The 57,671-nt window shown below is 31.2% G+C and carries 57 protein-coding genes and 1 tRNA gene (2 of these 58 running past the window's edge); 39 read left to right on the top strand and 19 right to left on the bottom strand.

Features of this window, described 5'->3' with window-relative positions; all coding sequences use genetic code 11:
* Nucleotides 1–1,191 carry the 3' portion of a hypothetical protein gene (locus FHS04_RS06060; protein ID WP_106679175.1) on the top strand. 744 nt of this gene lie to the left of the window's left edge, so the window shows 1,191 of its 1,935 coding nt (coding positions 745–1,935); its start codon lies off the left edge, out of view; the stop codon is at nt 1,189–1,191.
* Here FHS04_RS06060 and FHS04_RS06055 read toward each other — a convergent pair.
* The 3 genes from FHS04_RS06055 to FHS04_RS06045 form a co-directional block, all read right to left on the bottom strand.
* A complete protein-coding gene (locus tag FHS04_RS06055; protein ID WP_106679177.1) occupies nt 1,181–2,503 on the bottom strand; it encodes a site-specific integrase in 1,323 nt (440 codons plus the stop codon). The genes FHS04_RS06060 and FHS04_RS06055 overlap by 11 nt on opposite strands.
* Nucleotides 2,485–2,558 (bottom strand) — tRNA-Arg (locus FHS04_RS06050). The genes FHS04_RS06055 and FHS04_RS06050 overlap by 19 nt, the downstream gene beginning before the upstream one ends.
* Before the next feature lie 64 nt (nt 2,559–2,622).
* Nucleotides 2,623–2,775, bottom strand: coding sequence for a hypothetical protein (locus FHS04_RS06045; protein WP_027880722.1), 153 nt, complete (start codon nt 2,773–2,775; stop codon nt 2,623–2,625).
* A gap of 553 nt (nt 2,776–3,328) precedes the next feature.
* Between FHS04_RS06045 and FHS04_RS06040 the strand changes: the two genes are divergently transcribed.
* On the top strand, nt 3,329–5,278 hold the full coding sequence (locus tag FHS04_RS06040; protein WP_106679180.1) for an endonuclease: 1,950 nt from the start codon (nt 3,329–3,331) through the stop codon (nt 5,276–5,278).
* A gap of 150 nt (nt 5,279–5,428) precedes the next feature.
* Complete coding sequence (locus tag FHS04_RS06035) at nt 5,429–6,370, top strand: calcium/sodium antiporter (protein ID WP_106679182.1); 942 nt, start codon at nt 5,429–5,431, stop codon at nt 6,368–6,370.
* A 69-nt stretch (nt 6,371–6,439) separates the two neighbouring features.
* Here FHS04_RS06035 and FHS04_RS06030 read toward each other — a convergent pair whose 3' ends face one another.
* Nucleotides 6,440–7,459, bottom strand: coding sequence for a glutamine synthetase beta-grasp domain-containing protein (locus FHS04_RS06030; RefSeq protein ID WP_027880727.1), 1,020 nt, complete (start codon nt 7,457–7,459; stop codon nt 6,440–6,442).
* A 182-nt stretch (nt 7,460–7,641) separates the two neighbouring features.
* Between FHS04_RS06030 and FHS04_RS06025 the strand changes: the two genes are divergently transcribed.
* The 14 genes from FHS04_RS06025 (at nt 7,642) to FHS04_RS05960 (ending at nt 23,478) form a co-directional block, all read left to right on the top strand.
* On the top strand, nt 7,642–9,828 hold the full coding sequence (locus FHS04_RS06025) for a glutamine synthetase III family protein (protein ID WP_106679184.1): 2,187 nt from the start codon (nt 7,642–7,644) through the stop codon (nt 9,826–9,828).
* Nucleotides 9,829–10,098: 270 nt separating this feature from the next.
* Entirely contained in the window at nt 10,099–11,214 is a 1,116-nt protein-coding gene (locus tag FHS04_RS06020; protein WP_106679187.1) for a hypothetical protein, read from the top strand.
* 89 nt (nt 11,215–11,303) lie between these two features.
* On the top strand, nt 11,304–11,831 hold the full coding sequence (locus tag FHS04_RS06015) for a hypothetical protein (protein WP_106679189.1): 528 nt from the start codon (nt 11,304–11,306) through the stop codon (nt 11,829–11,831).
* Nucleotides 11,832–11,844: 13 nt separating this feature from the next.
* Nucleotides 11,845–12,618, top strand: coding sequence for a CsgE family curli-type amyloid fiber assembly protein (locus tag FHS04_RS06010; protein WP_106679191.1), 774 nt, complete (start codon nt 11,845–11,847; stop codon nt 12,616–12,618).
* 1 nt (nt 12,619) lies between these two features.
* Nucleotides 12,620–13,021: a curli production assembly/transport component CsgF gene (locus FHS04_RS06005; RefSeq protein WP_027880732.1), complete on the top strand. Its 402-nt coding sequence runs from the start codon at nt 12,620–12,622 to the stop codon at nt 13,019–13,021.
* 13 nt (nt 13,022–13,034) lie between these two features.
* Complete coding sequence (locus tag FHS04_RS06000) at nt 13,035–14,510, top strand: CsgG/HfaB family protein (RefSeq protein WP_106679192.1); 1,476 nt, start codon at nt 13,035–13,037, stop codon at nt 14,508–14,510.
* A 37-nt stretch (nt 14,511–14,547) separates the two neighbouring features.
* Entirely contained in the window at nt 14,548–16,041 is a 1,494-nt protein-coding gene (locus FHS04_RS05995) for a carboxypeptidase regulatory-like domain-containing protein (RefSeq protein ID WP_106679194.1), read from the top strand.
* Between the two features lie 97 nt (nt 16,042–16,138).
* The gene (locus tag FHS04_RS05990) at nt 16,139–17,317 is read left to right on the top strand and encodes an AIR synthase related protein (RefSeq protein ID WP_106679196.1); all 1,179 of its coding nucleotides are present in this window, start codon (nt 16,139–16,141) and stop codon (nt 17,315–17,317) included.
* Nucleotides 17,318–17,332: 15 nt separating this feature from the next.
* Entirely contained in the window at nt 17,333–18,283 is a 951-nt protein-coding gene (locus tag FHS04_RS05985) for a DUF3078 domain-containing protein (protein WP_106679198.1), read from the top strand.
* A gap of 113 nt (nt 18,284–18,396) precedes the next feature.
* Entirely contained in the window at nt 18,397–19,095 is a 699-nt protein-coding gene (locus FHS04_RS05980) for a hypothetical protein (RefSeq protein WP_106679201.1), read from the top strand.
* A 250-nt stretch (nt 19,096–19,345) separates the two neighbouring features.
* On the top strand, nt 19,346–20,422 hold the full coding sequence (gene prfA, locus FHS04_RS05975) for a peptide chain release factor 1 (RefSeq protein WP_027880737.1): 1,077 nt from the start codon (nt 19,346–19,348) through the stop codon (nt 20,420–20,422).
* A gap of 20 nt (nt 20,423–20,442) precedes the next feature.
* The gene (locus tag FHS04_RS05970; protein WP_106679204.1) at nt 20,443–21,804 is read left to right on the top strand and encodes a DUF5723 family protein; all 1,362 of its coding nucleotides are present in this window, start codon (nt 20,443–20,445) and stop codon (nt 21,802–21,804) included.
* A 58-nt stretch (nt 21,805–21,862) separates the two neighbouring features.
* Complete coding sequence (pyrF, locus tag FHS04_RS05965; RefSeq protein WP_106679206.1) at nt 21,863–22,678, top strand: orotidine-5'-phosphate decarboxylase; 816 nt, start codon at nt 21,863–21,865, stop codon at nt 22,676–22,678.
* A complete protein-coding gene (locus FHS04_RS05960; RefSeq protein ID WP_106679208.1) occupies nt 22,678–23,478 on the top strand; it encodes a helical backbone metal receptor in 801 nt (266 codons plus the stop codon). Before pyrF ends, FHS04_RS05960 begins: the two co-directional genes overlap by 1 nt.
* Here the strand turns inward: FHS04_RS05960 and FHS04_RS05955 are convergent.
* From FHS04_RS05955 to purU, 3 genes are all read right to left on the bottom strand, one after another.
* Nucleotides 23,446–23,643: a Lacal_2735 family protein gene (locus FHS04_RS05955; protein WP_027880741.1), complete on the bottom strand. Its 198-nt coding sequence runs from the start codon at nt 23,641–23,643 to the stop codon at nt 23,446–23,448. The two genes, FHS04_RS05960 and FHS04_RS05955, sit on opposite strands and share 33 nt — an antisense overlap.
* 248 nt (nt 23,644–23,891) lie before the next feature.
* Nucleotides 23,892–24,593, bottom strand: a complete 702-nt coding sequence (locus tag FHS04_RS05950) for a DUF4197 domain-containing protein (protein WP_106679211.1) — start codon at nt 24,591–24,593, stop codon at nt 23,892–23,894.
* Between the two features lie 183 nt (nt 24,594–24,776).
* Nucleotides 24,777–25,625 (bottom strand): formyltetrahydrofolate deformylase, encoded by an 849-nt coding sequence (gene purU / locus FHS04_RS05945; protein ID WP_106679213.1) that lies wholly within the window; start codon nt 25,623–25,625, stop codon nt 24,777–24,779.
* A gap of 146 nt (nt 25,626–25,771) precedes the next feature.
* Between purU and FHS04_RS05940 the strand changes: the two genes are divergently transcribed.
* Nucleotides 25,772–29,194 carry a methylmalonyl-CoA mutase family protein gene (locus FHS04_RS05940; protein ID WP_106679216.1) on the top strand — a complete coding sequence of 1,141 codons (3,423 nt, stop codon included), beginning with the start codon at nt 25,772–25,774 and terminating at the stop codon, nt 29,192–29,194.
* 115 nt (nt 29,195–29,309) lie between these two features.
* The gene (locus FHS04_RS05935) at nt 29,310–29,924 is read left to right on the top strand and encodes a DEAD/DEAH box helicase (protein ID WP_106679218.1); all 615 of its coding nucleotides are present in this window, start codon (nt 29,310–29,312) and stop codon (nt 29,922–29,924) included.
* A 10-nt stretch (nt 29,925–29,934) separates the two neighbouring features.
* Here FHS04_RS05935 and FHS04_RS05930 read toward each other — a convergent pair whose 3' ends face one another.
* Nucleotides 29,935–30,330: a hypothetical protein gene (locus tag FHS04_RS05930; RefSeq protein WP_106679666.1), complete on the bottom strand. Its 396-nt coding sequence runs from the start codon at nt 30,328–30,330 to the stop codon at nt 29,935–29,937.
* Nucleotides 30,331–30,446: 116 nt separating this feature from the next.
* Here FHS04_RS05930 and FHS04_RS05925 point away from each other — a divergent pair, with 116 nt between their 5' ends.
* Nucleotides 30,447–30,887, top strand: a complete 441-nt coding sequence (locus FHS04_RS05925) for an Lrp/AsnC family transcriptional regulator (protein WP_027880750.1) — start codon at nt 30,447–30,449, stop codon at nt 30,885–30,887.
* Here FHS04_RS05925 and FHS04_RS05920 read toward each other — a convergent pair.
* Both FHS04_RS05920 and FHS04_RS05915 read right to left on the bottom strand, forming a co-directional pair.
* The gene (locus FHS04_RS05920) at nt 30,884–31,855 is read right to left on the bottom strand and encodes a YpdA family putative bacillithiol disulfide reductase (protein WP_106679221.1); all 972 of its coding nucleotides are present in this window, start codon (nt 31,853–31,855) and stop codon (nt 30,884–30,886) included. The genes FHS04_RS05925 and FHS04_RS05920 overlap by 4 nt on opposite strands.
* A 73-nt stretch (nt 31,856–31,928) precedes the next feature.
* Complete coding sequence (locus FHS04_RS05915; protein WP_106679223.1) at nt 31,929–33,140, bottom strand: MFS transporter; 1,212 nt, start codon at nt 33,138–33,140, stop codon at nt 31,929–31,931.
* A 274-nt stretch (nt 33,141–33,414) separates the two neighbouring features.
* Here FHS04_RS05915 and FHS04_RS05910 point away from each other — a divergent pair, with 274 nt between their 5' ends.
* Entirely contained in the window at nt 33,415–34,017 is a 603-nt protein-coding gene (locus tag FHS04_RS05910) for a DUF1684 domain-containing protein (protein WP_106679225.1), read from the top strand.
* A 1-nt stretch (nt 34,018) separates the two neighbouring features.
* On the opposite strand, the gene crcB is transcribed toward FHS04_RS05910, so the two are convergent.
* Both crcB and FHS04_RS05900 read right to left on the bottom strand, forming a co-directional pair.
* Nucleotides 34,019–34,384, bottom strand: coding sequence for a fluoride efflux transporter CrcB (gene crcB, locus FHS04_RS05905; protein ID WP_106679228.1), 366 nt, complete (start codon nt 34,382–34,384; stop codon nt 34,019–34,021).
* Nucleotide 34,385: 1 nt separating this feature from the next.
* Nucleotides 34,386–35,405: an SRPBCC family protein gene (locus FHS04_RS05900; RefSeq protein WP_106679230.1), complete on the bottom strand. Its 1,020-nt coding sequence runs from the start codon at nt 35,403–35,405 to the stop codon at nt 34,386–34,388.
* Between the two features lie 92 nt (nt 35,406–35,497).
* Here FHS04_RS05900 and FHS04_RS05895 point away from each other — a divergent pair, with 92 nt between their 5' ends.
* Entirely contained in the window at nt 35,498–37,537 is a 2,040-nt protein-coding gene (locus FHS04_RS05895; RefSeq protein WP_106679232.1) for a dipeptidyl-peptidase 3 family protein, read from the top strand.
* Nucleotides 37,538–37,620: 83 nt separating this feature from the next.
* Here FHS04_RS05895 and FHS04_RS05890 read toward each other — a convergent pair whose 3' ends face one another.
* Nucleotides 37,621–37,806 (bottom strand): hypothetical protein, encoded by a 186-nt coding sequence (locus FHS04_RS05890; RefSeq protein WP_027880757.1) that lies wholly within the window; start codon nt 37,804–37,806, stop codon nt 37,621–37,623.
* 62 nt (nt 37,807–37,868) lie between these two features.
* On the opposite strand from FHS04_RS05890, the gene FHS04_RS05885 reads away from it, so the two are divergent.
* The gene (locus tag FHS04_RS05885) at nt 37,869–38,258 is read left to right on the top strand and encodes a pyrophosphohydrolase domain-containing protein (RefSeq protein ID WP_027880758.1); all 390 of its coding nucleotides are present in this window, start codon (nt 37,869–37,871) and stop codon (nt 38,256–38,258) included.
* A gap of 113 nt (nt 38,259–38,371) precedes the next feature.
* Here FHS04_RS05885 and FHS04_RS05880 read toward each other — a convergent pair whose 3' ends face one another.
* Nucleotides 38,372–39,439 carry a branched-chain amino acid aminotransferase gene (locus tag FHS04_RS05880; protein WP_106679234.1) on the bottom strand — a complete coding sequence of 356 codons (1,068 nt, stop codon included), beginning with the start codon at nt 39,437–39,439 and terminating at the stop codon, nt 38,372–38,374.
* 105 nt (nt 39,440–39,544) lie between these two features.
* Between FHS04_RS05880 and FHS04_RS05875 the strand changes: the two genes are divergently transcribed.
* From FHS04_RS05875 to FHS04_RS05860, 4 genes are all read left to right on the top strand, one after another.
* A complete protein-coding gene (locus tag FHS04_RS05875; RefSeq protein WP_106679236.1) occupies nt 39,545–40,060 on the top strand; it encodes a DUF4920 domain-containing protein in 516 nt (171 codons plus the stop codon).
* A gap of 2 nt (nt 40,061–40,062) precedes the next feature.
* On the top strand, nt 40,063–40,500 hold the full coding sequence (locus tag FHS04_RS05870; protein WP_106679238.1) for a hypothetical protein: 438 nt from the start codon (nt 40,063–40,065) through the stop codon (nt 40,498–40,500).
* Between the two features lie 5 nt (nt 40,501–40,505).
* Nucleotides 40,506–41,183, top strand: coding sequence for a tRNA (5-methylaminomethyl-2-thiouridine)(34)-methyltransferase MnmD (mnmD, locus tag FHS04_RS05865; protein ID WP_221184959.1), 678 nt, complete (start codon nt 40,506–40,508; stop codon nt 41,181–41,183).
* A gap of 83 nt (nt 41,184–41,266) precedes the next feature.
* Complete coding sequence (locus FHS04_RS05860) at nt 41,267–42,172, top strand: TIGR01777 family oxidoreductase (RefSeq protein WP_106679240.1); 906 nt, start codon at nt 41,267–41,269, stop codon at nt 42,170–42,172.
* A 57-nt stretch (nt 42,173–42,229) separates the two neighbouring features.
* On the opposite strand, the gene FHS04_RS05855 is transcribed toward FHS04_RS05860, so the two are convergent.
* Nucleotides 42,230–42,874, bottom strand: coding sequence for a YceI family protein (locus FHS04_RS05855; protein ID WP_106679242.1), 645 nt, complete (start codon nt 42,872–42,874; stop codon nt 42,230–42,232).
* A gap of 161 nt (nt 42,875–43,035) precedes the next feature.
* Here FHS04_RS05855 and FHS04_RS05850 point away from each other — a divergent pair, with 161 nt between their 5' ends.
* The 7 genes from FHS04_RS05850 (at nt 43,036) to FHS04_RS05820 (ending at nt 50,253) form a co-directional block, all read left to right on the top strand.
* Entirely contained in the window at nt 43,036–43,593 is a 558-nt protein-coding gene (locus tag FHS04_RS05850) for a nucleotide exchange factor GrpE (protein ID WP_106679245.1), read from the top strand.
* A 43-nt stretch (nt 43,594–43,636) separates the two neighbouring features.
* On the top strand, nt 43,637–44,761 hold the full coding sequence (dnaJ, locus tag FHS04_RS05845; protein ID WP_106679247.1) for a molecular chaperone DnaJ: 1,125 nt from the start codon (nt 43,637–43,639) through the stop codon (nt 44,759–44,761).
* Between the two features lie 319 nt (nt 44,762–45,080).
* Nucleotides 45,081–46,004, top strand: a complete 924-nt coding sequence (locus tag FHS04_RS05840; RefSeq protein ID WP_106679249.1) for an ABC transporter ATP-binding protein — start codon at nt 45,081–45,083, stop codon at nt 46,002–46,004.
* A gap of 2 nt (nt 46,005–46,006) precedes the next feature.
* Nucleotides 46,007–47,320 (top strand): ABC transporter permease, encoded by a 1,314-nt coding sequence (locus FHS04_RS05835; protein WP_106679251.1) that lies wholly within the window; start codon nt 46,007–46,009, stop codon nt 47,318–47,320.
* Nucleotides 47,320–48,228 (top strand): mechanosensitive ion channel family protein, encoded by a 909-nt coding sequence (locus tag FHS04_RS05830; RefSeq protein WP_106679253.1) that lies wholly within the window; start codon nt 47,320–47,322, stop codon nt 48,226–48,228. Before FHS04_RS05835 ends, FHS04_RS05830 begins: the two co-directional genes overlap by 1 nt.
* Entirely contained in the window at nt 48,209–49,090 is an 882-nt protein-coding gene (locus FHS04_RS05825) for a DUF6268 family outer membrane beta-barrel protein (protein WP_219885254.1), read from the top strand. The genes FHS04_RS05830 and FHS04_RS05825 overlap by 20 nt, the downstream gene beginning before the upstream one ends.
* Nucleotides 49,090–50,253, top strand: a complete 1,164-nt coding sequence (locus tag FHS04_RS05820; RefSeq protein ID WP_106679256.1) for a sigma-54-dependent transcriptional regulator — start codon at nt 49,090–49,092, stop codon at nt 50,251–50,253. Before FHS04_RS05825 ends, FHS04_RS05820 begins: the two co-directional genes overlap by 1 nt.
* 34 nt (nt 50,254–50,287) lie before the next feature.
* On the opposite strand, the gene FHS04_RS05815 is transcribed toward FHS04_RS05820, so the two are convergent.
* Nucleotides 50,288–51,499 (bottom strand): hypothetical protein, encoded by a 1,212-nt coding sequence (locus FHS04_RS05815; protein WP_106679258.1) that lies wholly within the window; start codon nt 51,497–51,499, stop codon nt 50,288–50,290.
* 64 nt (nt 51,500–51,563) lie between these two features.
* On the opposite strand from FHS04_RS05815, the gene FHS04_RS05810 reads away from it, so the two are divergent.
* From FHS04_RS05810 to FHS04_RS05795, 4 genes are all read left to right on the top strand, one after another.
* Nucleotides 51,564–52,442, top strand: a complete 879-nt coding sequence (locus FHS04_RS05810; RefSeq protein WP_106679261.1) for a PPK2 family polyphosphate kinase — start codon at nt 51,564–51,566, stop codon at nt 52,440–52,442.
* A 92-nt stretch (nt 52,443–52,534) separates the two neighbouring features.
* Nucleotides 52,535–53,935 carry a M20/M25/M40 family metallo-hydrolase gene (locus FHS04_RS05805; protein ID WP_106679263.1) on the top strand — a complete coding sequence of 467 codons (1,401 nt, stop codon included), beginning with the start codon at nt 52,535–52,537 and terminating at the stop codon, nt 53,933–53,935.
* Nucleotides 53,936–53,946: 11 nt separating this feature from the next.
* On the top strand, nt 53,947–54,156 hold the full coding sequence (locus FHS04_RS05800) for a PLD nuclease N-terminal domain-containing protein (RefSeq protein ID WP_106679266.1): 210 nt from the start codon (nt 53,947–53,949) through the stop codon (nt 54,154–54,156).
* Nucleotides 54,157–54,160: 4 nt separating this feature from the next.
* Nucleotides 54,161–54,538 (top strand): VOC family protein, encoded by a 378-nt coding sequence (locus tag FHS04_RS05795; RefSeq protein ID WP_106679269.1) that lies wholly within the window; start codon nt 54,161–54,163, stop codon nt 54,536–54,538.
* On the opposite strand, the gene FHS04_RS05790 is transcribed toward FHS04_RS05795, so the two are convergent.
* From FHS04_RS05790 to lysA, 3 genes are all read right to left on the bottom strand, one after another.
* A complete protein-coding gene (locus FHS04_RS05790) occupies nt 54,539–54,937 on the bottom strand; it encodes a response regulator (RefSeq protein ID WP_106679271.1) in 399 nt (132 codons plus the stop codon). It abuts the gene before it with no gap.
* A complete protein-coding gene (locus tag FHS04_RS05785; protein ID WP_106679274.1) occupies nt 54,934–56,043 on the bottom strand; it encodes a sensor histidine kinase in 1,110 nt (369 codons plus the stop codon). The genes FHS04_RS05790 and FHS04_RS05785 overlap by 4 nt, the downstream gene beginning before the upstream one ends.
* A gap of 80 nt (nt 56,044–56,123) precedes the next feature.
* Entirely contained in the window at nt 56,124–57,332 is a 1,209-nt protein-coding gene (gene lysA / locus FHS04_RS05780; RefSeq protein ID WP_106679276.1) for a diaminopimelate decarboxylase, read from the bottom strand.
* A gap of 204 nt (nt 57,333–57,536) precedes the next feature.
* Between lysA and sucC the strand changes: the two genes are divergently transcribed.
* A protein-coding gene (gene sucC, locus FHS04_RS05775; protein ID WP_106679278.1) for an ADP-forming succinate--CoA ligase subunit beta crosses the window boundary here: on the top strand, nt 57,537–57,671 show its beginning. It continues 1,059 nt past the right edge of the window; 135 of the gene's 1,194 nt are visible here — the first part of the coding sequence; the start codon lies at nt 57,537–57,539; the stop codon falls past the right edge of the window.

The following is a 57,671-nucleotide window of genomic DNA, read 5'->3' as shown; positions in this document are numbered from 1 at the left end:
CAAAATACTTTTATTAGAAAATTATTATTATTCTCTAAAGAAAATAACTTGTGTGATATTTTTAGTGTTAGTGGCGTTGAAAATGTCATTTTTGATAATGAAAACTGGCAGTATGGTTATAATCAAACTTTTGTAACAGATACAATTACTTTAGCTTCTGCAGGTTTGTATAAGGTTAAATTTCAGTTAGAAATGAACACTACAGATTTTCAATGGTCACAAGTATTGAATAATCATATAACTAATGGAGGTTTGATGATTAATTATAATAATACTTACCCTACAGTTATATCAATGACTTCTTTGTATTTCTTATTGTTTGATTATAATGACACAGGTATTTTAGAAGGTGAATTTGAATTTTATCTAGATCCTGCACATGTAAATCAACCTATTACTTTTTATTACGTGCATTCAGAACAACAAATGCCAATAAGTCAATCTGTGAAAGTTTATAGAGCTGATCAAGAGAAGAAATATTTTCAAATGCATCCAACAATAGATTCTGGTAGATACATTCCAGATTGGACAGTTGCAAAGTACATCAATGAGTTAAAGAAAACCTTTAATTTAAAAGTCACACCAAACGATTTTAAAAAGGAGCTTGTGTTAGATTTTAATGAGAATATCAATGTAAATGTAGCGCCAACCATCTTAAATAAATCTTTTAAAGTAAGTAGTTTTAATTCGGTTGCAAATACATCGTTTACATTAAGTTTTGCAAACAATATTGATAATGCGTTGTTTATCACAAAATCTACTGAAGAAATTTTTTCAACACAGCAAGATGCATTTAACAAGACTATAAAAAACGAATTTAAACTTATAGATCATAATGGTGTAACTGCCGAACTTAATGAAGCGGTTATTGATAAAGATGGTGTAGGTTTAATGATTTATGATCCTGCTAACAAACCAAACATTTCAGAAAACTATTTAAACCAGACCTTACAATTTGATGGTCCAACAGGTTTGTATGCTAAATTCTGGAAAAAATGGTTAAGATTTAGGTTAAGCGCAAGTAGTTTAGAGATTGAAGGACCATTAACAGAAATTGAAATTTCTAAGTTTAGCAAAACTGAAGAAATTTATATTGACAACCAACATTACAGAATTGTAAGTTATCAATTTACAGAAGTTGCACCAGGGAAAAATAAGGTTAAGTTTCAACTAGAATCTGTTACCCTATAATATTATCCATGTTTTTAATTTCATTATTAATATTAGCTTCAACTTCATGCACGTAAATCATTGTCGTTTCAATTTTACTATGTGCTAGTAGGTGTTTAAGGTGTTGGATCTGTCCGCCATTAATTAAGTATTGAGTGGCAAAAGTATGTCTAGACGTATGGAAAGTAAGTTTTTTATTTATACTTAATGTAGAAGCTATTTCTTTTAACCTACGGTTAGCATACTCGTTTGTAAAATCACTTTTAAAAAAGACAGGATCATCAAGTAAAGCTTTAGCGGTTTCATTAAGTTTTATCTTTTGTAGCTTATCAGTTTTTAAAGCGGTAAACGCTAAAAAATCTCCAATTACATTTTCTGGTTGTAGTTTTATAACATCGCTATATCGTAAACCAGTAAAGCAGCAGAACAAATATTTAAGTAAAATAGGTTTGAAATATTCCGGAACAAACTCACTTTGATAGTAGCTATGCATTTTTTTAAGTTCTGCAGCTTCTAAAAACACCATTTCGCCTTTCATAGAAGTTACTTTAATTTCATCAAAACTAATTTTAGTTTTAATGCCTTTTTTATTGGCTTCGTGCAATACTTTTTTAAACGTTTTAAAAAATCCGTTTACAGATGCTTTTTTGTATTTACGTGTTTTAATAAGATACACTCTAATCTTATCAATTAATTCATGAGTAATATCTGAAAACAATACTTCACTTTTAAATTGTTTAAGCACGCTAACTTGACCTAACTGTGCATTGTAAGTTGTTTGCCTTAACACTTTATCTTCTAGTTGTTTTTTTAATAAAGCTTCAGCAAAAGCAATAAAACTAACACGAAGACTTGGTTGGGTAAGATCTTTTAAAAACTTTTCTAATGTTAATTCTTCATTGTTAAGTCTGTAATTAATTTCAATAGTATTGATGTCTGCTAAAACTTTCTCAATAATAAGATTGTAGTCGTTAGCAAAATTGCAAGAAGATTTTACACGCTGTCTTTTTTTGTCAAAGTCTTTAGATTTAACAGCTATATCCAATGGAAGCTGTTTTTTTTTCTTTTTATACAGTATTTGTATGTAAATAAGACTTGTGCCATCAGTTCTAACATATCGATCATTGATCTTGATTTTGTAAGTTAGCTTCGCGTTCATTTTGTGTGCGTAGTTTATTGCGTAGTTATTATTTAGCACATGCACTTGGTTTAAAACTAGATTCATAATAGCGTAATTGTAAGGTTTATAAATGATTAAAGGCGATGCATTTACAATTTTTACATTGTAATTTACATCGCCTTTATTGGTTATTGTGACCTCGACAGGATTCAAACCTGTAACCTTCTGAGCCGTAATCAGATGCGCTATTCAGTTGCGCCACGAGGCCTTTTTTTTGTGGGTGCAAATATATTCCTTTTTTATATAAACATCAAAATTTATGTTATAAAAATTTAATCTAAAGCATTTTTAGTTACATAAAGTTTCCATCCAAAAATGGCTAATTGTAATTTACTAGCTTTACTAAGGTCTAAACCTTGTTTTGTATAACTGGGTAAGATTAACTTGTTTAGTTTGGCTAAAAGTTTAAAAAAAATCTTTTTCATGGTAAACCTTTTTACAAAACTACTGGTTTAATTAATGCTTGCCAAATAGCGAATTTTAAAAAAAAATGTAAAACTTATTCTAGACTAAGTTTTACTTTTTTGGTTTTTAGTAAATAATTGATGTAATAATATCAATTATTAATTTGGCAATTGTTAGCATAGTTTTTAAGGTTTAAGGGTTAATAAAAACAACCATTTAAATGATTGTTTTTTTAATATATATTTTTTCAATATTAACCTACAAGCAAAAGCAATAAAATCTATGAATTTGACTATTAAATATGAAGTAAAAAAATCAAAAAAGTTTCAACTTTTAAAAATATGCCTTATGCAAAGTTTTTAATTGAAATAATAAAATATATTTATTGTTTAAAAATGTAATAATTGTAGGGCTTTTTTTAGGGTGAAAATTTTTTACAAGGCAATTTTTATTTAAAAAACACCGATTTTAGAGATTTTCATTATTTTTCTACTCATAAAAAGGTTAATTAACGTTCATATAAAATTGTAACTCGTTTATAGTGGTATATTTGTAAAAATAATTCTCCCAAAAATGAAAAAGATAATTACTATTTTATCACTGTTTATTGTGTCTATTAGTTACAGTCAAGCAGTGGTTATAAACGAATTAGATTGCGACACACCAGGAATTGATTATGGTGAGTTTGTAGAGCTAAAGTCTGCAACACCAAATTTTGCTTTAGATGGATATGTTTTGGTGTTTTTTAATGGCTCGACTTCTGGCGGAGATAGTAGTTATTTTGCATTAGACTTAGATGGAGCTGTTACAGATGTTAATGGATTACTTTTAATAGGAAGCGATACTGTAACGCCTTATCCACAAGTTTTTATTGGTGAAAATTTGATTCAGAATGGAGCCGATGCTATAGCAATTTATCAAGGTAATGATTATGATTTTCCTGAAGGGACTTTAGCAACAACAACCAATCTAGTAGATGCTTTAGTTTATGATACTAGTGACGCTGATGATACTGCTTTAATGGATTTGCTTGGTGTTACAGAACAAATTAATGAAGGACCAGGAAATAATACTAACTCAATACAACGAAATAACGATGGGTCTTACACGTCTACAACACCAACACCAAGACAATTAAATGATGGTTCTGGAGTAATTTTAAATGCTTTAGAAATTGCTGTAAGTCAAACACAAGTTGATGAAGGTGCATCTTTCGATATTACTTTTACAGCGCAAAGCAATGTAGATTCTGATTACTCGTTTAGTTTTATAATGAATAATCAAGGTTTTGATACTTCAGATTATACAGGAAATATATCTTTAACCATATTAAGTGGGCAAAATCAAGTTAGCACAACAATTACCTTAATTGATGATGCTCTAAATGAAGGAGATGAAGAGCCTTTAATTAGGTTTGATAACTTACCAACACCATTAATACCTTTTAACAATAATATTAAGATAAGAATTGTAGATAACGATTTTGTTATCGCTCCGTTTGGTACGCCAGTAAACCCAACTTTCGGAATAGTTTCAAGCACTCAGCCTACTGGTTATTATGATAGTTTAGATGGCTTATCTGGAGCTGCTTTAGAGCAAGCTTTACAAGATATTATTGCGGATCCTACCGTTGTAAGAGCGCAAACTTATACAGATGTTATTGATATTTTAAAAGAAGCTGATCAAAACCCAGAAAATTCAAATCAAATTTGGATGGTTTATACAGAGCAAGGTCGTGCAAAATTAGATTTCCAAACCAATGCAAGTAATATTGGTAAGTGGAACAGAGAGCATACGTTTCCTAGATCTTTAGCGGGTTATAACAGTATTGAAGCTGATGATACAGGTGACGGAATTGATATTTATTGGACTACAGAAGCAGATTCATTACGTCATGGTAATAGTGATGCGCATGCATTAAGAGCAGTAGATGGGCAAGAAAATAGCTCAAGAGGAAATCAGCATTACGGACAATATACAGGACCAAGCGGCAATTTAGGAAGTTTTAAAGGCGATGTTGCTCGTAGTGTTTTATATATGCAAATAAGATATAATGGACTAAGTGTAGTTAATGGTTATCCTTCAACTACTGGACAAATGGGAGATTTAGCAACTATTTTAGATTGGCATAGAAATGATCCACCAGACGATTTTGAAATGAATCGAAATAATGTAGTCTATAATTGGCAATTTAACCGTAACCCATTTATAGATCAACCAGATTTAGTAGAATATATTTGGGGAACAAATGTTGGTGATACGTGGAATCAAAACTTAAGTACAGATACTTTTGAAACTTCTTCTATTAAGTTATTTCCAAATCCAATAACAGACAAGCTTTATGTTTCAGGAAAAGAACAAAATTACAATATCTCTGTGTTTTCTTCAGAAGGACGATTAGTGCTAAAGCAACAAGTCGCTAATAACAATTACCTAGATTTAAAAGTTGCTAGTGGCTTATATTTAGTTAAAATTGAAACTGAAAACAATAAAAGTTTAGTAAAAAAGATATTAGTTAATTAATAGTTGATTATTAAAACCAAAAAGCCCAAAATTTCACACTTGAAATTTTGGGCTTTTTGGTTAAATTTTAAAATTAATTGTGTTTAAAAAGAAAACTTACGACTATAAATTTTTAAAATTCAAAATGTATCTTCGCATAAAATATAATTTATGAGTATTGTTTTTTTAATCTTAGGATTTGTGCTTTTGGTTGTAGGAGGCGAGTATTTAGTAAGGTCTTCGGTAGCATTATCCTTTAAACTTAATATTTCAAAAATAGTAATTGGTATGACGGTTGTATCTTTTGCAACGTCTGCACCAGAATTGTTGGTAAGTTTACAAGCTGCCTTAAAAGGTTCGCCAGCAATTGCAATTAATAATGTAGTAGGATCAAATATAGCTAATATTGGATTAGTTTTAGGTGTTACAGCAATTGTAGGAGCTATTGCAATAGATAAATCATTTTACAGGCTAACTTGGCCTGTCATGATGGTGTTTTCTTTCGCATTGTACTATTTTTTATGGAATGACAGTCAATTAACTCCAATAGAAGGCGCAGTATTGTTTGTAGGTTTACTGTTGTTTATTGTTTACTTAATTAAAGGTCAAAAATCTACTGAAGAAGTTGAAGAAGTAGATGATGCATTATCTGTAGTTTCTAATGTTAAAATCATTATATGGTTGCTTATTGGTGCTTTAGCGCTTTATTTTGGAAGTGAATGGCTAGTAAAAGGAGCAACAGAAATAGCTCAAAAATTAGGTGTAAGTGAAGCTGTTATAGGAGTAACTATGATTGCAATTGGTACAAGTGTGCCAGAATTAGCTGCTTCTGTTATTGCTGCAGCTAAACAAGAAAAAGCGATTTCTTTAGGTAATTTAATAGGTTCAAATATTTTTAATATAGGTTCTGTATTGGGTTTAACATCAATAATAAAAACTATTCCTATAGAAGAGCCTTTAATTTTGAGTCGAGATATTTTTTGGATGCTTTTGTTTGCAGCGGTTATACTTCCGTTAGGGTTAATTCCTAAAAAGAATACTATAGATAAATTTAAAGGGTTTGCTTTAGTAGTAGTTTACGCCACATTTATCTTTTTAGTTTTTAAAGGTTAAAACAGAAATAAAAAAAACGCTTTCAAATTGTTGAAAGCGTTTTTTAATGGATTTTAACAAAAAATGTTATTAACTAATATTAGCAGATTTTACTGTTTTTACAATTCTTCCTGCAATTTTGTAAGGATCACCGTTAGATGCTGGACGACGGTCTTCTAGCCAACCTTTCCAACCTTTTTCTACAGTGATAATAGGTATTCTTATAGATGCGCCTCTGTCAGATATACCATAACTAAAATCGTCTATACTAGCTGTTTCGTGTTCTCCTGTTAAACGTTGGTCGTTAAACTCACCATAAACAGCAATATGTTCTTTTACTACAGGTCTAAATGCTTCACAAATTTTTTCATAAATTTCTTTACTACCACAAGTTCTTAATACCGTGTTAGAGAAGTTGGCGTGCATACCAGAACCATTCCAATCCATATCCTTTCCTAATGGTTTTGGATGGTATTCAATATAGTAACCATATTTTTCTGTTAATCTATCTAATAGGTATCTAGCAACCCAAATTTCATCACCAGCTTTTTTAGCGCCTTTAGCAAATAATTGAAATTCCCATTGTCCAGCAGCAACCTCTTGATTGATACCTTCAAAGTTTAATCCAGCTTCAATACATAAATCTGCATGTTCTTCTACTAAAGCTCTACCATGAGTGTTTCTTCCTCCAACAGAACAGTAATATAATCCTTGAGGAGCAGGATAACCACCAACAGGGAAACCTAAAGGTAGTTGTGTCTTTTTATCCATGATAAAGTATTCTTGCTCAAATCCAAACCAGAAGTCGTTGTCATCATCATCAATTGTAGCTCTTCCATTAGAAACGTGTGGTGTACCATCTGGATTTAAAACTTCAGTCATTACTAAATAGCCATCTTTTCTTGCAGGGTCAGGATAAATAGCAACTGGTTTAAGTAAGCAGTCAGAAGAATCTCCTGTGGCTTGCTTTGTAGAGCTACCATCAAAAGACCAAATAGGGCAGTCTTCTAATTTACCGCTAAAGTTGTCTTCAACCTTAGTTTTGCTCCTCATGTTTTGTGTTGGATAGTAACCATCCAACCAGATGTACTCTAATTTAGATTTACTCATGGTATAAAAATTTTTATTAGTTATGTTGATGCAAATATATATAAATTATGATTTTACCTATAAAAAAATAAGGGTGATAATTTTAAATTTATTAAAAGAGTGTCGATAACCCTATTTTTTTTAGGGTATAATAAATTTATGATGCAAAAAATTGTAATTTCGCAAAAAACAATTACAATTTTATGTCTACATTAAGATTTCATGCAGTTAAACAGTCGCTACAACATAAGCCTGTATTTATAGAAGAAAAACAACGACGTTCAGAATTATTTGCTTCTCATGTTTTTAATGAAGCAACAATGCGTCAATATTTAACAAAAGATGCTTTTAATAGTGTTATAGATGCTATTCAATTAGGAAAAAAAATAGATAGAGTAGTTGCAGATCATATCTCAACAGGAATGAAAGAATGGGCAATCTCAAAAGGTGCTACACATTATACGCATTGGTTTCAACCTTTAACAGGAGCAACAGCAGAAAAACACGATGCTTTTTTTGAAACTGTTGGTGGTGGCATGTCAATAGAAAAATTTGAAGGTAGTCAATTAGTGCAACAAGAACCAGATGCCTCTAGTTTTCCTAATGGAGGTATTAGAAACACCTTTGAAGCAAGAGGTTATACCGCTTGGGATCCTACATCTCCAGCTTTTATTTATGGTACAACTTTATGTATTCCTACTGTATTTGTATCATATACAGGTGAAGCTTTAGATTATAAAACACCATTATTAAGAGCGTTGCAAGCTGTAGATAGTGCGGCTGTAGCAGTTTGTAAGTATTTTGATAAAAATGTAAAAAAGGTAAATGCGTCTTTAGGTTGGGAGCAAGAATACTTTTTAATTGATAGAAGTCTAGCCATGTCTAGACCAGATATTGTTTTAACAGGTAGAACATTGTTAGGTCATGCAGCCGCAAAAGGTCAGCAGTTAGATGATCATTATTTTGGAACAATTCCTAATCGAGCTATGTCTTTTATGAGAGATTTAGAAACCGAATGTATGTTACTAGGTATTCCTGTAAAAACAAGACATAATGAAGTTGCTCCAAATCAATTTGAATTAGCGCCAATTTTTGAAGAAGCTAATCTTGCGGTAGATCATAATTCATTATTAATGGATGTGATGGAAAAAATAGCAGGAAGACATAACTTTAAGGTGTTATTTCATGAAAAACCTTTTGCAGGTGTAAACGGATCTGGAAAGCATAATAATTGGAGTTTAAGTACAGATACAGGAGTTAATCTTTTAAGTCCAGGTAAAACACCAATGAGTAACCTTCAGTTTTTAACCTTTTTTATAAATACAATTAAAGCGGTTGGTGATAATGAAGAGTTGCTTCGTGCTTCAATCGCTTCTGCAAGTAATGATCATAGGTTAGGAGCAAATGAAGCGCCACCAGCAATAATTTCGGTGTTTATAGGAGAGCAACTTACAAAAACTTTAAAAGAGCTTGAAAATGTTACCGATGGAAAACTTTCACCTGAAGAAAAAACAGATCTAAAATTAAATGTAGTTGGTAAAATTCCTGATGTACTTTTAGATAATACAGATAGAAATAGAACATCTCCATTTGCTTTTACAGGAAATAAATTTGAGTTTAGAGCAGTAGGATCTACAGCAAACTGTGCTAATCCAATGACGGTCTTAAATACTATCGTCGCAAAGCAGTTAATAGATTTTAAAGTTGAGGTTGATAAATTAATCGACAATAAGAAAATGAAAAAAGACGATGCTATCTTTAATGTGTTAAGAGAGTATATTAAAAAGTCTAAAAATATCCTTTTTGAAGGAAATGGTTACGGAGAAGCTTGGGAAAAAGAAGCAAAAAAACGAGGTTTAAGTAATAATAAGACAACACCTGAAGCTTTAAAAGCAAAAGTATCTAAAAAAGCGTTGACACTTTTTGAAGAATTAGGAGTAATGAATAAAGTAGAATCGGAAGCGCGTTATGAAATAGAAATGGAAGAATATGCTATGCGCATTCAAATAGAAGGAAGAGTCTTAGGTGACATAGCAAGAAACCATGTAGTGCCAACAGCAGTAAAGTATCAAAACACACTAATAAAAAACGTACAAGGCTTAAAAGCTATTTATGATAAGGATTTTAAAAAACTAGCAAAAGAGCAATTAATGTTAATAGAATCAATATCAAATCATATTGAAGCGATAAACTCTGGAGTAACAAAAATGATTACTGCTAGAAAAACATCAAACAATATAGAAGATGTTTATAAAAAAGCTATAGCCTATTGCAATGATGTAAAACCTCTTTTTAATGAAATTAGATACCATTGTGATAAGTTAGAATTATTAGTTGATGACAAGATTTGGCCACTCACAAAATACCGCGAATTGCTATTTACTAAATAAAGAGTTTTACTTAAAAGTTATCAAATTGTCAATTTTATATAAAAATTTTTAAATTATATCTACGTAGGTCTACGTAGATATGATTTTTCTTCAATTTTTAAAGTTTTTATTTGTAGGAATTATCTGAAGTGTTTTTTGCATTTCAGCGATAAATTTATTTGTGATAACGAATAATTGGTTAAAAACAATAATTAATTATGGTTATTCAAAAATAGCATCTCAATATTTCTATATATTTGTATCAGCTATTAATCAATAAATTTATTCACAATGAAAAAATTAATTTTCAGTGCAGCAGCACTAATGTGTGCGTCTATGATGTTCGCACAAGACAACGACAGTAAAGTGTATCAAAATGGTACAATGAACGACTCTGACGTATTCCAAAAGGGTATGAGCAACGAATCTACAGTTGATCAAAAAGGTTCAGTAAACGCATTAAGTGGTTACATGAATGATGCCGATGTAGAACAAAGAGGTAACGACAACTGGTCTAAAGTTAAACAAGATGGTGATGAAAACATCGCTGATGTAAGACAAGTTGGTAACGATAACACTGCAGAAATAGATACAGGTGTTGGTTATGCTCAAGAAAATACTGCAATGACTGAGCAATTAGGTAACAACAACGATTCTTACCAAAAACAACGTTACGATTTTAATGAAGCTTATGTTTACCAATCAGGTAATAACAACAGCGCAAGTCAAGATCAAAACAGTAACCCAAACCAAACTACACCTGGTAACTTTGCAGACGCATATCAAGTAGGAAATGGTAACGATTCTGATCAAAAACAAGTTGGTCATAATGGTGGTGGTTTCAACGCTGTTGGTGCATTAGCAGGAGCTTATGTAATTCAAGTAGGTAACTTAAACGTTGCAGATCAAGATCAAAACGGTAACTACAATAGTGCAGAAATTTTTCAAGGAGACTCTAGAAACAAAGCTTTTCAAACTCAAATAGGTGATGATAACTATGCATTATCATTCCAAAATGATTTAGGTTCTGGTGGAAGAAACTTCTCTGATCAAATGCAAGATGGTGATAGAAACGTTGCTGTTGTAGACCAAGGTATTAACTATGATGAGAAAAATAAAGCTTGGCAAACACAAATGGGAGATGATAACAATGCTTATGCTTACCAAGATGGTTTAATGAACAAGTCTCGTCAAGAACAAGATGGAGATCGTAATGGTTCTGATGTTTACCAAGACGGTACTAGCAACTTTGCAAGATCAGTACAAAATGGTGATGATAACTACTCTGATATTATTCAAGTTGGAAATGATAACGAAGGTAGAGTTTTCCAAACAGGAAGCTTCCATACTTCTTTAGTTGACCAAATTGGTTTGAATAATTCAAGTATTACTGTACAAAAAGACTAATTAAATTTAAATAAATTTAATTACAAATTATTAAGATAAAGTGAGGCAGGAGGTAACAATCCTGCCTTATTTTTTAAATTTAAATAATTATGAAAAAGCAACTAATATTAATATTATTTTCATTGTTTAGCGTTTTTTCTTTTTCTCAAAATGCTATTTTGTCATCAACAGAAACTGATGAAGATGGTAATGTTATAGATCAAAATCAAGAATTAGCTATAGTTAGTAATGCTGTAAATAATAGTCAACCAAACACATCGCAATTACAATTAAATAGTAAGAGTGTTTATGTTACACAAATAGGAGATTATAATACAGTAGAAGCAGTAGTCTCTGCACCAAAATATAATGTAGACTTAAATCAGGTAGGAGATGATAATTTAATAGATGTAAAATTAAAAGCAACTAAGATTATAGATTATCAGGTGCTACAAGTAGGAGATAATAATACGGTAATAGATTATAATTTTGGTAATCAAAAAGTTATAAATTCATCTTTTAATCAAATAGGTGATAATTTAAAAATAGAAAATTATGGTTCAAACTCTATTTCAGAAAAATTACAAATCAATATGACTGGACAAAGCAGAACAATAACCATAAATAATTATAAATAAACTTAAAAACTAGATGGTTTCTATTTATAAATACAAACTACTAATTATTGTTTTGTTGTTTTCAATATCAAATTTGGTTGCGCAAAGAATAACTAATAGAGATATAGAAGCAAAAATAGATACGTCTAGCTTAAACGGTATATATCAAATCAAAAGTATAGCCTTTAATAAAACAGAGGTTTACAAAACACTTAAATATGATTTTAGTGTTATAAAAAAAAATAAAAAGACTAATAACTCCTCAAAAAATAAACAAGAAGGATTATTTGCTTTAGAGCCTAACCAGACAATGGAGCTGTCTCAAACATCAATTAATTTGTCAGAAAATGACGAAGTTGTTATTTTTTTACTAATTTACGAAGAAGAAAATCTGGTTGGTAAAAAAATAGTTAACCTATCAACTTCTAATAATTTAAAAAAAACAGTTAAACCTAAAGAAGAAAGTTTAACTATAGATGTTGATGATACAAGTGAAGATGGAGTAGAAATTAGAGGATTAGTAACAGATGAAACACGAACCAAATTTGGAAGAGAGTTTTATGAAGCTTTTGCAAATAGATATAGAGAAGATGGTGTTAATGCTGCAAAAGTTATTGTAGTAGAAGAAAAATTTAGTCTAGGAAGAAGAACAATAATAGAAGTAAAGATTGATGATAATTTAGTTTATCAATTTTTGATTAAACCAGATCCAGAATCAATAAGAAAGCATTCGGAGTCTTGTTTAAGATACGTAAAAAGGTATCTTATAAGAGAAAAAGAAAATGCTAAACGAATAAAAGAGTATTAACATGAAAAGTTTAATAACACTTGTAGGTTTACTAATTAGTATGACTAGTTTTAGTCAGGATTTGGTTTACAAACCAAAAAATCCTGCTTTTGGAGGAGATACATTTAATTATAATTGGTTATTAAGTTCTGCAGAGTCACAAAACTTGTTAGAGGATCCTGATGCACAAGATGATAATGATGGCTCAGAATTAGAAAACTTTTCAGAAAACTTAAACAGTCAAATTTTAAATCAACTTTCTAGATCATTATTTGCAGATCAAATAGGTGCAGATGGATTGTCTGAAGGTACATATACCTTCGGTACGTTATCTGTAGAAGTATATCCTTCTGGTAATGGTTTAGTGGTAGATATATTAGATACAGGAACAGGAGAACAAACACAGCTTATTATCCCCAATTAATCAATAATTTTAAATGACTAAAATCAATAATTTAAACATTGTTGTTCTAATTATTTGTGCTATTATATTAACGTCTTGTGGAACTTATTTTAACCAACCATATCAACAAGAACGAGCAAAATTAGGAGAACAAACTAAGGCTAATAAAAACTTAATAAACCTACCGCCACCAAAAGAACCAATAGTTGTTGGTGTTTACAATTTTAGAGACCAAACAGGTCAATATAAACCAACAGAAAACGGTAGTTCTTTTAGTACAGCTGTAACACAAGGCGCTACAACAATTTTAACAAAAGCGTTAGAAGATTCTAAATGGTTTACTGTAATAGAAAGAGAAAACTTTACAAATCTTTCTACAGAGAGGAATATAATTAGATCAACAAGAAAGCAATATAGGCAAACTACCAATCCAAACGAACCTCAATTACCACCATTATTATATGCAGGTGTGTTGTTAGAAGGAGGTATAATTTCTTATGACTCTAATATTATAACTGGTGGTTTTGGAGCAAGATATTTTGGTTTAGGAGGATCAACACAATATCGACAAGATAGAATAACAGTATATCTTAGAGCAGTTTCTACATCTAACGGAGAAGTGTTAAAAACCGTTTATGTTTCAAAAACTATATTGTCTCAAGCTATAGATGCAAGTTTATTTAGATATGTAAAATTTAAAAGATTATTAGAGGCAGAAACTGGAATTACAAAAAATGAACCAGGACAAATGGCAGTTACAGAAGCAATTGAAAAAGCGGTAGAGGCTTTAATTATTGAAGGAATTAAAGATCAATTATGGGCTCCTCAAGCAACACAAGAGGCTTCTAAGAAGTTAGTTGATGATTATCTCTTAGAAAAATCTGATGCTATGTCTACAGAGATTTACGATAGGTTATTAATAAAAAGAAGAGGTAAGACAGCAGTTACAGGTGCTTTAGGTTTATCTAGGATTAGTGGTGATTTACCAAATCCAGAATTTGAGTTTAATAGTAAGATTGGGTTTAAATACTTTTTAAATCCTGCTATAAATGTAAATTTTACCTACAACAAATTTAATTTAAAAAATAAACAGCTGCTTAATGAAGGTTACATGTCTTTTGATTTGAATGCAGAATATGTCATGTTACCATACGATAAGTTTACACCTTATGTTTTCGCAGGAGTAGGATCTAATGCTTCAAATTATTTTGATACTATAGATTTAAAAATGCAATTTGGAGCAGGTTTAGAATATATGGTGAATAATAATATAGGTGTATTTGGCTATGCAGAGCACAATACTGCATTTACAGATCAATTAGACTTTGTAGAGGCAGGTAAAAGAGATGATATGTATTACAGGTTTGGGATTGGTGTTAATTATTATTTCTCAGCTCCAAAGAGTAATAAAGATCTGAAAAAACAACAGAGAAGAGAATTAAAACAAGAAAAGCGTAGGATTAGAAAAGAAAATCTTAAACAAAAAAAGGATTCAACAAAAGAAGAATAAACTTGTTTAAATCGATTAGCTATTAATTAAATTAACCATGAAAAATCACATATTCAAAATATTTTTTACAATAAGCGCTTTAGTTCTTTTTTGTGCTTGTAGTGAAGAAACTATCACAATAACAGGACAAGGTACTTTAACAGGTAAAGTAGTAGAAAAAAGTACGAACATACCATTAGAAAATGTAAAAATCTCTACTAATCCAAATACTAGTACAATTTTTTCTGATTCGGAAGGGAATTTTCAAATTTCTAATATAGATGTAGGAGATTATTCAGTCAAAGCAGAAAAAGAAGGGTATATTGTAAAGTTTGAAGGTGCAACAATTCAAGAGTCCGTTTCTGCTAATGTTATTTTTGAACTTGAAATTGAAACAGCAAATAATGATGCGCCAAACGCACCTATATTGCTAGAGCCTTTAAATGATAGTGTAGAAGTTGGTCTAAGCATAGATTTAGTTTGGTCTGGATCAGATCCAGAAGAGGATGAGTTAACTTACTCTGTAGAAATTTTAAATGATCAAAATGCAGATGTAATAAGTTTTACAGAAATTACGGATACTACATTAACAGTTTCTGGTTTAATGTATAACACAAAATATTTTTGGCAAGTAACCGCTAATGATGGTATTAATAATTCTGTATCTAGCAATGTTTTCAACTTTAGAACTATTGAGTTTCCAGAAAATAGAATTTTCTTTACTCGAAAAATAAACGGAAATAATGTTATCTTTTCTACAGATGATGACGGTAATGAGATTCAGTTAACCTCTCAAAATAACAATTCATGGAGACCTCGTAAAGCACAATCTTTAAATAAAATTGCTTTTTTAAGAAGTAATGGAGGACAAACACATGTTTTTACAATGAATTTAGATGGTTCAGATGTTCAGCAAATAACATCTGCTGTACCAGTAAATGGATTTAATTTTGAAGAAATAGACTTTGAGTGGACAAATAATGATTCTCAAATTTTATATCCAAGTTTTGATAAATTGTATGTAATAGATTCAGACGGATCTGGATTAAATCAAATATATCAAACATCTAATGGTAATTTTATAACCGAAGTAGATTGGAATCAAAACACAGCCACAATAGCCTTAAAAACAAACAATAGTAATGGTTATGAGGTAGAGATTTTTACAATAAATACATCTGGAGTAGTTCAGGATATAATTTTACAAGGTATAACAGGAGCTGCAGGAGGAATTGATTTATCCTTTGACGGTACAAAACTATTATATACAAGAGACGTTACCGGCAACGAAAATCAAGAGTATAGACAATTAAACTCTCAAGTATTTATTTATGATTTAACAACGATGACAACAAATAGTACTGTGTCTTTTGAAAAACCACCAGGGACTAATGATTTAGATGCTAAATTTTCTCCTACAGAAGCAGAAATTATAATAGAAAACACACCAAATGATGGATTGTCGCAAAGTAATATTTATAAACTAACATTAGGTCAGGTTAACGGAAGAGAGTTGATAGAAGAAGATGCAAAAATGCCTGATTGGAAATAAAAAAGTTTACCAACCACATCAAAATAACCCTTAAAAGCACACATAAATATTTGTGTGCTTTTTTTTTATAAATATCTTTGTAGCTTAACACAACACAATGAGTTCCGAAATTTCTAAACGCTACAGTCAAAGAGGTGTTTCTGCATCAAAAGAAGATGTGCACAACGCCATAAAAAACATAGATAAAGGATTATTCCCAAAAGCCTTTTGTAAAATTGTGCCAGATTACCTAACTAATAATTCTGACTATTGTTTAATCATGCATGCAGATGGTGCAGGAACAAAGTCGTCTTTAGCATACATGTACTGGAAAGAAACTGGAGATTTATCAGTTTGGAAAGGTATAGCGCAAGATGCTTTAATAATGAATATTGACGATCTACTTTGTGTAGGAGCAACAGATAATATTATGTTATCTTCAACCATAGGAAGAAATAAAAACTTAATTCCAGGTGAAGTTATTTCGGCAATAATTAATGGTACAGAAGAGTTAATTGAAGAACTTAAAAACTTTGGAGTAACGATACATTCAACTGGTGGTGAAACAGCAGATGTTGGTGATTTGGTAAGAACAATCATTGTAGATTCTACAGTAACAGCAAGAATGAATAGAGCAGATGTTATTGATAATGCAAATATCAAAGCAGGAGATGTTATTGTTGGATTAGAAAGTTTTGGTCAAGCTACTTATGAAAAAGAGTATAATGGCGGAATGGGAAGTAACGGTTTGACTTCTGCAAGGCACGATGTTTTTAATAAATATTTAGCTAAGAAATATCCAGAAAGTTTTGATGCTTCAGTGCCAGAAGATTTAGTGTATTCTGGTCAAATTAAATTAACAGATAAGGTAGAAAATTCGCCAATAGATGCTGGTAAATTAGTGTTGTCTCCAACGCGTACTTATGCACCAATTATAAAGCAAATTCTTTCAAAATATACAAGCGAAGATATCCATGGGATGATTCATTGTAGTGGCGGAGCGCAAACAAAAATTCTTCACTTTATAGATAATTTACATGTGATAAAGGATAACATGTTTTCAATTCCACCATTATTCAAACTCATACAAGAGCAGTCAAAAACAGATTGGAAAGAAATGTATCAAGTATTTAATTGTGGTCACAGAATGGAATTGTATGTTAATCCTGAAGTAGCCGAAGAGATTATAAAAATTTCAAAATCATTTAATGTTGATGCTCAAATCGTTGGACGTGTAGAAGCTTCTTCAACAAAAAAACTTACAATAGAAAGCGAATACGGAACGTTTACCTACTAACAATAAACTATAATTATGAGATTTTTTCTTTTAATCTTAACTGTTTGTGTATCCCAAATAACACAAGCGCAAGAAACAGATTCGATTGTAAAAACCTTAGACACTTTAACTTGGAAACAAGTTAATCGTGTAGGTTTAGATATAAACGAGGTTACGTTTGTAAACTGGAGTGCTGGTGGTGCTAATTCAATTTCGGCACTTTTAGCTTTAAATTCAAGCTTACGTTACAAGAAGAATAATTTAATATGGTTTAATGCTATAAGAACACGTTATGGTATTAACAAGCAAGAAGATCAATTACTAAGAAAAACTGAAGACGAACTTGAGTTAATCTCTACAATTGGTTACAGAAAAGACACTATCTCTAATTGGTATTTTTCAGGTAGATTTAACTTTAAAACACAATACTCTAATGGGTATAACTATCCTAATAGAGATAATCCTATTTCTCGTTTTATGGCACCAGGATACGTGTTTGTAGGTGGTGGAGCAGAGTATGGAAAAAATATAGAAAAGCTTTCATTTTATTTATCGCCTCTAACCTTTAAAGGTACATTTGTATTAGACCAAAAATTAGCAGACAATGGTGCGTTTGGTGTAGCACCAGCAGTTTATGATATAGACGGAAATAAAATACAAGATGGAGAAATGATGCGGACCGAAATGGGAATTTTAATAACCAATGCCTACGAAGCTCAAGTTATGGAGAATATTTACCTACGTAACCAGTTAAGCTTGTATACAGATTATTTAAACAGTTTTGGTAATATTGATGTAGATTGGGAAGTAGTGTTTGACTTTAAAGTAAATAATTTTGTAAAAGCTACGTTAGGCTCTCATATCAAATATGATAATGATATTAAAATTATAGAAGAAGCCGAGACCGAAGAAGCAGAAGCTATAGAACGTGGTGCATCTATACAATGGAAACAACTTTTAGGTATAGGAGTTGTTGTGGATTTTTAGTATATTTAATGGTTGCTTCTTTTAATAGGTTTTTTTGTTTATAAATCTGCTACAGTCTATTAAAAAGATGTTTCAGTTTATAAAGCACCTTTTCCAATTAAGTAGGATTTTTAATGAATTCTAAACAAGCCATAAAAGTTGTTATCACATTACTCTTAATAGTCAACTTATTATCAGTATATTTTTTTGATGTGCTAACTTTTAGAACTGTTAGAGCTATATCTGTATTATTTATTCTAATATATTTTTTACTTTTCACTATTAAAGACTATCTAATACTTTCTTTTGTGTGTCTGCTTTTATTTGCAGATATTTTAGATCTTTACTTTGATAGTCCTCTTATCCCAGAGTACTATTTTGTTGTAAAAATATCTGCCTACCTGCTTTTATTGCAAAGAGTTTTAAAAAAGACAAATTTTTTAAACGTAAAAATAAGAGATGTATTAATAGTTTCAGCAATAGCAATACTAAATATACTTATAGGTATTAGGTCGTTATATCAAGTTTCTCTAAAAATAGCATCTAATTTAGAGTTGACCTTACTTTTTATATATGGATTTGTTTTGGTATTAGTAGGTACTTTTGTAGCTAATTATTACTTCAGATACGCTTCCAAAAGAGCATTCTATTTTACTACTTTTGTTTACTTAATCATGTTTGCAGATGTTTCAGGCTATGTCGCTAATTACTTTGATATTTATTTCTTTAATTATTTAGAGAGGTTTTACTACTTTTTAGGATTTTTTTATATGGCATTTTACCTCATTTATACTAATGAGCTAGACGATCAAGAAAATAAACTTTTCGAATAATTATTGTTTTCGAATAATTATTGATGTGATTTTTGTTTAGCAAAACAAAAAGTAAATTTATAAGTCACGACCAGATATAAAACGATTTATACAAATAGAAAATACTTTTTAATTGTTTGGTCATGTGTGCTATAAAAATAGTTTTTGTTTGTAATAAAGATATGTATTAATTATTTAGTGTTTGATCAGTATAATTAAATATTGCAAATTCATAAATTATCGTATTTTTGTTTTTCAACAAAAAAGATAGATGTTAGAGAAGTTACAAATTGTAAAACAACGTTTTGATGAGGTTAGCGATTTAATAATCCAACCAGATATTATATCAGATCAAAAGCGTTATGTAGAGTTAAATAAAGAATATAAAGACCTTCGTGTATTAATGGATAAGCGCGAAGAGTATATAGAACTTACCAATAACTTAAAAGAAGCAGAAGAAATTATTTCTGATGGAAGCGATGCCGAAATGGTCGAAATGGCTAAAATGCAATACGACGATGCTAAAACAGGTATCCCTAAATTAGAAGAAGAAATACGTATGCTTCTAATACCAAAAGACCCACAAGATTCTAAAAATGCGGTAGTCGAATTACGTGCAGGAACTGGTGGAGACGAAGCTAGTATCTTTGCTGGTGACTTATTTAGAATGTACACTAAGTATTGCGAAGGTAAAGGTTGGAAAGTAGACGTTGTAGATTATAGCGAAGGTACAAATGGTGGTTTTAAAGAAATTCAATTTGAAGTATCTGGAGAAGACGTTTACGGCACATTAAAATTTGAAGCAGGTGTACATCGTGTACAACGTGTACCACAAACCGAAACTCAAGGACGTGTGCATACCAGTGCTGCAACTTGTATGGTGTTTCCAGAAGCAGAAGAGTTTGATGTAGAAATAGACCCTAAAGATGTACGTATAGACTATTTCTGTTCTTCAGGACCAGGAGGACAGTCTGTAAACACAACCTATTCTGCAGTACGTTTAACACATACACCAACAGGTTTAGTAGCACAATGTCAAGACCAAAAGTCGCAACATAAAAACAAAGAAAAAGCCTTTAAAGTATTACGTTCTAGATTATACGATTTAGAGTTAGCAAAAAAGATGGAAGAAGAAGCTGCTTTAAGAGGAACAATGGTGACAAGTGGTGACAGAAGTGCAAAAATTAGAACATATAACTATCCTCAAGGACGTGTTACAGACCATCGTATTGGCTTAACTTTATACGATTTATCAAACATTGTTAATGGAGATATCCAAAAAATTATAGACGAGTTACAACTAGCAGAAAACACTGAAAAGTTAAAAGCTAGTGACGAGACTATTTAACCTTAACTAAACCAATTAAAATGAAACTCTTAAAAATCGCTATTATACTATTGGTTTGTAATATAGCCAATGCACAATCATTTATAGGTTATACTTCAGATAACTATTCCGGTTTATATGGTGTTGCGTTAAACCCAGCAAATATTGTAAACTCAAAATTTAGGACAGAAATTAACCTAGCTTCTGCATCTTCAACATTTAATAATGATTATTTTGTTGCAGATCTTAACGAGTTGTTTTCTGGTGAAGACTTTGACGATTCAAGAACAGAACCTAAAGACAATAACAACTTCACTATAAGTGCAGATGTAATGGGACCGTCTTTTATGCTTAACCTTTCACCTAAATCAAGTATTGGTATCATTACAAGAGGTAGAGTTTTTTCTAACGTTAATGAGCTAAGTGGTGTTTTATTTGAAAATGTAGAAGACAACTTTGATGATAACTCAGACTTCACAATAGAAGAAGATAATTTTACAATAACTACACACGGTTGGGCAGAGTTTGGTGTTGCTTACGGACATGTATTGTTAGATAATAATCAACACTATTTAAAAGGAGGCGCAACGATAAAGTATTTAAGAGGTTTTGGTAATGCGTATACTATAGGGTCTAACTTACTTGTAGATTATAATGCTAATACTTTTATAAATGGAGATGGTCAAATAACATCAACAGGAACCATACAATACGGAAGCTCTAATGCATTTAGTGCAGATGGAGATGGCGATTTTAAACTAGAAGATAACGCACAAGGTTTAGGTGCAGATTTAGGTTTTATTTACGAGTGGAGAAAAGATCCTTTAGATATAGATAATATGTCTAACGCAGCATATAAACTAAAATTAGGAATAAGTATAACAGATATAGGAAGCATTAATTACAAAGATGCAGATGTAAAAGTTTATGATGTTACTAACTCTATTAATGAAGCACAGTTTAATTCTGAAGAAGATTTTGAAGATAAACTAGATGCATTCTACACCTTAGTAGAAGAAAAAGATGCAACAAAAGTTTTGCTTCCTACTGCATTGCATGTAACAGCAGATTATAATTTAGACTCTCAATTTTTCTTAAACTTTAGAAGTGATTTATCATTAAGAAAAAAAGGAGAAGTCAACACAAACTCTATAGACAATACATTTACACTTACGCCAAGATTTGAGCGTAAATGGGTTAGTGTTTATTTACCTTTAGGAGTATCAGAATATAGTGGATTTCAAGCAGGTTTTGGTTTTAGAGCAGGACCATTATTTATTGGATCTCAAACAATTTTAACTAATCTGTTATCAGATTCAAGTCAAGCAGCAAATATATACGCTGGTTTAAAAATACCAATCTATAAAAAAGGTAAATCATATTCTAAAGCAAGTAATAATTAAAAATATAAGCCTCTTTTTGAGGCTTTTTTTATAAAATCTTTTCGGATTATAAATAAACATGACAACACAACAACTAATAGACCAAATCAAAAAAAAGAAATCCTTCCTTTGTGTGGGATTAGATGTAGATTTAAATAAAATACCACAGCATCTTTTACAAACCGAAGATCCTATTTTCGAGTTTAATAAAGCTATAATAGATGCAACACATCATCTTTGTGTGGCATACAAACCAAATATTGCATTTTTTGAAGCGTATGGTTTAAAAGGTTGGCAAGCTTTAGAAAAAACGATTAATTATTTAAACAAAAATCATCCAGAAATTTTTACAATAGCAGACGCAAAACGTGGTGATATTGGTAATACTAGCACTATGTACGCTAAAGCCTTTTTTGAAGATTTAGCGTTTGATAGTGTAACCATAGCACCATATATGGGTAAAGATTCAGTCGAGCCTTTTTTAGCATTTAAAGAGAAACATACCATACTTTTAGCGTTAACCTCTAATCTAGGCGCGTTTGATTTTCAAACTAAACTTGTTGATGGTAAAGAGCTTTACAAGCAAGTGTTAGAAACCTCTAAAACTTACGCTAATTCAGAAAACTTAATGTACGTAGTTGGTGCTACAAAAGCAGAGTATTTATCTGAAATTAGACAAATAATACCAAATAGTTTTTTATTAGTTCCTGGTGTTGGTGCGCAAGGCGGAAATCTTCAAGATGTATGTAAATATGGTATGACCAAAGATGTAGGTTTGTTAATTAACTCGTCTAGAGGTATTATCTATGCTTCAAACCAAGAAGACTTTGCGCAAGCAGCAGCACAAAAAGCAGAAGTATTACAAAAAGAAATGCAAGCCATTTTAGAATCATAATGACAGACCATTTAGGTAATCATATTGATATAAGTGTTACGCCAAAACGTATTATTAGTTTGGTACCTTCTCAAACCGAACTACTTTATGATTTAGGTTTAGAAGAAAGCATTGTAGGTATTACAAAATTTTGTGTACATCCATTTCATTTTAAAAGTACAAAACAAGTTGTTGGTGGTACAAAAAACATTAAAATAGAAAAGATAAAGCAGCTTAATCCTGATATTATTTTATGTAATAAGGAAGAAAATACACCAGAAATTGTAGCAGCTTGTCAAGAGATTTGTCAAGTTCATGTGTCAGATATTGTAACTATACAAGACTGTTTGGATTTGATAAACGATTATGGTGTAATTTTTAAAAAAAGCACTAACGCACAACGTATTTCAGATAAAATACGATTTCATTTAAATAATTTTGAAACATTTATTAAAGCCGAAAAAGTTTTAAAAGTCGCCTATTTTATTTGGAGAGAACCATGGATGGTAGCAGCAAACAATACGTTTATTAATCATTTATTAGAGCTAAATAAATATCAAAATATTTACGCAAATTTAGAGCGTTATCCAGAGATAGAACTAAAAAAAATAAGATTACAAGGCGATCCAGAAATTGTCTTTTTGTCTAGCGAACCTTACCCATTTAAAGATGAACATGCTTTTGAAATTGGACGTAAAACACACCATGCAAAAACTGTTTTTGTAGACGGAGAGTATTTTTCGTGGTATGGCTCTAGACTTATAAAAGCGTTTGATTATTTTATAGAGTTAAGAAAGCGATTGAGGACTATCTCTAACTAAAAACTTAAGTTTATTAAGTTTATCTAAAAGCTTTAAAGCTCTATATTCAGATAAGTCGCTTTCTTCGTGGTTAGTTTGACGCAAATTATAAGCTTCTTCAACAAGTTGTTTGTAACGTTTGTTAAGTTTTAGCTGCTGTTGTTTTAATTTATCTCTACGACTCATAACTTTTAGAGGTTGATTTTCAGTTATTTAAATTAGTTTATTTATTTGAAGAAAAAAAATAAATCTCTAATTTTTTGATAAAAAAAAAGAGTCTATTCGCTTTTTCTTCAAAACAGACTCTTTTAATAACTAACTAAACTAACTCAAGTAAAAGAAAAATGAGATAACTCCTTCACTTTTGCAGTGCAAAGATGTGACAAATTGCTAGTTTAAATGTTACCTTAACATTATGCAATTATTATATAAAGTTAGTCTTGTAGTGCAAAAACCTTTTTTAATAATTCTGTACCTCTAGAGCTAACCTTGTTTCTTATTTCTCCTTCTTCTACAGCAATCATAGTGTAAACACCTTTTAATGCTTCGTTAGTAACATAATCTGTTAAGTCTGGATTTACATTGTTAGTAAAAGGTATAGCATTATATTTTGTAATTAAATTAGCCCAAATTTGATCAGCGCCAACCTTATCAAAACTATTTTTAATCACTGGATTAAATTTGTTGTAAAGCTCAGTTTTAGTTCTGCTTTCTAAATAATCTGTTGCAGCGGTATCATTACCTAACAAAATGTTTTTAGCATCATTAAAAGTAATCCCTTTAACAGCATTAACAAAGATAGGTGTAGCTTCGCTAACAGCATCTTCAGCAGCTCTGTTAAGTGCTTTAATACCTTCGTCTGCAAGGTTGTCTAAACCAATGTCTCTTAAAGCTTTGTCTACTTTCTGTAACTCTTCAGGTAGTAAAATTTTAACCAATTCGTTTTTATAAAACCCATCTTTTTGTGTTAATTTAGAGACTTGTTTGTCTATCCCTAAATCTAAAGCTTGGCGTAAACCATTAGCAATATCTAATTCAGATACTGTTCCTCCTTGTGGTAATTGGTTAACAACTTGTTGTAGTTCTGCACAAGAGGTAACAGAAATTAATAATAGTAGAGCAAAAATTCGTTTCATAGTAAAATATTTAGTCGGTAAAGGTACTAATTATTAGGGCAAATATTTTGTTAAACTTACGTTGTCTGCAACGTAAATTCAACAAAATACCACGCTTTCGGCAGTCGCTTTTTTGTGTTGCATAGGTGCAACAACACAAAAAGAGCTTCAACAAAGCCTCAATCGTTTTTGCAAAGCCAAGGATTAAGAAAAAATAACAGTCTTATTGTTAAAGACCATAACTTTTCTTTTTAAATGAAGTTTAATAGCGTTAGCTAAAACTATTTTTTCAAGATCTCTTCCTTTGGCAATTAAATCTTCAATAGAATGTGTGTGAGACACTCGTTCTACATCTTGTTCAATAATTGGACCAGCATCTAAATCTTCAGTCACATAATGGCTTGTCGCACCAATAATTTTAACACCACGTTTATAAGCACTGTGATAAGGTTTTGCGCCGACAAAAGCAGGTAAAAAAGAGTGATGTATATTTATAATTTTATTAGGATACACATCAATTAATCTATTAGAAACAATTTGCATATAACGCGCTAAAACAATAAAGTTTACGTTGTGTTTTTTTAACAATTCTAATTGCTTTGTTTCAGCTTCTTCTTTGGTGTCTTTAGCTACCGGAATATGATAAAACGGTATATTAAAGCTGTCTGCAATTGGTTTTAATGTGTTATGATTGCTAATTATAAACGGGATATTTACATTTAACTCACCACTATTATAGCGACCTAAAATATCGTATAAGCAATGATCATATTTAGAAACAAAAATGGCCATATTAGGTAAATCCTCGGTATCGTAAATGCGCCATTTCATTTTAAATTTATCGGCTAAAATAGATTTAAAATCAGCTTTAAATGCCATCATGTTAAATTGTTCAAACTCACTTTCTAGACGCATAAAAAATATATCTTGCTCTCTATCTACATGTTGATCTATATAAACAATGTTTCCGTTATTATTAGCTATAAAATTGGTGACAGCTGCAATAATACCAGATTGGTCATTGCAATTAATTAAAAGCGTTATTTTAGTCATTGATAACTCGTATAGTTGGTTAACTAAATTACTATAAATGAGGCTAAAAAAAATCTTTATTTATTCTTTTAGAATATTTTAATTTTAATCGCAATTTTTTTGAATTATCCGTAAATTGCAGCTCATAAAAAGATAGATTTTTACGAATGGAACAAATCGCACCATACAAACCAAAACATAAAGTACGTATCGTAACCGCAGCATCACTTTTTGATGGACACGATGCATCTATAAATATCATGCGCCGTATTATTCAATCTACCGGCGTAGAAGTCATTCACTTAGGTCATGACCGTAGTGTAGAAGAAGTTGTAAACACAGCTATTCAAGAAGATGTAAATGCTATTGCATTAACATCTTATCAAGGTGGTCATAACGAGTATTTTAAATACATGTACGACCTTTTAAATGAAAAAGGCGCTGGACACATCAAAATATTTGGTGGTGGAGGCGGAGTAATTCTTCCTTCTGAAATTAAAGAATTGATGGATTACGGGATTACACGTATCTACTCGCCAGACGATGGTCGTGAGCTTGGATTACAAGGTATGATTAACGATCTTGTGCAACAATCGGACTTTGCAATAGGTGATAAGCTGGATGTAAAAGTTGAAGATTTAGCAAAGAAAAACCCAAAAGATTTAGCGCGAGTAATTTCTTCTGCCGAGAATTTCCCAGAAGTAGCTAAAGACACTTTAGATCAAATTCATAATAAAAATAAAACATCTAAAACACCAGTTTTAGGAATTACTGGTACTGGTGGCGCAGGAAAATCGAGTTTGGTAGACGAGCTTGTTAGACGTTTTTTAATCGATTTTCCAGAGAAAACCATTGGTTTAATTTCAGTAGATCCATCAAAACGTAAAACAGGTGGCGCATTGTTAGGTGATCGTATTCGTATGAATGCCATCAACTCACCACGTGTGTATATGCGTAGTTTGGCAACGCGTCAATCTAACTTAGCTTTATCAAAATATGTTAATGAAGCGGTTGAGGTTTTAAAAGCTGCCGAATACGATTTAATTATTTTAGAAACGTCTGGTATCGGACAATCTGATACCGAAATTATAGAGCATTCTAATGTTTCGCTTTACGTGATGACGCCAGAATTTGGTGCTGCAACACAGCTAGAAAAGATTGATATGCTTGACTTTGCAGACTTAGTAGCTATCAATAAGTTTGATAAAAGAGGCGCGTTAGATGCTTTAAGAGATGTGCGTAAACAATACATGCGTAACAATAACCTTTGGGACATTCCACAAGATAAATTACCTGTTTTCGGGACTATCGCATCGCAGTTTAATGACCCGGGAATGAATACGTTGTACAAAACGGTAATGGATAAGTTAGTTGAAAATACTGAAGCCGATTTAAATTCGACATTTGAAATTACAGATCAAATGAGTGAGAAGGTTTTTGTTATTCCACCAAACCGTACGCGTTATTTATCAGAAATAGCAGAAAGTAATCGTGCTTATGATAATACTGCAGAAGTTCAAGTTGAAGTTGCTCAAAAATTATATGGAATTTATAAGACTTTAGAGTCTGTTTTAGATAAAACACCAGAATTGGATAAATCTGGAATTTCTTCAGAATCAATATCTGTAGATTCTTCAGAAAATAAGGATTTCATTAAAATGCTTATTGCAGAATTTGACCGTGTCAAACTAAACTTAGATCCATACAATTGGGAAGTCATCACAGGTTGGGAAGACAAAGTAAACAAATACAAAGCGCCAATTTATAGCTTTAAAGTTCGTGATAAAGAAATAAAGATTGAAACGCATACCGAGTCGCTTTCGCATTTACAAATTCCAAAAGTAGCGTTACCAAAGTATCAAGCTTGGGGCGATATTTTAAAATGGACGTTGCAAGAAAATGTACCAGGAGAATTCCCATATACATCAGGATTATATCCGTTTAAACGTAAAGGCGAAGATCCAGCACGTATGTTTGCTGGCGAAGGTGGACCAGAACGTACCAACAAGCGTTTTCATTATGTAAGTCAAGGTATGCCAGCAAAGCGTTTATCTACAGCTTTTGATAGTGTAACACTTTATGGTAACGATCCAGATTTACGTCCAGATATTTACGGTAAAATTGGAAATGCTGGTGTAAGTATTTGTTGCTTAGACGATGCTAAAAAGTTATATTCAGGATTTAATTTAGCAGATGTAAAAACATCGGTAAGTATGACTATTAATGGTCCTGCACCAATGTTGTTAGGTTTTTTTATGAATGCTGCAATAGACCAACAATGTGAGATTTACATTAAAGAAAATGGTCTTGAAAAAGACGTTGAAGCTAAAATAGAAAAGATCTATAAAGACAAAGGTGTAGAGCGACCAAAATATCATGGCGAATTACCAAAAGGAAATGACGGTTTAGGGTTATTGTTATTAGGTGTTACTGGTGATCAAGTATTACCAGAAGCGGTTTATAACGATATTAAAATCAAAACCATTGCTCAAGTAAGAGGAACCGTACAAGCCGATATTTTAAAAGAAGATCAAGCTCAAAATACGTGTATATTCTCAACTGAGTTTGCATTACGTTTAATGGGTGATGTGCAAGAGTATTTTATAGACAATAATGTACGTAACTTCTATTCGGTATCTATTTCTGGTTACCATATTGCGGAAGCTGGTGCAAATCCAATTACGCAGTTAGCACTAACTTTATCTAATGGTTTCACTTACGTGGAATATTATTTAAGTCGTGGTATGGATATTAATAAGTTTGGACCAAACTTATCCTTCTTTTTCTCAAACGGAATTGATCCAGAATACGCCGTAATTGGTCGTGTAGCAAGACGTATTTGGGCAAAAGCTTTAAAAAATAAATACGGCGCTAATGCTAGAGCACAGATGTTAAAATATCACATCCAAACATCTGGTCGTAGTTTACACGCGCAAGAGATTGATTTTAATGATATACGTACAACGTTGCAAGCACTTTACGCGATTTACGATAACTGTAACTCGTTACATACTAATGCCTATGACGAAGCGATTACAACACCAACAGAAGAATCTGTACGTCGTGCTATGGCAATTCAGTTAATTATCAACAAAGAATTAGGATTAGCGAAGAATGAAAATCCGTTACAAGGCTCTTTCATTATTGAAGAGTTAACCGATTTAGTTGAAGAAGCTGTGTTAGCAGAATTTGATCGTATTACAGAACGTGGCGGCGTTTTAGGCGCTATGGAAACGATGTACCAACGTAGTAAAATTCAAGAAGAAAGTCTGTACTATGAAACGTTGAAGCATAACGGAGATTTCCCAATAATTGGTGTAAATACCTTCTTAAGTAGTAAAGGATCGCCAACGGTAATTCCTGCGGAAGTGATTAGAGCAACAGAAGAAGAGAAGCAAAATCAAATTAAAACTTTAGAAAATCTACACAAAGGAAATGATACTGAAAGCTTGTTAAAAGACCTTCAGCAAAAAGCCATTAACAACGAAAATATTTTTGAAGCCTTAATGGATGTTTGTAAAGTCTGTAGTTTAGGTCAAATTACATCGGCGTTGTTTGAGGTTGGTGGACAGTATAGACGAAATATGTAAACAGATAGAATTTTTAGAATAGTACTAATAAAACTAAACACCATAATTACATTTTTAATTATGGTGTTTTTCTTTATACGTTATATAATCCCTATTTTCGTAGCAAATAATAATTATGTCCTTCAAAAAATACCATCCTTTATTAAAAGAATCTATGGAAACATTAGGTATTGAACAGCCTAATGCTTTTCAGAAAAAAATATTACCCATTATAAAAAGTGGTGCAAGTGTGTATGGTATTGGACCAAAAGGATGTGGTAAAACGACCGCTTTAATTATTTCTGTTGTTCAAAAATTAAAAGCAGAAGCTTTTGAAGATTCGCCAAGAGCATTAATTTTAGTTAAAGACAAACAAGAAGCATTACAATTAAAAGAAAAATTTGAAGCCTTTACAGCAAATACAGATTTACGATTGTATTGCGCATATGCCGCTAAAAACTTAGAAACTCAACGCGAAGATATTTATTATGGTGTAGATGTTTTGATAGCAACACCAAAACAGTTAAGCAAATTATATCACTTAAATAGTGTGCATACGGGTGAGTTAAAATTGTTTGTGGTACATGACGCAGATTTTATAAATAGAGACAACAATCATAATTATATTTTAAGATTAACCGAAAGTACACCCAAAGCGCAGTTTGTAATCTTCTCTGAAAATTTCAATTCTAAAATAGCAGCGTATCAAGATAGCTTTATGTTTAATGCTAGACTGGTAAAAGTAAAATAAGTTAATATGCTTATAGAGTAAGCATCCAAGTACTTTGTAATTGTCTAAATTTTTTTAGTTCTCTTCTTAAAAGCGGTAAATAGTCTTTACCGTTGCTATTACAAGTTTCAAGTCGTTTACAGTTTCTGTAAAGTCTATTAGTTAATCGCCTAACAGATGCAGCATGTTTGTGTTTTTTATCAGAATGGCGTTGCAATTCGGCATTAATAATTTCTGGAGCTAGAGATTCAGATTGTTGCACAATGTCTCCAGAAAAATAGATGTTGTTATCCTCTTTTCCATCTTCATATAAATAGGCTAAATCTTGATTTAAATAAGACGAAATACTTCTAGACAGTGTAAAAATTTGTATAGCCTGTTTGTAAACGGGTAAATCTGATAGGTGAGAAGGAACTTGAGCCGACATTTTAATTTTTCTTTTTACCAAAATTACTAACATGATAACGTTTTCGTCTTTAGATGTTAAAGTAAAACTATATATTTGCTTTAATAATTAAATTATTTTTTAAAAATTATTTAAAAATGAATATAGATAATCTTAACTGGAAGATTTTGAGGTGTTTACAGCAAAACGCAAGACAATCTAATGCAGAAATAGGAAGGCAGGTTGGTATAACTTCTCCTGCAGTTTCTGAACGTATAAAGAAGATGGAAGATTTAGGGATTATCCAAAATCATATTACATTAATATCGCCTTTTGAAGTTGGTTATCAGTTAAAAGCCTTAATTACATTACAAGCTTTTATGGGAAAACTAAAACCGTTTTTAGAAAAGGTGAAAACGTTTGATGAAGTGGTAAATTGCTATCGAATTACCGGTAACGAAAACATCGTTATGGAAGTAATCCTAAAAAACCAAAAGCACTTAGAGAGTTTTATTGATCAATTAATTGTTTATGGCGAATGTAAAACGCAAATTATCTTATCTCATGTGGTAAAAAACAATGCGATAAAAAAGCTTTAGCTTTTAGAGGCAATATCTTCTGCAATTAGTTTTGCATGAATGCGAGAATTCTCTATAAACCATTTATGTGTTTCCATACCGCCACAAATAACACCAGCAAGATACAGTCCTTCAACGTTAGATTCCATAGTATCTGGATTGTAATTTGGGATGTGTTTTTTGTCTTCAGAAAATTTAATTCCAGCTTGATCTAAAAACTTAAAGTTAGGTTGGTAACCAGTTAAAGCAATAACATAATCGTTTGGTAGTTTTTTGTTGCCTTCTGGTGTTTTAATTATAATTTGATGTTCTTCAATTTTAGTGATTTCAGAGTTAAAATAAGCTTTAATGCTACCTTCTTCAATTCGGTTTAAAATATCTGGTCTTACCCAATATTTAACGCGTTCGCCAATAGATTCGCCTCTAACAATCATAGTTACGTTTCCGCCTTTACGGTAAATTTCTAAAGCAGCATCTACAGACGAGTTACTTGCACCAACAATCGCTATATTTTGTAAGGTAAACGGATGTGCTTCTTTGTAATAATGAAATACTTTAGGTAAATCTTCACCAGGTACATTCAACAAATTAGGAATATCGTAAAAACCAGTAGCTATAATCACCTTTTTTGCTTTGTATTGGTTTTTGCTTGTCTCAATCTTAAAGTCATCATTCGCCTTTTTAATAGTAGATACCTCTTCGTATAACTTAATATTTAATTGATTAGATGTTACTACTCTTCGGTAATATTCTAATGCCTCATTACGTGTAGGTTTTGGGTTATTGCTAATAAACGGAATGTTATCTATTTCTAACTTTTCTGAAGTAGAAAAGAATGTCATATTTAAAGGATAATTAAATAAAGAATTGGTTAACGCGCCTTTTTCTATTACTAAATAATTCCAATTACGTTTTTTACATTCTAAAGCGCAAGCAATACCAATTGGACCTGCGCCAATGATGATGATGTCTAAATTTGTCGTTTTCATAAGCAATACAAAGTTAATGTATTAGATAAAAAAACTTAGATTAGAGGACATACATTAACAAAGTTTTAAATGCTTAACTTATTATGTTTTTAGCTTTTAAAAATTGTTTTAAGATTAAAAGTAAAAACATACACAACACACCAACTGCTGTAAAAATGTACCAAGTGTTATCAAAACCGTACACGCTTACACTTTCTAAGCCTGCTTTATGACCAAAAATATGAGCAAAAGAAAACGCAATAGAGTATAATGCCATGTATTCGCCTTGATTTCCTTTTTTAGCTTGTTGTAAGGCAAAAGCATTAGCAAACGGAAAAGCAATCATCTCTCCAACCGTCATTAAAAACATACCGATAATTAGTATGCCAGACCACGTTGTAAAGTTTAAAATTAAAAGGCTTAAACTTGTTAATAACGCACCAAACCATATAAGTATTACTTTATTAAATCTTGTGTTTTCTAACCATTTTATAAGAGGCATTTCCAATAAAAAGATAAAAAAACCATTAGCACCTAAAAGCAAACCAATTTCAGGTTCTGTTAAAAAGTGACTATCTCTGTAATATATTGGCATGGTAGAGAAATATTGCAAGAACATAACTCCGAATAAAAATAAAGCAAAGAGGAAGATAATAAACGCTTTGTCTTTGTATGCAGAGTAAGGCTCTTCAACTTTAACCTCGTCTAAAACTTTAGATTTTTTCGGATTTAATAATTGAATTAAAAGTAAGGTAGCCAAAATACAAGTTATACCATCTACCCAAAATAAACCGTTGTAACCCAATCCAGCAATTATTAAACCGCCAATAGCAGGACCAGCCGAAAATCCTAAATTAATAGCTAATCTAATTAAAGTAACGCTTCTTGTTTTATTTTCGGGTTTACTGTATGCGCTTAATGCCACAAACATTGCTGGTCTAAACATATCTGCAACTAACATTAATACAAAAATACCAATGGATAAACTTAGTACGGTTTTTAAATATTGAAGTAAGACAAATAATAACCCAGAAACAAAAAGGCTAAATACCATAATTTTATAGTAGCCAATTTTATCGGTTAATTTTCCGCCTAGCCAAGATCCTACAACAGATCCTAATCCAAAAGCAGCCATAATCGATCCAACTGTAGACGGAGAGAATTCTAAATCTTCAGTAAGATATAATGATAAAAAAGGGATAACCATCGTACCAGCACGATTGATTAATGTAATTAATGCTAGCCACCAAACTTCTCTTGATAGCCCATCAAAGGTGTTTAAATAAAGTTTAAGTAATCTTTTCATTTTTTTGGTTGGTTTTAAAAAAGATTGACTTCATTGCTGCTTAAAAATAGAAAAGTCCAACAATGAAGCTGGACTTTTTATATTCTTAAAATTGATATCTAAATTGTCAAAACATATAAAGCGTCCTTCTTCTATTGCAATCTTTGGTAGAAGTGGTTTGTTGCTTACAATATGTGTTGACTCTTTTCATTCTTTTCTTAAAAGTTTGAATCAAAGCTAAGTAAAATTTTTAATAAGTCGTATTTTTGAAACTAAATAATTTAATTTTTTAAAAATGAAAAATTTCTTTTCTACTTTCTGTGTTGTACTAATAATTTTTAGCTGTAAAGAAGGTAAACAACCAATTTTAGGAGCAACTAATTGGCAAAAAGAGCAAAACGCCATGTTTAAAGATGCTTCTAAATCGCCTTTAAAAGATAGAGATAGACAAAATTTTAAAGGTTTAGATTTTTTTCAATTTGATAGTGCTTTTGTGGTTAAAGCAACTTTAAAACGCACACCAAACTCTAAATGGTTTAAAATGAAAAGGACCTTAAATGAAACTACAGACGAGCGTGTTTATGGTGTTTTAAACTTTCAATTAAAAGGAAAAGCATATACGCTTAATGTCTATCAAGGTAAAGAGTTAATGACAAAAGAAGGCTTTGAGGATTATTTATTCTTACCCTTTTTGGATGATACAAATGGAGATACAACATATGGTGGCGGTCGTTATATAGATTTAAGAATACCAGAAGGTAATACAATAGAAATAGATTTTAATAAAGCATATAACCCATATTGCGCTTATAACGAAAGATTTTCTTGCCCAATTGTTCCAAGAGAAAATTATCTTGATGTTGCTGTAAAAGCTGGTGTTAAAGTGTATGAAAAATAATTTATTTAGCTAGCCAGATACCTAAAAACACCGCTAAAAATCCTAAAATAAAACTAGCAATTGTATAGATAGCAAAGCTAGTAAAGTCGCCACTTTTTAAAAACAAATGATTTTCATAAGCAAAGGTAGAAAAGGTAGTGAAACCGCCACAAAAACCAGTTGCTAATAATAAGGTTTGGTTTTGGTTTAAGCTATTATTTTTTAAGGCATATCCTAAAATAAATCCAATTAAAAGCGAACCTAAAATATTAGCTAAAAATGTACCATAAGGTATTCCTGATTGATTGCTGTTTAGCCATTTACCAATAATAAAACGGAATACGCTACCAAAGCCACCACCAATAAAAACTAATACTAGTTGCTTCATGTTATTCTACAGGCATATAGATTTCTGTAATCCATTTTGCAGGGTTAGGCTCATTTGATGGATCGGTAACGTAGCTTTCAATAGCAACACCATCTTCATCAAAAACAAGATTGTACTGTTCTATATATTTCATGCCTTTATCCCAAGCTTCTTTTAGGTTGCTGTAATCGCCTTTTAGAGTCGTTTTTACAGCTTTAAAAGGTTCTAATTGACCAGTTAAAATGTCGCTTGTTGTAGTAACTACTTTATTTGGCGTTGGCATAGCACAAGAGAACATAACAGTATTATTTTCTTCATCCCATTTGTGATAAATTACAAATGCAGATCCAGAAACTGTTATATTATTTTCTGCGACAAACTGTCCAACTTTAGGTAGCATTTCTGCCATTTTTTTTTGAAAATCACTAATCTTACAAGACGTTGTGTTGTATAAATAATAACCGCCACTATGTTCTGTAACTCCATTAACTTCAATATTATATTGTCTAATTTGAGTTGTTGTAACGCTATCTAATTTTTCTAATCCGCGTTCAAAATCTGGACCAATCATTTTATCAAATCCGCCAGACATTAAACCATATGCTTTAAACATAAATGGTATGTTTTCGCTATTCATTTGCCATTTTACATCGGTTTTTCCGTCGTTAGTTGGTGTAAAAGTCCAATGGATTTTAGAAGGATCATAATCTTCAAATTGTAATTGGTGTTCTATAGATTTTGGTGGATTTGTATTAACAATTTTCATGTTGCCATTTCCATCTTTTCCTGTCCAGCTATAGCTTGCGCCAACACCTTTGGTTTGGTCGTTATACATAATCTTCATTGTTGGATCTTGTTCTTTCCAAGGAGACCAGTTTTCCCAAAGCTTTAAATCGGCTACATTATTATACACAACTCCAGAAGGTGCATTGATTATTCTAGTTCTTGAAACTTCAAAATTACTAGGTTGGACAGCAACATAAATAGATACTGCAATGATGGCTATTAGTAAGATGAAAAATATATATTTTAAGAATTTCATTACCTATAAAAATTGTGGTTAGTAATTCAAATATAATCAAATTTAATAGGTTAAATATTTATATCTTTAAGCACTTTTAAAAATTTTATTCAATGAAACTAAAAACAATATTTAGTGCTGCATTAATGACTTCACTTTTATTTTCTTGTGGAGAAGACAAAAAAGCACAAACAACCGAAGACACTTCAGTTAAAAAAGAATCTACTTTTGATTATAACGTAGATACTTTTGCTGATATAAAAATCTTACGTTATCAAATTCCTAGTTGGGATAATTTAAGTCTTAAACAACAACAATTAGCTTATTATTTAACACAAGCTGGATTAGCTGGTCGTGATATAATGTGGGATCAAAACTACAGGCATAACTTAGCTATTAGAGCAGCTTTAGAAAATGTTTATAAAACGTATGAAGGCGATAAAACTTCATCAGATTGGCAAGCATTTACAACCTATTTAAAACGTGTATGGTTTAGTAATGGTATTCATCATCACTATTCTAACGATAAGCTTAAACCTGAGTTTTCTTCAGATTATTTAAAGCAATTATTAGCTGATACAGAAACAACTTTAGAAGGCGAAGCGTTTGATGTAATCTTTAATGATCAAGACCTTAAAAAAGTAAATCAAGCAAAAGGCGTAGATAATGTAGCGCTTTCTGCAGTTAATTTTTATGGTCCAAATGTGACTAATGAAGATGTTATTTCTTTTTACAAACAAAAAAAGTCTCCTGATCCAGAAAAGCCATTATCTTTTGGTTTAAACTCGCAATTAGTAAAAGAAAACGGTCAATTAAAAGAACGCGTGTATAAATCTGGTGGATTATACGGAAGCGCAATTGACGAAATTATTAAATGGCTAGAAAAAGCAAAAAGTGTTGCTGAAAATGAAGCTCAAGGTAACGCATTAGGATTGTTAATCGACTATTACAAAACAGGAGATTTACAAACTTGGGACGATTACAACGTTGCTTGGACTGCTGCTACCGATGGTGATATAGACTACATTAATAGTTTTATTGAAGTGTATAACGATCCATTAGGATACAGAGGAAGTTACGAAACTATCGTACAAATCAAAGATTTTGATATGTCTAAAAAAATGGCAGTGTTATCTGAAAATGCACAATGGTTTGAAGATAATTCACCTTTAATGGACGAACATAAAAAGAAAAACGTCGTTGGTGTAACTTACAAAGTAGTTAATGTTGCTGGAGAAGCTGGTGATGCTTCACCAAGTACACCAATTGGTGTAAACTTACCAAATGCAAACTGGATTAGAGCAGCAGTAGGAAGTAAGTCTGTATCTTTAGGAAACATAATTGAAGCTTACAATAATGCAGGTAGCACAGGACGATTAAAAGAATTTGTTCATGATGAAGAAGAGCTTCAACTAGAAGAAAAATATGGGCAATTAGCAGATAAGTTGCATACAGCGTTACACGAAGTAATTGGTCATGCATCAGGACAATTAAATCCAGGAGTTGGTGAGACTAAAGAAACGCTTAAAAATTATGCTTCTACCTTAGAAGAAGGTCGTGCAGATTTAGTAGGACTTTACTATTTATACAACCCAAAATTACAAGAATTAGGCTTAGTAGACGATTGGAAATCTGTAGGAAAAGCAGCTTACGATGGTTACATACGTAATGGATTAATGACGCAATTAATTCGTTTAAATTTAGGAGATGATGTAGAAGAAGCGCATATGCGTAACAGACAATGGGTAAGTGCTTGGGTTTATGAAAAAGGAAAAGCAGATAACGTGATAGAAAAAGTAACTCGTGATGGTAAAACGTATTTCAATATTAATGATTATGAAAAACTACATGAATTATTCGGTCAGTTATTACGCGAGACACAACGTATAAAATCAGAAGGAGATTATGCAGCAGTAGAAGCTTTAGTTGAAGATTACGGTGTAAAAGTAGATCAAGCTATCCATGCCGAAGTTTTAGAACGTAACAAACAATTCAAATCTGCTCCTTACAGCGGATTTGTAAATCCTGTTTTAGTACCAGAAACTAATGACGCAGGAGAAATTACAGTAATAAAAGTAACACAACCAGATACTTTTGAAGCTCAAATGTTAGATTACAGTACTAACTACAATTTTTTACCAGCACGTAATTAAGTTTTAATTACAACAAAAAAAGACCTCACAGATTTCTAAAATTTGTGAGGTCTTTTTTTATGAATATGTATTAATTAATAAGTCTACATAAAAATAAATTTGATTGAAGCAATAAGTCCGATAAAAGCAATAAAAGCTAATAAAATCCAAAGTACACCACGATAATGTATTTTATGAAGTTTTAAATCTTTACGATACATAAAAACCATCACAATTATAAAAGCGATAGCGAATAAAACTCCAAAAATGATTTGCCCTTTACTAAACATAATTTATTTTTAAGCAAAATTACTAAAACCAATATCTCCAAACAAAAAGAATACAAAGTATTATGCAAGATAAAATAGATGCAGTAAAAGCCTTTCATACTGCTTTTAAAATAGGACATAGAGAAACACCAAAAGCCGACTTAGGAACAGATAAAAACCTGTTGCGTTATAAGCTAATGCGTGAAGAGAATGAAGAATATCTTGAAGCAGCAAACAATAATGATTTAGTAGAAGTTGCAGATGCTTTAGGCGATATGCTTTACATTTTATGTGGCACTATTATAGAACATGGTTTGCAGCATAAAATAGAAGAAGTTTTTGAAGAGATACAACGTAGTAATATGTCTAAGTTAGGTGAAGATGGCGAACCAATTTACCGCGAAGACGGGAAAGTCTTAAAAGGACCAAACTATTTTAAGCCAAACATTAAAGAAATTTTAGAGAAAAGTTAAAAAGCTTGAAATTTGAAGCATGAAGAATGGAACTATAAAAAAAAGCAACCAAAATAGGTTGCTTTTTTTATAGTTTATATGTAAAGTGTGTACTGCGTACTATCTACTGCATACTAAACCTGTACTCTCCATCCAAAAGGATCTTCAGCTTTATTGGTTTGTATATCTACGATACGTTTTTTAATACGCATAGCATAAGAGTTTTCTAATTCTGGTAGTTCAAAATCTTCATCCCTAAATCCAAATCCAGAAATAGGAGAAATTACAGCAGCTGTACCAGCACCAAACATTTCTTTTAGATCTCCATTTTTAGCAGCTTCTACAATTTCGCTAACTTTTACTTTTCTAACTTCTGTTTTAATACCTTCGTCTTCAGCAATTTTTAAAACACTTTTTCTAGTCACACCATCCAAAATACGGTCACTAGTTGGAGACGTTAATAAGGTGTCTTTTATTCTTACAAAAACATTCATTGCGCCAGCTTCTTCTATGTATTCATGAGATGTGTCGTCTGTCCAAATTACTTGTTGGTAGCCTTTATCTTTTGCTAATTGAGTTGGGTAAAACTGTCCTGCGTAATTACCACCAGCTTTAGCATAACCAACGCCACCATTTGCAGAACGCGAGTATTTTTCTTCAATTAAAACCTTTACTTTTCCTGCAAAATAAGCTCCAGAAGGCGCTAAGGCAATAATAAATTTATATTGGTTGGCAGGCGATGCATGAAAACCTTCACCAGTTGCAAAAACAAACGGTCTAATGTATAAAGAACTACCTTCTTTTTCTGGTATCCAATCTTTTTCAACCTCTAAAAGCGCCTTTAAACCTTCCATAAAAAAGTCTTCTGGCAATTCAGGAATAGCAAGACGTTTTGCAGATTTATTTAAACGTTTTACGTTTTCCATAGGTCTAAATAAAAACACCTTACCGTCTTTATCTTTGTAGGCTTTCATTCCTTCAAAAATAGACTGTCCGTAATGAAAAATCTTTGCAGAAGGCATTAAAGATATAGGCCCATAAGGCTCAATAATTGGTTTTTGCCAAATACCGTCTTTAAAGTCGCAAGTTAACATATGGTCAGAAAAAACCTGTCCAAAAGCTAAGTTTTCAAAATCGGTTTGATCTAATTTAGAATTTTCTGTTCTAAATACTTTAATATCGTTTTTATTTATAGAATTCATAAATAGGCTTGGTTTTAGGCTGCAAAAATACAGAAATAAGCTTTAAAAACAGTAATTTCGACCTAAAATACTATCTTTGAGGTATAAATAACTAAAACTAAAAACATGAAAAAATATTTTTTAATGATGGCTGTTGCTGTTTCTTTTCTAGCTTGTAAAAACGAAGCAAAGCAAGAAACACAAACGATAGAAACCGAAACAGAAACTGTAGATGTAAATTATAAATCTTTTGGGAAGGAAATTATGGCAGACGATGCTATTGCTGCTAATTCGATGTTAAATCATTACAAAGATTTAAAAGTTGGAGACAGTATAAATACAAAAGTTAAATTAAAAGTAAACGAAGTTTGCCAAGCTAAAGGATGTTGGATGACAGCAGATTTAGGAGATGGTAACGAAGTAAGAGTTACTTTTAAAGATTATGGATTTTTTATGCCAAAAAATATTTCTGGTGAAGAGGTAATTGTAAACGGTCAAGCGTTTGTTAAAGAAATGCCAGTAGAAGAATTACGTCATTATGCAGAAGACGCAGGTAAGACAAAAGAAGAAATAGAAGCTATCACAGAACCAAAGCGCACTTATGCGTTAGTTGCAGATGGTGTTTTATTAGTAGAAAAATAAACATGAAATCTATATTTTACCCTTTAATAGTCTTTATTTTATTTGCTTGTCACGATAAAAAAGACCAAGCACAAACTACTGAAAAAGCTGAGAAAGTTTACGATATGTACACACCTTCTGAGATGGCAAATCTTATGAACGAAATGTATACCTATAACGAACAGCTAAAAAAAGATATCATAGACGGTAAAATACCTACAGAATTTCCAGAGAAGTTTTTAAACATTCATACCGCGCAGTTATCAGATTTTAAAAGCCGAAATGAAACGTTTAAAAGCTTCTCTAATTTATACATTCAGGCAGAAAAAGAAGTTTTTAATCCAAACTCTAAAGTACCATTAGAAACACGTTTTAATACTGCAATTGGTATTTGTATATCGTGTCATACTACCGAATGTACAGGACCAATACCACGTATAAAAAAGTTGATAATTAAATAATTATCATGGCTATAAGTCCTAAAATCGAAGTTACTAAAGATGGATCTAATACTTTATTGCATCCCAAATTTAACACACATTATCACTCGATTTTTGGAGCAATAGAAGAGTCTAATCATGTCTTTATTGATGCAGGTTTAAAATTTATAAAAACTAACCTACAAAACGATACATGTCGCATTTTAGAAGTAGGGTTTGGTAGTGGTTTAAATGCATTTAATACATTAATTTCTTCAGAAGAATTAGCATTAAACATAGATTATGTTGGAGTAGAACAATACCCAATATCTATAGAAATAGTATCTCAATTAAATTTCCCTAAAGCATTTAAAAGAGAAGATTTGCAATCTACTTTTTATAAAATGCATGATACAGAATGGGAGAAGTCTGTGAAAATTTCGAAAAATTTCACTTTAGAAAAACGTCAACAAGATATTTTCAACTTCAAAGATGAAAACTATTATGATCTAATTTTTTATGACGCTTTTGGTCCTGGATCACAACCAGAATTATGGACAGCTCCAATTTTTGAAATTCTTTTTAAATCATTAAAAGATAAAGGTGTTTTAGTTACTTATTGCGCGCAAGGAGCAGCAAGACGTGCTATGCAAAGTGTTGGTTTTACTGTGCAACGATGTCCTGGTCCACCAAACAAAAGACATATGTTACGAGCAATAAAATAAGTTTTTATTTACTGTTAAATCCTACTTAAAGCCCGTTTTTACCTGCTAATTATTGGTTATTTTTGTATAAAATTGAAATGAAAATGCGTGTATTAATAACAGGAGCAACAGGATTAATAGGAACGGAAATTGTTAAATTATGTCACGATAAAAATATAGCAGTTAACTTCTTAACCACCAGCCAATCTAAACTTAGTAAAGACAATAATTATAAAGGATTTTTATGGAATCCTTCTAAAAATGAAATTGATACAGATTGTATTAAAGATGTTGATGTTATAATAAATCTAGTTGGAGCGACTATCTCTAAGCGTTGGACAGAGACTTATAAAAAGGAAATTATTTTAAGTCGTACCCAATCTACACAATTACTATTTAATACATTACAGAATAATTCACATCATATCAAACAAATTATATCTGCAAGTGCAATAGGTATATATCCAGATTCTTTAACCAATTATTATACTGAAGATGAAACTAGTATTAGTCATTCGTTTTTAGGACAAGTTGTAGAAAAATGGGAACATGCAGTAGATGCTTTTAAAGAGATAGGTGTCGAGGTTTCTAAGGTAAGAATAGGTTTAGTGTTATCACAAAAAGGAGGTGCACTACCAGAAATGATAAAACCATTTAAGTTTGGTTTAGGTGCCGCTTTAGGTTCTGGTAAACAGTGGCAATCTTGGATACATATAAAGGATTTAGCTAGACTATTTATTCATGTTTTAGAAGAAGAGTTAACCGGTACTTACAATGCAGTAGCCCCAAACCCAGAAACTAATCAAACATTAAGTAAGCTAATTGCAAAAACACTAAACAGACCATTTTTTCTACCTAATGTACCTAAAGGTATTTTAAAAATGATATTAGGAGAAATGCATATTTTACTATTTGAAAGTCAAAGAGTAAGTTCTAAAAAAATAGAAGCTACAGGATTTAATTTTAAATACTACAAACTTAAAAGTGCTCTAACTGCAGAGTTAAAATAAAAAAAGCCACAACATTTGTTGTGGCAATTTCACTTATAAAATAGTTTCAACTAAAAACTAAGCTTTATCTGCTTTTACTTTAACTTGTAATACTACGTCGTCTTTAATTAAGTAGTCACCTAATTTAGCAGCATCCATTACTTTTCCAGAATTGTACTCAATTCCCCATTCTGTTCTGTCAATCGTAAATTTATCACTAGTAATGTTTAATTCATCACCGTTAACAGAGATATTAGCAGGGAAAGTTACGTTTTTTGTAATACCTTTCATTGTTAAGTTACCGCTAATATTGTTTCCTTCTACATTAGTAATTTCAAAGGTTGCAGTATCATGTTTTTCAACATCAAAAAAGTCAGCATTTTTTAAGTGACCAGTTAATTTTGCATGATTTTCATCATCTGCAGGTATGTCTGTTGGGTTAATTGTGTTAATATCAAAAACAAAATTACCGCCAACTAATTGATCACCTTCTAATTTTGCAACACCTTCAGATACGTTAATAGTACCTTCGTGTCCACCAACAACTTTGTTTGCTCTCCACATAATCATAGAGCTTTCTGGTACCGCTTTATAATTTGCAGAAGCAACAACTTCTTTTACTTCTTTAGCATCAGAAGTTTCAGCTTTATTTTCATTTTTACAACTTACAACTGCTAAACCTATAGCAGCAAAAGTAAATAGGTTTAATACTAATTTTTTCATGGTTTATCTTGTTTATTTTTATTTGATATGCAAATATATAAAAAATATTCCATGGAAGATAATTAAATAATTGTTAAAAAAAATTTGTGACATTTTGACATTTTATTATTAATGGCAGTACTTTTGCCAACTATTGTAAAGTATTTTAAAGTAAGTACAACATGAGCAAAAACAACAAAGAAGAAAAGCATATAGAAGACGAAGCAAAAAATGCTTCAGAACAAGCAGAAACTGATACAGCAACAGAACAAACAATAGAAGAAGTTACTGTAGAAGATCAGTTAAAAGAGCAAGTACAGCAGGAAAAAGACAAATATTTACGTCTTTTTGCAGAGTTTGAAAACTATAAAAAACGTACTTCTAGAGAGCGTATAGAGTTATTTCAAACAGCTAGTAAAGATGTAATGGTTGCAATGCTACCTGTGTTAGATGATTTTGAACGCGCTTTGTTACATATAGAAGAAGACAAAGAGGCAGAAGAATTAAGAAAAGGTGTCTTATTAATTTATAACAAATTAATACAAACACTTCAGCAAAAAGGTTTAGCCAAAATAGAAGTAGAGAAAGGCGATAAATTTGATCCAGATCACCATGAAGCTGTTACACAAATACCAGCACCAACAGATGATCTAAAAGGAAAAATTGTAGACGTTATAGAAAAAGGTTACAAATTAGGAGAAACTGTAATACGTTTTCCTAAGGTAGTTATAGGTCAGTAAAAATATAAAACGCTAAAAGCGAACAGCTAAAAGCAAAATAAATATGGCAAAAAGAGATTATTACGAAATATTAGGTATAGATAAATCTGCATCACAAGCTGAAATTAAAAAGGCTTATCGTAAGCAGGCAATAAAATACCATCCAGATAAAAACCCTGATAATGCAGAAGCAGAAGCAAAATTTAAAGAAGCAGCCGAAGCTTATGAAGTGCTAAGTGACGAGAATAAAAAAGCGCGTTATGATCAATTTGGTCATCAAGCTTTTGAAGGCGCTGGTGGTTTTGGCGGTGGCGGCATGAATATGGACGACATCTTTAGTCAATTTGGAGATATTTTTGGTGGTGCTTTTGGTGGCGGCGGATTCTCTGGTTTTGGTGGTGGCTTTGGTGGCGGACAACGTCGTGTTAAAGGAAGTAACCTTCGTGTAAGATTAAAGCTTACCTTAGAAGAAATAGCTAATGGTGTAGAGAAAAAAATAAAAGTAAAACGTAAAGTTCAAGCACCAGGAACCACCTATAAAACTTGTACAACATGTAACGGTACAGGACAAGTAACAAGAGTTACTAATACCATTTTAGGACGTATGCAAACATCCGCACCATGTAATACTTGCGGCGGTGCAGGACAGATTATAGATAAAAAACCTAACGATGCAGATGCACAAGGGTTAATAATAAAAGAAGAAACTATACCAGTTAATATTCCTGCAGGAGTTGTAGATGGTATGCAACTTAAAGTATCTGGTAAAGGTAACGAGGCACCAGGTAACGGTGTTTCTGGAGATTTATTAGTAGCAATAGAAGAGTTAGAACACGAAAATCTACAACGTGAAGGAGATAACTTACATTACGATTTATATGTAAGTCTACCAGACGCTATATTAGGTACATCTAAAGAAATTGATACCGTAACAGGTAAAGTAAGAATTAAAATAGAAGCAGGTGTACAATCTGGTAAAATTTTACGCTTACGCGGAAAAGGTATACCAAGTATAAACGGTTACGGTAAAGGAGATTTATTAGTACACGTAAATGTTTGGACACCAAAAACTTTAAGTAAATCTCAAAAAGAATTTTTTGAAAGCATGAGAGAAGATGACCATTTTACTCCAAAACCAGAAAGAGGAGATAAGTCATTTTTCGAGAAAGTAAAAGATATGTTTTCCTAAATAACACATAAACAAAACATAAAAGTCTGCTAAAAGCAGACTTTTTGTTTAACTATTTATGTCAATTTATATCTGTTTTAATAAAAAATAGTATATTTGATTTATCGTTGGATTAAACCAACGGTAATTTTTCTTTTTCATAGCAATTTTTTCCCATCCTTTATCTTTTTAAAGGGTGGGTTTTGTTTTTTGTGTCATATCTAATGTGCTGTTTTAGTTTTTAAGTTAAAAATACACTAATCAGCAGTGTTACTTTTTTAACATTTTCTATATTTACATTTGTGTGTAAAGCACTAACTAATCAATTTTAAACAACAATATGAGTAACTTATTAGAAGTCCAATCGGTTTCTAAAAAATTTGGAGATTTTACGGCATTAAACAATGTGTCTATAGCTGTACCTAAAGGAAGTATTTTTGGATTGCTTGGTCCAAACGGAGCTGGAAAAACTACATTAATTAGAATAGTTAACCAAATTACAATGCCAGATATTGGACAAGTTTTTTTAGATGGCGAAACCTTAAAAAATCACCATATAAAAGATATTGGTTACTTACCTGAAGAGCGTGGTTTATATAAGTCTATGAAAGTTGGTGAGCAAGCATTATACCTTGCGCAGTTAAAAGGAATGGATAAATCCGAAGCCAAGAAACGTCTTAAAATGTGGTTTGAAAGGTTAGAAATAGGTGATTGGTGGAACAAAAAAATTCAAGAGTTATCCAAAGGTATGGCGCAAAAAATTCAGTTTGTTGTTACTGTATTGCATGAGCCTAAACTATTGATTTTTGATGAGCCATTTTCAGGATTTGACCCAATAAATGCCAACTTAATAAAAGATGAAATTCTAAGGTTACGAGACGAAGGCGCTACGGTAATATTCTCTACACATCGTATGGAATCTGTAGAAGAATTATGTGATCATATAGCTTTGTTAAACAAATCAAACAAAATTTTGGATGGTAATTTAATGGATGTAAAACGTCAATACAAAACCAATACTTTTGAAATTGGTATAAATCCAAAACAAGACAATTTAGAACAAGAGTTAGCACAAAAATTTAGCATCACACCTGCAAGTTTTAAAACATTAGGAAACGATTTAAAACTAAATATTAAACTTTCAGAAAACGAAACAGCTAACGATTTACTAAACTATTTAACCACCAAGGGACAAGTTTCTCATTTTGTAGAAATAATCCCAAGTGCAAACGACATATTTATTCAAACGGTTAAGAATAACTAATTATGAACCATCTTCCACTTATTATAAAAAGAGAATATTTAAATAAAGTTAAAAACAAAGCGTTTTTAATTATGACTATTTTAAGTCCGCTAATTTTTATAGCACTTATAGCAGTTGTTGCGTATTTATCGCAGTTAAATAATGACTCACAAAGACAAATTTCAGTATTGGATGAGTCTGGTTATTTAACTGGAGTTTTTAAAGACTCTGAAAGTATAAAATATAATATCTTAACAGATAAAAATCTTGAAAATGCAAAGCAAATTGTAAAAGAAGCAGATAATTACGGTTTGCTTCATATTAAAAAGATGAATAGTCTATCTGAAGCTAAAAATAGTGTAGAGTTTTATTCTGAAGAAACGCCATCTTTATCATTAATTTCAGATTTAGAAAAACTTATTGAAATCGAATTAACTCATAAAAATCTTGCCGAAAAAAATATAGACACAAAGCTAATTGATGATTCAAAAATTAATATTGATATAACTCAGGAAAATTTTTCAGGAGAGAAAACTTCAAAATTTGATAGTGTTGTTAAATTAGCATTTGGTGGTGCAGCAGGATATTTGCTTTTTATGTTTATTATTATTTATGGTAATATGATTATGCGTAGTGTTATTGAAGAAAAAACTAGCCGAATTATAGAAGTTATTATTTCGTCAGTAAAACCAATACAATTAATGCTTGGTAAGATTATAGGTACCTCTTTAGCCGGAATTACACAGTTTGTAATTTGGTTAATTTTAGGAGGTGTTTTAATGGTTGTTGTTACAGCTATATTTGGTATTGATATGACACAAATCCAATCACCACAACAACAAATGATGCAGCAAGCAATGACCGATCCAGATGCAGCAGAAAAAGCACAAATTATATTTTCGGCATTTTTTAATTTACCTTTAGCCAACTTGATTATAGCTTTTTTACTGTTCTTTATTAGTGGTTATTTGCTATATAGTTCTTTATATGCAGCAATTGGAGCAGCAGTAGATAACGAGACAGATACACAACAATTTATGTTGCCAATACTAATGCCATTAATTTTGGCTGTTTATGTTGGTATGTTTACAGTGATAGAAGATCCGCATGGTACAGTAAGTACTGTTTTTTCATTTATACCATTTACATCTCCTGTAGTTATGTTAATGCGTATTCCTTTTGGTGTACCGTTATGGCAACAAATAGTATCTTTATTATTATTAGTAGGTACCTTTTTATTTACAGTTTGGTTTGCTGCAAAAATATATAGAGTAGGTATTTTAATGTATGGCAAAAAACCTAGCTATAAAGAACTAATTAAATGGATTAAATATTAATGCAAAATAAAGTAGAACAGAAAATAGAAGACCTAGAAGACGTTATAGTAGAAAGCTCTATGTGGGAAAAACTTAACGAGTTTTTAAACCTACATGTAGATTTTACTGAAGAAATCTCTGTATCTATAAAAGATTTATTAGTCATCAGTTTTGTTATTTTTATCACTACAGTAGTACTAAGAATAGTATTTAAGATATTAACAAAACGCTTACCCGAACATGATAAAGGGAAATTTTCGGTAGTTTACGGGTATTTTAGATGGCTTATTTATGTCATTATATTATTAATAACGTTAAATGCAATTGGTGTAAACGTTACCGCTGTTTTTGCTGCATCTGCTGCACTTTTAATAGGTATTGGTTTAGCGTTACAAACTTTTTTTCAAGATATAATTTCTGGTGTTTTTATTTTGATAGACCAATCTGCACATGTAGGTGATATTATTGAAATTGACGGAAAAGTTGGTCGTGTTGAAGAAATTAAATTACGTACCACAAGAGCTGTAACTATTGATAATAAAGTGCTAATTATACCTAATCATTTATACTTAACAAATAGTTTATATAATTGGACGCAAAACGGAACTACAACAAGAGAAAGCGTATCTGTTGGTGTTGCTTATGGAAGTGATGTAGAATTAGTAAAAAAACTCTTACTTCAGGCAGCAAAAGAGCATCCTAAAGTATTAAAATTTCCTCCTCCATTAGTTTTATTTACAGATTTTGCAGACAGCTCACTTAATTTTAAACTAGTCTTTACACTTAACGATAGCTTTACAGCTGCAATACCGCAAAGCGAAATAAGATTTAAAATCAATAAATTATTTAAAGATAACAATATAAGTATTCCTTTCCCTCAAAGAGATGTTCATATTATAAAAGATTCACATGAAGAAAACCCAAACTAAAATATTATTAACCTTATTGCTATTTAGCTTTTGTTTTTCGGCATCAGCACAATTAACAGATTTAGCACGGTTAGAGTATTCTTTTATTCCTAAAGGAAAATCTGAAGATCAATACACGCGTCTTAGAGCGTTGCTAAACTTTCCTATTAAAACTAAAGAAGATTCATATTTAATTTTTGGAGGAGAATACAACAGAATTATCTTAAATCTAGAAGATAACTATCCTTTTGATACAGAACCTTTAAAGACCTTAAATGTAATAGATCTAAACATAGGCTACACGTTTAAATGGAACGAAAATTGGCGTGTAGGCGCTAAAATAACACCAAGAATAGCTTCTACACTAACCCAAAAAATAACATCAGACGATTTGTTTTTAAATGGAGGAGTATACGCCATAAAGGATAGAAGAGATGCCGATATTAAAAGACCATATAGATTAATTTTAGGATTAACCTATAATACTACAGCAGGTATGCCTTTTCCATTACCATTTGTAAATTATTTTAGACAAGTAAACGAAAATTGGTCTTTAAGTTTAGGTGTTCCAAAATCTAATGCTACTTATTATTTTAACGATAAACATTCTTTAGAAGCTTTTGTAGGTTTAGATGGTTATTTTGCACACTTACAAAGACCAACTAGTGTTTTAGGTAAACAAGTAGATAACATCTCATTATCAGTAGCTGTATTTGGTCTAGGATACGATTATAACTTTACAGATCATTTAGTTTTATATACCTATGCAGGATGCACATTTATGATGAATAATGTATTAAGAGACAAAGATCGTAACGATGTTTATACACTAGACAAAACCAATACGTTTTATTTAAGAACCGGATTAAAATTTAAGATATAATGTCAAAAATATTAGTAATAGAAGATGAAGCTGCAATTAGAAGAGTTTTAGTAAAAATACTTTCTGAAGAAAACAGCAAATATCAAGTTGAAGAAGCCGAAGACGGATTAGCCGGTATAGAAAAAATAAAAAAAGAAGATTACGATTTAATACTTTGCGACATCAAAATGCCAAAAATGGATGGTGTTGAGGTTTTAGAAGCAGTAAAAAAAATAAAGCCAGAAATACCAATGGTAATGATTTCTGGTCACGGAGATTTAGATACCGCAGTAAATACAATGCGTTTAGGTGCGTTTGACTATATCTCAAAACCGCCAGACTTAAACCGATTACTAAATACTGTTCGTAATGCGTTAGACCGAAAAGAATTAGTTATAGAAAACAAAATTCTTAAAAAGAAAGTCAGCAAAAAATACGAAATGATAGGAGAAAGCGACGCCATTTCTCAAATCAAAGACATTATAGATAAAGTAGCACCAACAGATGCAAGAGTTTTAATTACAGGACCAAACGGAACAGGTAAAGAACTTGTAGCACATTGGTTACATCAAAAAAGCCAACGTAGTAAAGGACCAATGATAGAGGTTAACTGTGCTGCAATACCTTCAGAATTAATAGAAAGTGAATTATTTGGACACGTAAAAGGCGCTTTTACAAGTGCGAATAAAGACCGTGCAGGAAAATTTGAAGCAGCAAACGGCGGAACTATTTTTTTAGATGAAATAGGCGATATGTCTCTTTCTGCTCAAGCAAAAGTATTACGCGCATTGCAAGAAAGTCGTATACAACGTGTAGGTAGCGATAAGGATATAAAAGTAGATGTACGTGTTGTAGCAGCAACTAATAAAGATTTAAAAAAAGAAATTGAAGACGGTAAGTTTCGTGAGGATTTATACCACAGGTTAGCAGTAATTTTAGTTAAAGTTCCTGCTTTAAATGAAAGAAGAGAAGACATACCTTTGCTTATTAGTCATTTTTCTAAAAAAATAGCAGAAGAACAAGGTACAGCACAAAAATCATTTTCAGAAAAGGCGATTAAGTTACTTCAAGAATATGATTGGACTGGGAATATACGCGAGCTAAGAAATGTCGTAGAACGTTTACTTATTTTAGGAGAAAAAGAAGTTAGCGAAAAAGATGTGAAGTTATTTGCTAGTAAATAAAACTAAAAAACTCAATAAATATTATTGAGTTTTTTTATAAGTAAAATTTATATCCAATACCAGTTTGTAAGTCTGGGTTATTGTTTAAAGTTAAATCTTGTTGCAAGTAAAAGTATGTTGTTGTTTTTCTAGAGAATGAATAAATAAAACTCCAGTAATTATTGTTTTTATAGAGGTTTAATGCACCTTGTCCCCAAGATTTAAAAGCGTCTGGATGGCGTATGGGTATAATGTATTCAAATTCATCTTTTTTATTAAGACTAGTTTGAAGATAAAAGTTTGCACCAAAAGAATGCACAAAGTTTTTACTAGTTTTAAAACTGTACTCAACTGCGTTTTCTAGGTTAGCTATAAAATTATTGGTGCCAAATTCAAGGTTAGAGCTATTAAAGTCAATCAGTCCTTTTCTTAAGAAACCTAAGTTTAATCCTATATTTATTAGGCTTTTGTCGTTAATCTTAAAGGTTTTAACTCCGTTTGTAGATAGTCCAAAATCAATAGATTGATTGTGTTTAGAAAGGTTTGTGCCCAAATGTGCGCCAACATTAAAAGCAAGCGTATTGTTTTTAGATTTAAAGCTGTCAGGATAGTAATAGTAACTAGTTTCTATGCCAGTTGCAAAAAAATCTCCAGCATTAATATTCATATTATTACCGTTTCTGTCAGTATAATTGATATTGGCTTGGTTTAACCCAAATACTTTTCTGTCAAATGGATCATCACCACCAGCAATATCTCTATGAAAGTTCTCAATAAACTCATCACCGGTAAGTATTGTAAAAGGTGTTTTTCCTTTTGTTAGAAGATAAGTTCTAAATCCAATTTGTAACTCATGTTTTCTTGCTAATCTAAAGTTTAAGTTAGCTTTAAAACCTTTAATTACGCCGTCATTAGAGATGCTAAAAGAGTCTTTTTCTATGGTGTTTTCATCAAATGCTCTATGAGCAAAATCCCAATCGTATTCTCTAATTACTTCTCGATCTGCTTCGTTTTTTGGAATGTACACTTTTAAAGGTGGACTCCAAACATTTCCGCTTTCAATACTAATATTAAAAGATGTTTCTTTTGGTGCATTCATTTCAAAATGACCTTGCAAACGCATAAAAAATGCACCAAAACTATGTGTAGAGAGTAGGTTAGGCTTATTAATATTTTCTTTACTAAAAAATATGCTGTCCTTAGTTTGACTAACACCTAGTTGTACGATTAAAGCTAAAACTACAAAACAAAAAAAGCGTTGTATCATTGATGGTTTTTAATTGCAAACTACAAAATCTTCTGTATATTTATTATTCAAAGATAATTATAAGATGAAACCCATAGATATAGCCAATCATAAAATCACGCAAAAAGTTCAAATAACCGATTTACCAAGCAGAGTTGATTTAGGCGCAGATAAAAAAGAAACCGAAAAAGCTCTAAAAAAAGTAAGACGCAACTTAGGCGAACTTCAAGATACCATGTACGCACACGGAAAGTACTCGGTTTTAGTATGCTTACAAGGTATGGATACAGCAGGTAAAGACAGTTTGATACGTGAAGTTTTTAAAGATTTTAATGCACGAGGTGTTGAAGTTATGAGTTTTAAAGTACCAACCGATTTAGAGTTAAAACACGACTACCTTTGGCGTCATTATTTACATTTACCTGCTCGTGGTAAATTTGGTGTTCACAATCGTACACATTATGAAAATGTCTTGGTAACACGCGTACATCCAGAATATATCTTAAATGAAAAGTTACCCTTTATAAATAGTGTAGAAGATGTAGATGATGCTTTCTGGAACAAACGATTCGAGCAAATCAAAAACTTCGAAAATCATTTAGCAGAAAACGGAACCATCATTTTTAAATTCTTTTTAAACCTATCAAAAGAAGAGCAAAAAAATCGATTATTACGACGTTTAAATTTAAAACGTAAAAACTGGAAATTTTCTGCTGGCGACTTAAAAGAGCGTAAACTTTGGGACAATTATATGGCTTGCTACGAAGATGCCATAAACCGTACTAGCACAAATAATGCACCTTGGTACAATATTCCTGCAGACGATAAACCAACTGCGCGATTAATCGTAGCCTCTATTTTATACGACACATTAAAAGAATACACAGATATTAAAGAGCCAGAATTAGACGAAGAAACCAAAGCTAATTTGCATCTTTACAGAGAACAATTAAATAACGAGTAGTCTTTTTTGGGCGTTACCACAAGGGTTGCGCTTTCACTACTCGCGCTCTATGAGGCGCTCAAACAAACCGTTTAATCGCTAACGCAACAATCATGAAACAGCTTACAATAATCGTAACACTATTACTATTTGCAAACATCAATGCGCAAACAGATCAAGATGTATTAAAAACAATTTATACACAATCTTTAACCAATGGTAAAAGTTATCAATGGTTAGACCATTTATCAAACAAAATAGGCGGTAGATTATCAGGCTCAGAAAATGCAGAAAAAGCAGTACAATACACAAAATCTGAATTAGAAAAATTAGGTTTAGATAAAGTTTGGCTACAACCGGTAATGGTACCAAAATGGGTTAGGGGAGAAAAAGAAGTGGCGCATTTTATTACTAATTCAACAACTATTAATGTAAATATTTGTGCACTTGGCGGATCTATAGCTACGCCAAAAAATGGACTAACAGCAAAAGTTATTGAAGTGCAGAATTTTGATGAGTTAGCAATATTAGGTGAAGAAAAAATAAAAGGAAAGATTGTCTTTTACAACAGACCGATGCAAGCAGATTTAATACAAACCTTTATGGCATATGGAGGTTGTGTAAACCAACGTTATGCAGGTGCAATGGAAGCTATAAAATACGGAGCAGTTGGCATAATTGTACGATCTATGAATTTACGTCAAGACGATTTACCTCATACCGGAAGTATGTCTTACGGAGATTTACCAAACAATCAACACATCCCATCTGCAGCAATTAGTACAAATGATGCCGATAAACTTTCAGAAGCCTTAAAAAAAGACAGTAATCTAAAGTTTTATTTTAAGCAAAACTGCCAGCAGTTTGATGATGTTTTATCTTACAATGTTATAGGAGAAATTACAGGAACAGAATTTCCTAATCAATATATGATTGTAGGTGGACATCTAGATTCTTGGGATTTAGGAGATGGATCACATGATGACGGTGCAGGCGTAGTACAATCTATGGATGTTTTAAGATTATTAAAAGAAAGTGGTATTAAACCAAAACACAGTATTAGAGTTGTGTTGTTTATGAATGAAGAAAACGGATTACGTGGTGGAAAAAAATACGCTGAAGAAGCAAAAGCTAATAAAGAAACTCATGTTTTTGCTTTAGAAAGTGATGCTGGCGGATTTACACCTCGTGGATTTAGCTTTGATTGTAGCGATGCTAATTTTGAAAAAGTATTAAGTTGGAAATCATTATTTAAACCTTATCTCATTCATTATTTTGAAAAAGGAGGAAGCGGTGCAGATGTAGGACCATTAAAAACAACAAGCAATGTTTTAGCAGGGTTAAGACCAGATTCTCAAAGGTATTTTGATCATCATCACGCAGCTAACGATACGTTTGACGCAGTAAATAAAAGAGAGTTAGAGTTAGGTGCAGCAACTATGACTAGTCTTATTTACTTATTTGATAAATATGGTGTAGATAATATCCCAGAAGTTAAAGAATTTAAAAATTAAAATAAAGAGTAATGAAAATATTAGGAATGGTAGGACCTTGGCAAGTATTAATTTTATTAGTTGGTTTATTATTACCAATAATAGCCTTAGTAGATGTAATAAGAAGCAATTTTAAAGGGTCAAATAATAAATTAATATGGGTGTTAGTTATTTTGTTTTTAAATATTTTTGGGGCTTTACTGTATTTTTTAATAGGTACACGTCAAAAAATAAAAAAATAGGGTAATGCAAGCAAAACTACATCAGATACATCCTGTTTTACCTGTAAAAAATGTATTAGAGTCGTTAAAGTTTTATGTCAATAAACTTGGGTTTACTATCGCTTTTGCAAATGATAGTAAGCAACCAACCTATGCAGGAATTAGACGTGATGATATAGAAATACACTTACAGTGGCACGATGCAAAAGAATGGGACGTTGAGGTAGACCGACCAATGCTAAGAATTGTCACAGAAAATGTTGACATCCTATTTCAAGAATATAACTTTAAAAACGTTTTTAATAAAGATACCAAAGTTAGAAATACAGATTGGGGAACAAAAGAGTTTGCTTTTTATGATATTGATAAAAATGGTTTAGTATTTTATCAAAACAATTTATAATTAAGTAAATACTTCTTCTGTTATTGAATATAGTTTTTCCCTAGATATAGGTTTAACTATATAGTTACTAACCATGTTATATGTTTTTGCTCGTTCTATATCTGTTGGATTTACAGAAGAGCTAACAATATAAACCTTTATTGTTTTTTTTGTTTTGATTCTTATAAATTCATCTAAAAATTGCCAACCATCCATAATTGGCATGTTTAAGTCAAGTAAGATTACATCTGGTAATTCTTCTTCGTTGTAAAGTTTAGATTTTATTGCACGTAAAGCTTCTTTACCGTTATAAAAAAACTTAACCTCTTCTGAGAAGTCTGTTTTATTAATAAGTTTTTTTGCTGTGAAGATGTATATTTCGTCATCATCAATTAAGTAGGTAAGTTTTATTTTTCTCATAACTTAAAGTGTAGATAAAAAGTGGTTCCTAGGTCTAGTTTGCTTTTTACGGTAATTTTACCTTGCATAGCTTCTATTTCGTTCTTTATTAAAAATAGACCTAATCCTCTAGAGTCTTTGTTTTCATGAAAAGTATTATACATACCAAAAATCTTATGTTTATTAAGTTTTAGGTCTATTCCTTTTCCTTTATCTTTAAATTTGACTATAAAGAATTCGTCTTTTAATAAGGAGCTTATTAATATTTCGGGGTCTTTACTGTCCTTTTTGTATTTAATAGAATTAGAAATTAAATTTAAGAAAATACTTTCAAAATAAGCAGGTATTGTTTTTATGTTTATGTTACGATCAACTTTATTGACAATTTTAGCATTTGAAGATTTGATTTTACCTGATAAGCTTTCTACTATTTTATTAATTTCTTCATATACATTAATTTCTACAAAGTTTTCTTTTAAATGAATATCAGTTTGTGCAACTTCATTTAAATTATGTATTGTTTCGTTAAGTTTTGCAGACGCTTTAGTAAGCATAGGATAAAACTCGTTTTTCTCTATTTCAGGATATTCATCCTTCATAAGATTTAGCAACATGTTAAAGTTAGTTGAGTGTGATCTTAAATTATGAGATACGATATGCGCAAAGTTTAATAAACGCTTATTTTGGTTAGTTGTTATCTTTAATAAAGACTTAATGTTAATCTCTAGACTTTTAGAAGGTGTTATGTCTTGAAATAGACCATAAAGTTTAACGCATTTATTACCTGAATGTACAGGGTAACCTATGGCTCTTACCCATTTTTTATTACCTTTTTTAGTAGTTATTTCTAACTCAAGGTCATAATTTTCGTTCTCAATAATAGCGTCATTAACAGCATTAGTAATTCTCTTCTTGCTATCTTCTTCTGTATAAAACTCTATTGCATTTTCTAAATTAGGGACAAAATCAGCTTCTACTTCATGTATGTCTTTAGTAACTTCACTCCATGTAAGATTATTATTTTCAATATCATATTCCCAACTACCAATAGTTGCAGCTTGTTGTATGAATAAAAATAAATCTTTGTGTGAAATGTCTGTTTTTGGGAGAATAAAATCGTTTTTCAATTTAAAATGCTATTAATCAGTTTTTTTTAAGGGACTTCAAAAATAGCTTTTTTTTTTTAATTAAAAAGGATAATGATTATCTATTCAATTTTAATTTCTATTTGATTTTTTATTATATCTTCAAACGTTTCTCTTTTTCGTATAAGATGCGCATCTCCATTATACACTAGTACTTCTGCAGGTCTGTATCTTGAGTTGTAATTGCTTGACATACTATAACAATATGCACCAGCGTTACTAAAAGCTAAAATGTCGTCTTCGTTAATCTCCTTAATTCTTCGATTATTTGCAAAAGTATCAGTTTCGCATATGTAGCCAACAACACTGTAAAAACGTTCGCGTCCATCAGGATTAGAAATGTTTCTTATTTCGTGTTGTGCGCCATAAAGCATTGGTCTAATTAAGTGATTAAAACCACTATCTACTTGCGCGAAAACAGTTGATGTAGTTTGCTTTACAGCATTTACTTTTACTAAAAATTGTCCAGCTTGACTGACTAAAAATTTTCCAGGTTCAAAAGCTAGGGTTAATTTTTTTCCATAGTTTTTGCAAAACTCATTAAACCTTTTACTTAGTTTTTCTCCTAACTCTTCAATATTTGTTTCTATATCACCGTCTTTATATGGGACTTTAAAACCAGAACCAAAGTCTATGAAATCTAAATTTTTAAAATGCTTAGCGGTATCAAATAAAATCTCACTAGCATATAAAAACACATCTATATCTAAAATATCACTGCCAGTATGCATGTGTATACCATTAATGTTCATTTTAGTATTCTCTACAATACGAAGTATGTGTGGGATTTGGTGTATAGAAATTCCAAATTTACTATCAATATGACCTACAGAAATATTAGTATTACCACCAGCCATAACATGTGGATTTATCCTAATACAAACTGGTGTTTTTGGGTGTTTAGTACCAAATTGTTCTAAAATAGAAAGGTTGTCAATGTTAATTTGTACACCAAGTTTTGCTGCGGTTTCTATTTCTTCTAAAGAAACTCCATTTGGTGTGTAGATTATTTGTTCTGGTTTAAAACCAGCCTTTAAACCAAGCTGTACTTCTTGTATGGAAACAGTATCAATTCCTGATCCTAATTTTTTCATTAATTTTAGTACAGAAACATTAGATAATGCTTTTACAGCATAGTTAATTTTTAAACTTTTAACATTACTAAATGCAGCTGTTAATCTATTATATTGACTAACAATTTTATCGGCATCATAAACGTAAACAGGACTACCAAAGTCCTTAGCAATTTGTAGAAGTTGACTGTTTTCCATACATCAATTTTTTGTCAAAGGTATTTTTTTAGAAGAATAAAAAAAGGAATACTTTATAATATTACAAATTTGATACAAAATGTTAATTATTTAACAAGTAGAAAAATTCTATTTAAAAGAATTATCTTTTTTAGCTCCTAAATATTAGGGTAAGTAAATGTGATTATTTATTTTTGTTGAACTTAAAATTTTACTCTAAACAAGATGAATTTACACGAATATCAAGGAAAAGAATTATTAAGCAGTTTTGGTGTACGTATCCAACGCGGATTAGTTGCCCAAACAGCAGACGAAGCAGTTGCAAAAGCTAAACAATTAACAGAAGAGACTGGTACAGGT

This window comes from Mesoflavibacter zeaxanthinifaciens subsp. sabulilitoris (assembly GCF_014191595.1).
GTDB classification, from domain to species: domain Bacteria; phylum Bacteroidota; class Bacteroidia; order Flavobacteriales; family Flavobacteriaceae; genus Mesoflavibacter; species Mesoflavibacter zeaxanthinifaciens.
The sequence above is the reverse complement of the archived record's forward strand: the minus strand, read 5'-3'. Positions and strand labels throughout refer to the sequence as shown.

Coding starts and splice junctions, on each gene's coding strand:
- FHS04_RS06045 (WP_027880722.1), bottom strand. CDS start 2,775: ATGAAAAAGATTTTTTTTAAACTTTTAGCCAAACTAAACAAGTTAATC.
- FHS04_RS06040 (WP_106679180.1), top strand. CDS start 3,329: ATGAAAAAGATAATTACTATTTTATCACTGTTTATTGTGTCTATTAGT.
- FHS04_RS06035 (WP_106679182.1), top strand. CDS start 5,429: ATGAGTATTGTTTTTTTAATCTTAGGATTTGTGCTTTTGGTTGTAGGA.
- FHS04_RS06030 (WP_027880727.1), bottom strand. CDS start 7,459: ATGAGTAAATCTAAATTAGAGTACATCTGGTTGGATGGTTACTATCCA.
- FHS04_RS06025 (WP_106679184.1), top strand. CDS start 7,642: ATGTCTACATTAAGATTTCATGCAGTTAAACAGTCGCTACAACATAAG.
- FHS04_RS06020 (WP_106679187.1), top strand. CDS start 10,099: ATGAAAAAATTAATTTTCAGTGCAGCAGCACTAATGTGTGCGTCTATG.
- FHS04_RS06015 (WP_106679189.1), top strand. CDS start 11,304: ATGAAAAAGCAACTAATATTAATATTATTTTCATTGTTTAGCGTTTTT.
- FHS04_RS06010 (WP_106679191.1), top strand. CDS start 11,845: ATGGTTTCTATTTATAAATACAAACTACTAATTATTGTTTTGTTGTTT.
- FHS04_RS06005 (WP_027880732.1), top strand. CDS start 12,620: ATGAAAAGTTTAATAACACTTGTAGGTTTACTAATTAGTATGACTAGT.
- FHS04_RS06000 (WP_106679192.1), top strand. CDS start 13,035: ATGACTAAAATCAATAATTTAAACATTGTTGTTCTAATTATTTGTGCT.
- FHS04_RS05995 (WP_106679194.1), top strand. CDS start 14,548: ATGAAAAATCACATATTCAAAATATTTTTTACAATAAGCGCTTTAGTT.
- FHS04_RS05990 (WP_106679196.1), top strand. CDS start 16,139: ATGAGTTCCGAAATTTCTAAACGCTACAGTCAAAGAGGTGTTTCTGCA.
- FHS04_RS05985 (WP_106679198.1), top strand. CDS start 17,333: ATGAGATTTTTTCTTTTAATCTTAACTGTTTGTGTATCCCAAATAACA.
- FHS04_RS05980 (WP_106679201.1), top strand. CDS start 18,397: ATGAATTCTAAACAAGCCATAAAAGTTGTTATCACATTACTCTTAATA.
- prfA (WP_027880737.1), top strand. CDS start 19,346: ATGTTAGAGAAGTTACAAATTGTAAAACAACGTTTTGATGAGGTTAGC.
- FHS04_RS05970 (WP_106679204.1), top strand. CDS start 20,443: ATGAAACTCTTAAAAATCGCTATTATACTATTGGTTTGTAATATAGCC.
- pyrF (WP_106679206.1), top strand. CDS start 21,863: ATGACAACACAACAACTAATAGACCAAATCAAAAAAAAGAAATCCTTC.
- FHS04_RS05960 (WP_106679208.1), top strand. CDS start 22,678: ATGACAGACCATTTAGGTAATCATATTGATATAAGTGTTACGCCAAAA.
- FHS04_RS05955 (WP_027880741.1), bottom strand. CDS start 23,643: ATGAGTCGTAGAGATAAATTAAAACAACAGCAGCTAAAACTTAACAAA.
- FHS04_RS05950 (WP_106679211.1), bottom strand. CDS start 24,593: ATGAAACGAATTTTTGCTCTACTATTATTAATTTCTGTTACCTCTTGT.
- purU (WP_106679213.1), bottom strand. CDS start 25,625: ATGACTAAAATAACGCTTTTAATTAATTGCAATGACCAATCTGGTATT.
- FHS04_RS05940 (WP_106679216.1), top strand. CDS start 25,772: ATGGAACAAATCGCACCATACAAACCAAAACATAAAGTACGTATCGTA.
- FHS04_RS05935 (WP_106679218.1), top strand. CDS start 29,310: ATGTCCTTCAAAAAATACCATCCTTTATTAAAAGAATCTATGGAAACA.
- FHS04_RS05930 (WP_106679666.1), bottom strand. CDS start 30,330: ATGTCGGCTCAAGTTCCTTCTCACCTATCAGATTTACCCGTTTACAAA.
- FHS04_RS05925 (WP_027880750.1), top strand. CDS start 30,447: ATGAATATAGATAATCTTAACTGGAAGATTTTGAGGTGTTTACAGCAA.
- FHS04_RS05920 (WP_106679221.1), bottom strand. CDS start 31,855: ATGAAAACGACAAATTTAGACATCATCATCATTGGCGCAGGTCCAATT.
- FHS04_RS05915 (WP_106679223.1), bottom strand. CDS start 33,140: ATGAAAAGATTACTTAAACTTTATTTAAACACCTTTGATGGGCTATCA.
- FHS04_RS05910 (WP_106679225.1), top strand. CDS start 33,415: ATGAAAAATTTCTTTTCTACTTTCTGTGTTGTACTAATAATTTTTAGC.
- crcB (WP_106679228.1), bottom strand. CDS start 34,384: ATGAAGCAACTAGTATTAGTTTTTATTGGTGGTGGCTTTGGTAGCGTA.
- FHS04_RS05900 (WP_106679230.1), bottom strand. CDS start 35,405: ATGAAATTCTTAAAATATATATTTTTCATCTTACTAATAGCCATCATT.
- FHS04_RS05895 (WP_106679232.1), top strand. CDS start 35,498: ATGAAACTAAAAACAATATTTAGTGCTGCATTAATGACTTCACTTTTA.
- FHS04_RS05890 (WP_027880757.1), bottom strand. CDS start 37,806: ATGTTTAGTAAAGGGCAAATCATTTTTGGAGTTTTATTCGCTATCGCT.
- FHS04_RS05885 (WP_027880758.1), top strand. CDS start 37,869: ATGCAAGATAAAATAGATGCAGTAAAAGCCTTTCATACTGCTTTTAAA.
- FHS04_RS05880 (WP_106679234.1), bottom strand. CDS start 39,439: ATGAATTCTATAAATAAAAACGATATTAAAGTATTTAGAACAGAAAAT.
- FHS04_RS05875 (WP_106679236.1), top strand. CDS start 39,545: ATGAAAAAATATTTTTTAATGATGGCTGTTGCTGTTTCTTTTCTAGCT.
- FHS04_RS05870 (WP_106679238.1), top strand. CDS start 40,063: ATGAAATCTATATTTTACCCTTTAATAGTCTTTATTTTATTTGCTTGT.
- mnmD (WP_221184959.1), top strand. CDS start 40,506: ATGGCTATAAGTCCTAAAATCGAAGTTACTAAAGATGGATCTAATACT.
- FHS04_RS05860 (WP_106679240.1), top strand. CDS start 41,267: ATGCGTGTATTAATAACAGGAGCAACAGGATTAATAGGAACGGAAATT.
- FHS04_RS05855 (WP_106679242.1), bottom strand. CDS start 42,874: ATGAAAAAATTAGTATTAAACCTATTTACTTTTGCTGCTATAGGTTTA.
- FHS04_RS05850 (WP_106679245.1), top strand. CDS start 43,036: ATGAGCAAAAACAACAAAGAAGAAAAGCATATAGAAGACGAAGCAAAA.
- dnaJ (WP_106679247.1), top strand. CDS start 43,637: ATGGCAAAAAGAGATTATTACGAAATATTAGGTATAGATAAATCTGCA.
- FHS04_RS05840 (WP_106679249.1), top strand. CDS start 45,081: ATGAGTAACTTATTAGAAGTCCAATCGGTTTCTAAAAAATTTGGAGAT.
- FHS04_RS05835 (WP_106679251.1), top strand. CDS start 46,007: ATGAACCATCTTCCACTTATTATAAAAAGAGAATATTTAAATAAAGTT.
- FHS04_RS05830 (WP_106679253.1), top strand. CDS start 47,320: ATGCAAAATAAAGTAGAACAGAAAATAGAAGACCTAGAAGACGTTATA.
- FHS04_RS05825 (WP_219885254.1), top strand. CDS start 48,209: ATGAAGAAAACCCAAACTAAAATATTATTAACCTTATTGCTATTTAGC.
- FHS04_RS05820 (WP_106679256.1), top strand. CDS start 49,090: ATGTCAAAAATATTAGTAATAGAAGATGAAGCTGCAATTAGAAGAGTT.
- FHS04_RS05815 (WP_106679258.1), bottom strand. CDS start 51,499: ATGATACAACGCTTTTTTTGTTTTGTAGTTTTAGCTTTAATCGTACAA.
- FHS04_RS05810 (WP_106679261.1), top strand. CDS start 51,564: ATGAAACCCATAGATATAGCCAATCATAAAATCACGCAAAAAGTTCAA.
- FHS04_RS05805 (WP_106679263.1), top strand. CDS start 52,535: ATGAAACAGCTTACAATAATCGTAACACTATTACTATTTGCAAACATC.
- FHS04_RS05800 (WP_106679266.1), top strand. CDS start 53,947: ATGAAAATATTAGGAATGGTAGGACCTTGGCAAGTATTAATTTTATTA.
- FHS04_RS05795 (WP_106679269.1), top strand. CDS start 54,161: ATGCAAGCAAAACTACATCAGATACATCCTGTTTTACCTGTAAAAAAT.
- FHS04_RS05790 (WP_106679271.1), bottom strand. CDS start 54,937: ATGAGAAAAATAAAACTTACCTACTTAATTGATGATGACGAAATATAC.
- lysA (WP_106679276.1), bottom strand. CDS start 57,332: ATGGAAAACAGTCAACTTCTACAAATTGCTAAGGACTTTGGTAGTCCT.